Source organism: Thermosynechococcus sp. FA-CM-4201, from assembly GCF_054689355.1.
This window is the reverse complement of record NZ_CP079920.1, coordinates 2,753,515-2,801,605: the sequence shown is the minus strand read 5'-3', so window position 1 is coordinate 2,801,605 and position 48,091 is coordinate 2,753,515. Positions and strand designations below refer to the sequence as shown.

The 48,091-nt window shown below is 53.2% G+C and carries 42 protein-coding genes and 2 pseudogenes (1 of these 44 cut by a window edge); 28 read left to right on the top strand and 16 right to left on the bottom strand.

Features of this window, described 5'->3' with window-relative positions; all coding sequences use genetic code 11:
• Positions 1–179 precede the first annotated feature (179 nt).
• The 5 genes and pseudogenes from rpmH to KV190_RS13745 all read left to right on the top strand — a co-directional run bounded on the left by rpmH (position 180) and on the right by KV190_RS13745 (position 2,852).
• On the top strand, positions 180–317 hold the full coding sequence (gene rpmH / locus KV190_RS13765) for a 50S ribosomal protein L34 (protein ID WP_011056450.1): 138 nt from the start codon (positions 180–182) through the stop codon (positions 315–317).
• Positions 317–586, top strand: a pseudogene (rnpA, locus tag KV190_RS13760) (ribonuclease P protein component); the annotation flags it as partial. The gene rpmH and the pseudogene rnpA, both read left to right, overlap by 1 nt.
• A 72-nt stretch (positions 587–658) precedes the next feature.
• Complete coding sequence (locus tag KV190_RS13755; protein WP_225901724.1) at positions 659–1,054, top strand: PH domain-containing protein; 396 nt, start codon at positions 659–661, stop codon at positions 1,052–1,054.
• Between the two features lie 47 nt (positions 1,055–1,101).
• Positions 1,102–2,307 carry a membrane protein insertase YidC gene (gene yidC / locus KV190_RS13750; protein WP_460193978.1) on the top strand — a complete coding sequence of 402 codons (1,206 nt, stop codon included), beginning with the start codon at positions 1,102–1,104 and terminating at the stop codon, positions 2,305–2,307.
• 8 nt (positions 2,308–2,315) lie between these two features.
• On the top strand, positions 2,316–2,852 hold the full coding sequence (locus KV190_RS13745; RefSeq protein WP_460193977.1) for a Jag family protein: 537 nt from the start codon (positions 2,316–2,318) through the stop codon (positions 2,850–2,852).
• Here the strand turns inward: KV190_RS13745 and KV190_RS13740 are convergent.
• Both KV190_RS13740 and rne read right to left on the bottom strand, forming a co-directional pair.
• Positions 2,799–3,683 carry a glutaminase gene (locus KV190_RS13740; protein ID WP_460193976.1) on the bottom strand — a complete coding sequence of 295 codons (885 nt, stop codon included), beginning with the start codon at positions 3,681–3,683 and terminating at the stop codon, positions 2,799–2,801. The two genes, KV190_RS13745 and KV190_RS13740, sit on opposite strands and share 54 nt — an antisense overlap.
• 8 nt (positions 3,684–3,691) lie before the next feature.
• Positions 3,692–5,680 carry a ribonuclease E gene (gene rne / locus KV190_RS13735; RefSeq protein ID WP_460193975.1) on the bottom strand — a complete coding sequence of 663 codons (1,989 nt, stop codon included), beginning with the start codon at positions 5,678–5,680 and terminating at the stop codon, positions 3,692–3,694.
• 531 nt (positions 5,681–6,211) lie between these two features.
• On the opposite strand from rne, the gene hpnH reads away from it, so the two are divergent.
• Positions 6,212–7,222 carry an adenosyl-hopene transferase HpnH gene (hpnH, locus tag KV190_RS13730; protein WP_460193973.1) on the top strand — a complete coding sequence of 337 codons (1,011 nt, stop codon included), beginning with the start codon at positions 6,212–6,214 and terminating at the stop codon, positions 7,220–7,222.
• Here hpnH and KV190_RS13725 read toward each other — a convergent pair.
• The 4 genes from KV190_RS13725 to rph all read right to left on the bottom strand — a co-directional run bounded on the left by KV190_RS13725 (position 7,219) and on the right by rph (position 11,496).
• On the bottom strand, positions 7,219–8,508 hold the full coding sequence (locus tag KV190_RS13725) for an ABC transporter substrate-binding protein (RefSeq protein ID WP_460193971.1): 1,290 nt from the start codon (positions 8,506–8,508) through the stop codon (positions 7,219–7,221). The two genes, hpnH and KV190_RS13725, sit on opposite strands and share 4 nt — an antisense overlap.
• Positions 8,462–9,991, bottom strand: a complete 1,530-nt coding sequence (locus KV190_RS13720) for a YifB family Mg chelatase-like AAA ATPase (protein ID WP_460193970.1) — start codon at positions 9,989–9,991, stop codon at positions 8,462–8,464. The genes KV190_RS13725 and KV190_RS13720 overlap by 47 nt, the downstream gene beginning before the upstream one ends.
• Positions 9,992–10,163: 172 nt before the next feature.
• Positions 10,164–10,775, bottom strand: coding sequence for a hypothetical protein (locus tag KV190_RS13715; protein WP_460193968.1), 612 nt, complete (start codon positions 10,773–10,775; stop codon positions 10,164–10,166).
• Positions 10,768–11,496: a ribonuclease PH gene (gene rph / locus KV190_RS13710; RefSeq protein ID WP_460193967.1), complete on the bottom strand. Its 729-nt coding sequence runs from the start codon at positions 11,494–11,496 to the stop codon at positions 10,768–10,770. The genes KV190_RS13715 and rph overlap by 8 nt, the downstream gene beginning before the upstream one ends.
• A 177-nt stretch (positions 11,497–11,673) precedes the next feature.
• Here rph and KV190_RS13705 point away from each other — a divergent pair, with 177 nt between their 5' ends.
• The 3 genes from KV190_RS13705 to KV190_RS13695 are packed head-to-tail and all read left to right on the top strand — an operon-like array spanning position 11,674 to position 13,090.
• Entirely contained in the window at positions 11,674–12,012 is a 339-nt protein-coding gene (locus tag KV190_RS13705) for a P-II family nitrogen regulator (RefSeq protein ID WP_250682482.1), read from the top strand.
• A gap of 6 nt (positions 12,013–12,018) precedes the next feature.
• Positions 12,019–12,879: a shikimate dehydrogenase gene (locus tag KV190_RS13700; protein WP_460193965.1), complete on the top strand. Its 861-nt coding sequence runs from the start codon at positions 12,019–12,021 to the stop codon at positions 12,877–12,879.
• Position 12,880: 1 nt separating this feature from the next.
• Positions 12,881–13,090 (top strand): hypothetical protein, encoded by a 210-nt coding sequence (locus KV190_RS13695; RefSeq protein ID WP_460193963.1) that lies wholly within the window; start codon positions 12,881–12,883, stop codon positions 13,088–13,090.
• Here KV190_RS13695 and KV190_RS13690 read toward each other — a convergent pair.
• The 3 genes from KV190_RS13690 to queG are packed head-to-tail and all read right to left on the bottom strand — an operon-like array spanning position 13,056 to position 15,746.
• On the bottom strand, positions 13,056–13,826 hold the full coding sequence (locus tag KV190_RS13690; protein ID WP_460193962.1) for a winged helix-turn-helix domain-containing protein: 771 nt from the start codon (positions 13,824–13,826) through the stop codon (positions 13,056–13,058). The two genes, KV190_RS13695 and KV190_RS13690, sit on opposite strands and share 35 nt — an antisense overlap.
• A gap of 55 nt (positions 13,827–13,881) precedes the next feature.
• Complete coding sequence (locus KV190_RS13685; RefSeq protein WP_460193961.1) at positions 13,882–14,781, bottom strand: vitamin K epoxide reductase family protein; 900 nt, start codon at positions 14,779–14,781, stop codon at positions 13,882–13,884.
• Between the two features lie 26 nt (positions 14,782–14,807).
• Positions 14,808–15,746 (bottom strand): tRNA epoxyqueuosine(34) reductase QueG, encoded by a 939-nt coding sequence (gene queG, locus KV190_RS13680; protein WP_460193960.1) that lies wholly within the window; start codon positions 15,744–15,746, stop codon positions 14,808–14,810.
• Positions 15,747–15,824: 78 nt separating this feature from the next.
• Between queG and purE the strand changes: the two genes are divergently transcribed.
• The 8 genes and pseudogenes from purE (at position 15,825) to KV190_RS13640 (ending at position 25,548) form a co-directional block, all read left to right on the top strand.
• Positions 15,825–16,346 carry a 5-(carboxyamino)imidazole ribonucleotide mutase gene (gene purE / locus KV190_RS13675; protein ID WP_460193958.1) on the top strand — a complete coding sequence of 174 codons (522 nt, stop codon included), beginning with the start codon at positions 15,825–15,827 and terminating at the stop codon, positions 16,344–16,346.
• 77 nt (positions 16,347–16,423) lie between these two features.
• A complete protein-coding gene (locus KV190_RS13670) occupies positions 16,424–18,655 on the top strand; it encodes a RelA/SpoT family protein (protein WP_460193956.1) in 2,232 nt (743 codons plus the stop codon).
• Between the two features lie 51 nt (positions 18,656–18,706).
• Positions 18,707–20,746, top strand: coding sequence for a putative PEP-binding protein (locus KV190_RS13665; RefSeq protein WP_460193954.1), 2,040 nt, complete (start codon positions 18,707–18,709; stop codon positions 20,744–20,746).
• 110 nt (positions 20,747–20,856) lie between these two features.
• Entirely contained in the window at positions 20,857–21,873 is a 1,017-nt protein-coding gene (locus KV190_RS13660; RefSeq protein WP_460193953.1) for a pentapeptide repeat-containing protein, read from the top strand.
• Positions 21,870–22,598 carry a M15 family metallopeptidase gene (locus KV190_RS13655; protein ID WP_460193952.1) on the top strand — a complete coding sequence of 243 codons (729 nt, stop codon included), beginning with the start codon at positions 21,870–21,872 and terminating at the stop codon, positions 22,596–22,598. Before KV190_RS13660 ends, KV190_RS13655 begins: the two co-directional genes overlap by 4 nt.
• Positions 22,599–22,729: 131 nt before the next feature.
• Positions 22,730–22,816, top strand: a pseudogene (locus KV190_RS13650) (hypothetical protein); the annotation flags it as partial.
• Positions 22,817–22,843: 27 nt separating this feature from the next.
• Positions 22,844–24,559: a protein kinase domain-containing protein gene (locus KV190_RS13645; protein ID WP_460195303.1), complete on the top strand. Its 1,716-nt coding sequence runs from the start codon at positions 22,844–22,846 to the stop codon at positions 24,557–24,559.
• 227 nt (positions 24,560–24,786) lie between these two features.
• Complete coding sequence (locus KV190_RS13640; protein ID WP_460193951.1) at positions 24,787–25,548, top strand: polysaccharide deacetylase family protein; 762 nt, start codon at positions 24,787–24,789, stop codon at positions 25,546–25,548.
• Here KV190_RS13640 and KV190_RS13635 read toward each other — a convergent pair.
• Positions 25,545–27,695 (bottom strand): HAD-IIB family hydrolase, encoded by a 2,151-nt coding sequence (locus KV190_RS13635; RefSeq protein ID WP_460193950.1) that lies wholly within the window; start codon positions 27,693–27,695, stop codon positions 25,545–25,547. The two genes, KV190_RS13640 and KV190_RS13635, sit on opposite strands and share 4 nt — an antisense overlap.
• A 63-nt stretch (positions 27,696–27,758) precedes the next feature.
• On the opposite strand from KV190_RS13635, the gene KV190_RS13630 reads away from it, so the two are divergent.
• From KV190_RS13630 to glgB, 4 genes are all read left to right on the top strand, one after another.
• Positions 27,759–28,445, top strand: coding sequence for an energy-coupling factor ABC transporter ATP-binding protein (locus KV190_RS13630; RefSeq protein WP_460195301.1), 687 nt, complete (start codon positions 27,759–27,761; stop codon positions 28,443–28,445).
• Between the two features lie 131 nt (positions 28,446–28,576).
• Positions 28,577–29,119, top strand: coding sequence for a hypothetical protein (locus KV190_RS13625; protein WP_460193949.1), 543 nt, complete (start codon positions 28,577–28,579; stop codon positions 29,117–29,119).
• Between the two features lie 50 nt (positions 29,120–29,169).
• A complete protein-coding gene (locus tag KV190_RS13620; protein ID WP_460193946.1) occupies positions 29,170–30,267 on the top strand; it encodes a quinone-dependent dihydroorotate dehydrogenase in 1,098 nt (365 codons plus the stop codon).
• An 83-nt stretch (positions 30,268–30,350) separates the two neighbouring features.
• Positions 30,351–32,651, top strand: coding sequence for a 1,4-alpha-glucan branching enzyme (glgB, locus tag KV190_RS13615; protein WP_460193944.1), 2,301 nt, complete (start codon positions 30,351–30,353; stop codon positions 32,649–32,651).
• Here the strand turns inward: glgB and KV190_RS13610 are convergent.
• From KV190_RS13610 to KV190_RS13600, 3 genes are all read right to left on the bottom strand, one after another.
• Complete coding sequence (locus tag KV190_RS13610; protein ID WP_460193942.1) at positions 32,648–34,411, bottom strand: ABC transporter ATP-binding protein; 1,764 nt, start codon at positions 34,409–34,411, stop codon at positions 32,648–32,650. The genes glgB and KV190_RS13610 overlap by 4 nt on opposite strands.
• A 123-nt stretch (positions 34,412–34,534) precedes the next feature.
• Positions 34,535–35,977 carry an NADP-dependent phosphogluconate dehydrogenase gene (gene gndA / locus KV190_RS13605; protein WP_460193941.1) on the bottom strand — a complete coding sequence of 481 codons (1,443 nt, stop codon included), beginning with the start codon at positions 35,975–35,977 and terminating at the stop codon, positions 34,535–34,537.
• 79 nt (positions 35,978–36,056) lie between these two features.
• Positions 36,057–37,025 carry a protochlorophyllide reductase gene (locus tag KV190_RS13600; protein ID WP_460193940.1) on the bottom strand — a complete coding sequence of 323 codons (969 nt, stop codon included), beginning with the start codon at positions 37,023–37,025 and terminating at the stop codon, positions 36,057–36,059.
• 172 nt (positions 37,026–37,197) lie between these two features.
• Between KV190_RS13600 and lipA the strand changes: the two genes are divergently transcribed.
• Complete coding sequence (gene lipA, locus KV190_RS13595) at positions 37,198–38,085, top strand: lipoyl synthase (RefSeq protein WP_460193939.1); 888 nt, start codon at positions 37,198–37,200, stop codon at positions 38,083–38,085.
• A 12-nt stretch (positions 38,086–38,097) separates the two neighbouring features.
• Here the strand turns inward: lipA and KV190_RS13590 are convergent, their stop codons facing one another.
• A complete protein-coding gene (locus KV190_RS13590; RefSeq protein ID WP_460193938.1) occupies positions 38,098–38,781 on the bottom strand; it encodes a hypothetical protein in 684 nt (227 codons plus the stop codon).
• 312 nt (positions 38,782–39,093) lie between these two features.
• Here KV190_RS13590 and KV190_RS13585 point away from each other — a divergent pair, with 312 nt between their 5' ends.
• Entirely contained in the window at positions 39,094–40,914 is a 1,821-nt protein-coding gene (locus KV190_RS13585) for an iron uptake porin (protein WP_460193937.1), read from the top strand.
• Positions 40,915–40,968: 54 nt separating this feature from the next.
• Here the strand turns inward: KV190_RS13585 and KV190_RS13580 are convergent, their stop codons facing one another.
• Positions 40,969–41,091 carry a hypothetical protein gene (locus tag KV190_RS13580; protein ID WP_460193936.1) on the bottom strand — a complete coding sequence of 41 codons (123 nt, stop codon included), beginning with the start codon at positions 41,089–41,091 and terminating at the stop codon, positions 40,969–40,971.
• Positions 41,092–41,115: 24 nt separating this feature from the next.
• On the bottom strand, positions 41,116–41,379 hold the full coding sequence (locus tag KV190_RS13575; protein ID WP_460193933.1) for a hypothetical protein: 264 nt from the start codon (positions 41,377–41,379) through the stop codon (positions 41,116–41,118).
• A gap of 346 nt (positions 41,380–41,725) precedes the next feature.
• Here KV190_RS13575 and KV190_RS13570 point away from each other — a divergent pair, with 346 nt between their 5' ends.
• The 5 genes from KV190_RS13570 to KV190_RS13550 all read left to right on the top strand — a co-directional run.
• Positions 41,726–42,961: a response regulator gene (locus tag KV190_RS13570; protein ID WP_460193931.1), complete on the top strand. Its 1,236-nt coding sequence runs from the start codon at positions 41,726–41,728 to the stop codon at positions 42,959–42,961.
• Positions 42,962–43,027: 66 nt separating this feature from the next.
• Positions 43,028–43,390 (top strand): response regulator, encoded by a 363-nt coding sequence (locus KV190_RS13565; RefSeq protein WP_149821479.1) that lies wholly within the window; start codon positions 43,028–43,030, stop codon positions 43,388–43,390.
• A gap of 2 nt (positions 43,391–43,392) precedes the next feature.
• Positions 43,393–43,935, top strand: a complete 543-nt coding sequence (locus tag KV190_RS13560) for a chemotaxis protein CheW (protein ID WP_460193929.1) — start codon at positions 43,393–43,395, stop codon at positions 43,933–43,935.
• Between the two features lie 33 nt (positions 43,936–43,968).
• Complete coding sequence (locus tag KV190_RS13555) at positions 43,969–46,782, top strand: methyl-accepting chemotaxis protein (RefSeq protein ID WP_460193927.1); 2,814 nt, start codon at positions 43,969–43,971, stop codon at positions 46,780–46,782.
• 2 nt (positions 46,783–46,784) lie between these two features.
• Positions 46,785–48,091 carry the beginning of a hybrid sensor histidine kinase/response regulator gene (locus KV190_RS13550; protein WP_460193926.1) on the top strand. It continues 1,483 nt past the right edge of the window, so only the first 1,307 of its 2,790 coding nucleotides appear in the window; the start codon lies at positions 46,785–46,787; its stop codon lies off the right edge, out of view.

Genomic DNA, 48,091 nt, shown 5'->3' with positions numbered 1-48,091 from the left:
GCAAACCTCGTCCGTAGGATGTGAGCAATGATAGGCAACACGACCAAGACGGCAATAGCCTTGCAGGGCTACCGCTGCCTCACGGGAAGTGATACGATTGTAGATCGCTCTAACGACTGACTAGGGCGTGCCCCTTGGGGCAGTGTTTTTTCTGATCAACCATCATAACTGCAACAGCCATGACGCAACGTACACTGGGCGGCACTGTCCGCAAACGTAAACGCACCTCTGGGTTCCGCGCGCGCATGCGTACCAAATCCGGTCAGAACGTGATTAAGGCACGGCGGCGTAAAGGACGGGCACGGCTAACCGTCTAGTGTTGCCTCGTCAACATCGCCTGCGCGATCGCCATGATTTTGACCGCGTCTATCAACACAAAACCGCCCACCATGGCAAACTGGCTGTTCTTTGGCTGGCGCCCCAAGCCGTCAAGGCAGCACCACGGCTGGGCATTGTGGTTAGTAAGAAGGTCAGTAAGCGAGCCGTCGATCGCAACCGTTTGAAGCGGCAATGGCGACGGGTGATCCGCCCACTCTTACCGCAGATAGCCGCAGGGTGGGATATGATTGTGGTAGTGCGTCAGGCGGCACTGCAAGTGAGTGACGAGGACTGTCGCGCTGAATTGACGCAGTTAATGGCCAAAGCAGGGGTACTGACGATGCCGGGAATTTCCGAAGACGTTTTCTACGAAGGCGGTCCCCATTGGGGTGACTTGGTGATCAACTTGCTGTTGGGGCTAACGGTGATTTGTCTGCCCCTTACGGTCGGTGCCATTGTCCGTGCCCTCTGGCTGCGCTACCGCATTACAAATCGGCGAATTACGGTGATAGGCGGCTGGATGGGGCGCGATCGCTCCGATGTCATTTATAGCGAAATTACCAAAGTCGTCACCGTTCCTCGCGGTTGGGGCGCCTACGGCGATATGGTCGTCACCCTCAAAGATGGTAGCCGCTTAGAAATGCGCGCTGTCCCCCGCTTCCGTGAAATTTACGACTACATTTCTGCCAAATTGAGTCCCGCTGCCAAAAGTGTCAGTGGCGCGATTGGTTCTTAAGACCTAAGATAGTTCTGTTAACTGTTCACCCCTAATTGCAGGATTCCATGGATTTTGGTATCGGTTTCCTCTCCAACAATGTCATGCTGCCAATCCTTGACTTTTTCTATGGGATTGTGCCCAGCTATGGCCTTGCGATCGTGGCGCTGACACTGGTGGTGCGCTTTGCCGTCTATCCCCTCAGTGCGGGATCCATTCGCAATATGCGGCGCATGAAAGTTGTGCAGCCGATCATGCAAAAACGGATGCAGGAAATCCAACAGAAATACAAGGACAATCCTGCCGAACAGCAAAAGGCAATGGCAGAGGTGTATAAGGAGTTTGGCAATCCCTTGGCGGGGTGTTTCCCCCTGCTATTGCAGTTGCCGATTCTCTTTGCCCTCTTTGCCACGCTGCGCGGATCGCCCTTTGCTGATGTGAATTACCAGCTCAACCTGCAAATTGTCCCCCCCGATCAAACTGTCTTAGCCCAGCCCTTTGCCACTAAGCCACAAAATATCTACGTTGACGAGGGCATCCACTTCCCCATTCAGGCGGTGGTTCCCAGCGGTACCAAGATTCCCGTGGGTCAAACGGTGGATCTCCAGTTCCAAACCAAGGAGGGGAAACCCTTTAGTGAACTAGCCGCCGCCTATCCCAATAGTCACCTGCAACCCAAGTGGCAAATTATTCGCGGTCAAGAGCGCGCCACCATTGACAGTGAAGGGCATCTGCAAGCCCTACAACCCGGCGATGTCACCGTGCAGGGAACGATTCCGGGGATTGCGGCGGATAAAGGTTTTCTCTTTATTTCTGCCCTTGGCCATGTGGGTGTCATTGATCAAGGGGAACTGTTTATCACGCTGCCCGATGGTACCCGCCAGTTTAATTGGGGCGCGATCCACTGGGATATCTTGATCATGATCCTTGGCTTTGGCGTCAGTCTCTACGTCAACCAGTTGCTCTCTGGCCAAGGCAGCAGCAATAACCCGCAGCAGCAAACGGTGAATCAATTGACGCCGATTATCTTCTCTGGGATGTTCCTCTTTTTCCCACTGCCGGCAGGGGTGCTGCTCTATATGCTCATCGCCAACATCTTCCAGACGGTGCAGACCTTTATCCTGCAACAGGAGCCGCTGCCAGAGAACCTGCAAAAACTGGTGGAGGAGCAGGAACGGGCTGAAGCGATTAAAAATCGGGCGGCTCTTCCCTTTGAGGGCAAGGGGGCTAAAAGTGCCAAGGCTACTAAAGCCAAGCGTAATCCATCAAGTTGAGGGGAGGCATGACCGCTGATCCAATTGCTGCGGGGTGTGCGTGGCTGGAACAGGCGCTTGCTTTAGCAGGCTTTAAGACAACCGTTTCTCTGGTGGAGTCGCCGTTGGCCGGTGTGGTGCCGGGGCACTGGCTAGAAATTGATCGCCAGTCGCTGAGTGCTGCCCAAATTGAATCCCTGCTGGCCAACAATGCCCAAGCCCTAGATGCGCTGCAATATCTGCTCAATGCGACGTTGAATTTGGGGCGATCGCGGGAGGAGCAAACGGCTTTTACCTTGGAATTGGCGGGCTATCGCCGTGCCCGTTATCGCCAATTGCAGGAGATTGCCCATCAGGTGGCGACCCAAGTCCTCGACACCGGTAAACCCGTTGAAATTCGCTCCCTATCCGCAGCAGAGCGGCGTGTTGTTCACAGTCTCATCAAGGTAGAAAGCGATCGCCTTGAAACCTTTAGCCACGGCGAGGAACCCGATCGCCGCTTGGTGGTGCAGTTAGCCCAAGGGACTGAGGCCGAGGTGGCGGCTGATGCGCTGGAGCAGGTATAGACCTAAAATCGAGTTGCCACTGCGATCGAGGGGTGGACTATAGCAGGCGATCGCCCCCTGTCGCGGCACAATGGCCAAAATCACACCACTCACACCCGATTTCACGGGCAAGCCAATCTCTAGGGCATAGCGGGGCGAGTCTTCGTAGAGGCCACAGGTGAGCATGAGCACATTCACCTGCTGACGATGGCGATCGCTGACTTTGGCATGGGGCAGAGCCAAGAGGAGACCCAAGCGCGCCACTTCCTCAATCGTTCCTTGGAAACAGCACACCTGATTGTAGATCTCAAGGGCAACCCCGGCATCGGCAATGCGTCCAGACTCGACTAAAAAGTGGGCAAGGGTGCGATTTTGCCAGTTGGGATGGCGATAGACGGCTGCTAACACCTCTTGATCCACCCGCAACTGCGTACCTGCACATTCATTGAGCCAAGTTTGAAAGACTGCAACACCGCCAACATGAGCCAACTGGCTCGCAAGGGCGATCGCCCCACTATTAATCATGGGATTGCGCGGCCACCCCTGATCGAGGGTTAACTGCAAGACAGAGTTATAGGGGTAATCTGAGGGTCGCTGTCCCACCCACGTCCACACCTGCTCCTGCCACAGCGTCAAGGCATAGAGCAGTAAGAAGGGCTTAATCGCACTCATCAAGGGAAAGCGCAAACTGGAACGCCCAAGGGTAAACTGTTGCGCCGGTGTGACCACTGCAAAGGCAAAGGCCTCAGACCCTACCCTCGGTAGCCGCTGAAGCGATTCCCCCTTGGAAATTTCTGTTGCCGCCGCCTCAAGCCACTCTTGGATGAGGGCAGGGTGAAGTTGCCCCAACATGCCTGCGCCTAGGCGTTGGCATCAAGGGAGAGTTGCTCGCTACTAGTCACCCGTCGCCGTCGCCGCCGACCTGCGGGCACAGAGGCCTCTGGGGTGGATGCTTCCCCGCTGGATTCCGTCTCAGTCGTGACTTCTGGCTCACTGCTATTGAGCAGCGCAGTGGCAGGAATCGGCTCGACATTAATCGTGTTGACCACAGGGGAGGGCGGCTCATCAGCAGTCTCTGGGACATCCTCAGGCAATCCCTCACTGACGGGTCGTGCAGTTTTCTGGGGCAGGGGTAGGGGGTCTTGGCCGGGGCGTGCCACCATCACAATGGTTCCGCGAGGATTCTTCACCTCCTCAGAGTGCAGCACAAGGGGTGAAATTCCCATTTCCGCATAGACCGCCTGCTCTTGATCCGTCATTGTTACGGTAATCACTTCCGCTGGTTCAGAGCGGCTAGGACGGGCAGGGCGGGGCGGACGGCTCTCCACTTTAACCACTGGCGGCGGCGCCGTTTCTGTAGGCGTGGTAATCACCTTGCGACCATTGCCATTTTCAGGGGCACGGCGAGGACTGCGCGGGGTTGGTGGATGACTACTGCGGGAAGCACGCGGACGAATACCCCCCACTGCTTGATAGTCAGGGTGGTTAATGAGTTGGGTCTCTAGGCTGCTACTGGCAAAGCCATTGGGTTCAGTGCGGGATTCTAAACTGCGGCGTGGCTCCGCTGGACGCGGCATGGGCGATCGCTCGACAATTTCGCCGGGGCTATCCTCTGGTTCACCGGGTAAATGCACCAAGTGACCCAAGCCACCACAGGCACTACAGGGACGACCAAAGAGTTCGTAAATATTTTGCCCTTGGCGTTTGCGGGTCAGTTCCACCAGCCCCAGTTCTGAGAGTTGCGCAATTTGGGGACGGGCTTTGTCAGCACGCAGGGCTTTACTAAAGTGCTCCAGCAGTTGCAACTGGTCGCGGCGGGAATCCATGTCAATAAAATCCACAATGATCACGCCAGCGATATTGCGCAGTCGCAGTTGGCGAGCAATCTCCGTAGCCGCTTCGCAGTTTGTCCACAGCACTGTTTCCCGGGAAGTGGCTGAACTAGTGAATGAACCGGAGTTCACATCAATGACCGTCAGTGCCTCTGTGGGTTGAATGATGATATAGCCACCGGAGGGCAAATCCACACGGGGTTTCAGGGCTTCACGGATGGCGGCATTCACCCGAAAGTAATCCAAAATGGGAATGGGTTCTTGGTGATAGTCAATGAGAACCCCCACTGGCTTATTGACATTCCAGTTTTTCAGGTGCTGTTTGACCCGTTTCACCCCATCGGGAGTATCCACCACAATGCGGTTGACATCACTGCTATAGACATCCCGCAACACTTTTTGGATAAAGTCATCATCGCGCCCCAGAAGCTGGGGAGGACGGCTGGAGGCCGCTTGCTGTTGGATCGTTTCCCACTGCCGTTGCAGGAGTTCTAGATCCTCAAGAATCGCCTCTTCGGAGACACCCTCGGCCTCTGTGCGCACCAGTAGCCCCATGCCAGCGGGTTTGACCAAAATGCCCAAGGCACGTAGCCGATGCCGTTCCGCTTCATTGGTAATCCGTCGCGATAGATTCACTCCCCGACCATAGGGCATCAGTACGAGATAGCGTCCGGGCAATGAAATATTGCCGGTCAGCCGTGGCCCCTTGGTGCCCGTGGGTTCCTTCATCACTTGAACCAGCACTTTTTGCTGCGGTGCGAGCAATTCCGTGATTGCCCCAGCCGTTCGCTTCAGGCGCAATGGGCCAAGGTCAGTGACATGGATAAAGCCATTACGGGAGGCATCCCCCAAGTTGACAAAGGCAGCATCAATGCCCGGCAGGACATTTTCAACCACACCAAGGTAGATGTCCCCCACCTGATGGGTTCCCGTGGCCACAATCAATTCTTGAATTTGATCTTCGGCAAAGACCGCCGCTAGCCGATGTTCCTCGGCAATAATAATTTGCTTAGGCATTCATTATCCTTAAATTTCTTAACAAAATAAACGTCAGCATGAATGGGCTAAAGGCATCTAGCACAGTGTTTAGCCACTCTTGCCCCTGTAAGGGACGTGTGCAAGTTTGGCTTTAAGATGGTTGGGAAAAGGGTTCCTGTAGAGGTGGGTTGGCATTGGAACGCGGAACGCAACTGTGGTGATACCTAAAAAGCTCTGCACGACTTGCAGAAGGAAAAGATGTCACCCCATGCCAGCCTTGATGAAAGTCTATGCTTAACCTTTGGTCTCTTAGGCTATCGAGGTTAAGCAAAAGGGATTTTTCTACAGTACCTCTAATGGTCTCTGATTATAGGTATCTCTGTCAAGATTGGCTAGGGGATTTTGCAAAAATTTTCACTGTCGCTGCCGCTAGCCTCTTGAGCACGAGCATAGTGTGCCACTTTGCAAACCTGATAGGACACTTTGGCGATCGCCCACAAAGCTGCTACAACTATAAGCATTGATTAAGCGTCTTGGCTAGAAAATTAGCCACATTGAGGAGAATTGCCCATGGGAGTCCACATCAAGCAGGCAGTGGAAGTTGCAACCTATATCATCTCACAACGCCTACAGGGCAAAAAGCGCTTTCCCCTCACCTTGATGCTTGAGCCTCTCTTTCGCTGTAATCTAGCCTGTTCGGGCTGCGGTAAAATTCAGCATCCCCTTGAAGTCTTGCGCAAGTATCTCACCCCAGAGGAGTGCTTCCGCGCCGTTGAGGAATGTGGTGCGCCGATTGTCGCTATTCCCGGTGGCGAACCCCTGCTGCACCCGCAAATTGATGAAATTGTCAGCGGCTTGGTGGCACGGCGGAAGTTTGTTTATCTGTGCACCAACGGAATTCTTCTAGAGGAAAACCTCCACAAGTTCAAGCCCTCCCCCTACTTTAGCTTCAGCGTTCACCTCGATGGTTTGCGGGAGTGGCACGACAAATGTGTGGATCGTAAAGGGGTCTTTGACACGGCTGTAAAAGCCATTAAAGCCGCCAAAGCCAAGGGCTTCCGTGTCACCACCAATACGACGATTTTTGAAGGGGTGGATCCCAAGGAAATGCAGGAATTCTTTGATTTTGTGAGTTCCCTAGGGGTGGATGGCATGATGATCTCGCCGGGCTACGCCTATGAGTGGGCACCGGATCAGGAGCACTTCCTCAAGCGGGAGCAAACCCGTGCCCTCTTCCGTGAAATCCTCGCCCCCTACCGTGCGGGTCAGAAGAAGTGGAACTTTAACCACAATCCCCTGTTCCTTGATTTCCTTGTGGGTGAAAAGGACTATGAGTGTACCCCTTGGGGCATGCCCAGCTATAGTGTCTTGGGTTGGCAAAAACCCTGCTATCTCCTCAATGAGGGGCATTACAAGACTTGGAAGGAACTGATTGAAAATACCGATTGGGAGAAGTATGGCCACAAAAGTGGCAATCCCAAGTGCCGTGACTGCATGGTGCACTGTGGTTATGAGGCCACCGCTGCCATGGATGCCTTTAATCCAGCCAATATGGTCAAGGCGGCGGGCAGTCTCTTCTAACGGGGGCGCATGAGTTGCCAACGTTGCTCTGCGGTTTCTGCTGCGGCTTGCGGGGTTGATTTGCCAAGGAGAACGCTTTCGATCGCTCGCCCAAGGGTTTGGGAAAAGCGGGCATAACCACGGAAGTTGGGACGCGCCTGAGCAGCGGCCATCTGATCGAGAAAAACACGAAGCGCGGGTTGCTGTGCCACAAAGGCTTGATAGCGATCGTTGGTACGCACCCGTTCATTCACGGGCAAATACCCTGTGCCCAAAGCCCACTCCGTCTGAAATTCTTCACTGAGAACGTAGTCCAAAAAGACTAGAGCGGCCTCTTCCCGTTGCGGCGTTGAGCGAAAGACAAAGAGATTTTCGCCCCCTAGGGCAGTTGCGGCGGTCTTGAGGGCGGGCATGGGTAGGACGCCAAAATCCACCCCTGACTGTTGGAGTTGCGCCAATGTCCAAGGCCCTGTTATCTGCATCGCCACTTCACCACGGATAAATTGATCCAGTTCATAGCCACGTTCCGGGGCAGAGAGTGTCGCTAAGCCCTCTTGTCGCAGGCGTTGCCAAAAGTCAAGGGCCGCGATCGCCGGCGGTGTGTCAATGTGGGCGGTTTCTGGTGTGTCTCCGAGACTGCCACCGGCACTCCAAAAGAAGGGCAACCATGTGAAAACAGCAAATTCCCCTTGACCAAGGGCAAGGAGCAGTGGGGTGATGCCCTGTGCCTTTAGGGTTTGGCTGACCTGCTCTAATTCCTGCCATGTGCTGGGCAGTGTTTTCACGCCAGCGGCAGCCAATAAACTAGGACGATAAAAAATTCCAAGGTTGTTGGTGGCAAAGGGAATTGACCAGTAATGGTCGCCGTAGCGCATTGTTGGTATCAGAGCAGGACTGACTTGGTCGCGGTAGGGGGACGCTTGCCACCAGTCATCGAGGGGACGCAGGGCACCCAGATCAACAAACTGCCCCGTGATCGTAGGGTTATACCAGAGCAGATCCGGTGCGGCATTGCCCACCACTGCGGCCAGAATTTTCGGCAATTGCTGGTCGGGTTGGCCAACGTAGAGGGCTTGGACGTGAATCTGGGGATGGCGGGCGTTGAAGCGATCCACAAGCCGCTGGAGTACCACACGGTTGGGGGGTGGGTTGACCCCATGCCAGAAAATCAGTTCAATGGGCTTCGCGGATTGGGTTGCCGTTGTACAGCCAATGAGCAGTAGGGCTAAGAAACCCAGCAGCAGCGCGAACCAGCCGCGTCTATTGCAGACGATCAATCGTGCGGTATTGAATGGCTTCGGCCACATGGGCAGCGGCAATCGTTTCACAGTCGGCCAGATCAGCAATGGTACGGGCTACTTTTAGGATACGGTCTGTGGCTCGCGCCGAGAGTCCCAGTTGGGCGATCGCCCTTTCGAGGAGATTAGTCGAAGCCTCATCCAAGCGACACCACTGGCGCAGATGGCGGCTTTGCATTTGGGCGTTACAGTGGAGAGTGGGTTCTTGGGCAAACCGCTGTTGCGATCGCGATCGCGCCGCCAAGACCCGCTGCCGTACCGTGGCTGAATCTTCCCCTAGGGTTTGGCGGGTCATTTCCTCGGGCTTGAGGCGGCTGACACTCACTTGCAAATCAATGCGATCCAGCAGGGGGCCAGAGAGCTTTGCCCAATACTGTTCTCGCTGGCGCGGCGAGCAGGTACAGGGTTGCACTGGATCGCCATAGTAGCCACAGGGGCAGGGATTGGTGCTGGCCACGAGGGTAAATTGCGCTGGGAAGACCACGGATTGGCGGGTGCGGGCAATGGTGACTTGGCCGTCCTCAAGGGGCTGCCGCAAAAACTCCAAGACATCCCGCTTGAATTCCGTCAATTCATCGAGAAAGAGCACCCCGCGATGGGCAAGGGAGATTTCCCCCGGACGCGGATAACTGCCGCCCCCCACAAGGGCAGGGCCAGAGGCAGAGTGGTGAGGACTCCGAAAGGGGGGTTCTTGGAGTAATTGACCGCGTTCTTTGAGCAAGCCGGCAACGGAGTGAATTTTGGTGACTTCAAGGGCTTCTTCAAAGGTCAAGGGCGGCAGGATTGTTGGTAACCGCCGCGCCAACATTGTTTTGCCACTGCCGGGTGGCCCGACAAAGATGAGATTGTGCCCGCCCGCTGCCGCAATTTCGAGGGCACGCCGCGCTTGATACTGCCCCTTAACGTCCTTGAGGTCGAGGCTAAAGTGGGGAGAGGGTGGAGCAGGGCAACTCAGGGAATTGGCTGCGGGCGATCGCGAGCTGGGGTCATTCAAAAAGGCCGCGACTTCAGCAAGGGTGTGACAACCATAGACCTTTAGCCCCCGCACAACCGCTGCTTCCGTGACATTGGCCATGGGCACCACGAGGCCGGTCATTCCTTGGGCTTGCGCCGCAACGGCGATCGCCAGTACCCCTGCCACCGGTTGCAAGGTGCCATCGAGGGACACTTCGCCGAGAAAAAGATGATCGCCGAGTAAATCCGTTGCAACCTGTCCTGAGGCGGCTAGGATGCCAATGCTAATGGGGAGATCAAAGCTAGGGCCTTCCTTACGCAAATCGGCGGGGGTGAGATTGACCACAATGCGCCGCATCGGGAAGCTAAAACCGGCATTGCGAATCGCCGCCTTAACGCGCTCCCGTGCCTCTTGCACACCCGCATCGGGCAGCCCCACCACGACAATCCCCGGTAAGCCGCCGGCAACATCCACTTCGACGCCGACGGGAATCGCGTCAATTCCTAAAACGGCAGCACTCCAAACCCGTGCCAGCATAGGCTCAAAATCAGAAAGAGCACCGACGACTGGCCGTGTTTCGTCTCGGTGCCCTTAACTGGTTCGCTCCTCACACACTTAATGACCTTAGCAGATGTATCGCTAATTTGTCACCATTGCATAGGATTTTTCATGAAGTTTGTTTGCAAAACTCCAATTTCTGTGTCCAGTCTTAGCGCAGACTCCCTAGGGTATGCCGCCAAGCCAACTCTTTGTTGATAATTTCGAGCGATCGCTGCTCGGTGCCACTGAAGAGGGGCGTAATGGTTTCGAGAATTTGCGCCAACAGCGGTGCTGCATAGTTCCCCGTTGAGCGTAACAAATGGGCATAGTAGCGAAACTGAGCTTGACCTTGGGCATTGCGATGAAAGGCCAACACCTCGGCGGTTGTCAACTGCCACACGGGTGTATTCACGGGCACCACAAGGGTGGGCATCCCCTGCTGACCATAGGTTCGATCTGCCGCAGTCACCAAATGACCAATCAGCGCAATCCACAGCAGTGTGCGGGTTTCACTGACTAAATCGGGACTGAGAAAGGTGTCGGCATTCGTGGTGAGGCGCGGGCTGATCTGATGGAACTGGGGATTCAACAGTTGAGAGTTGTAAATAACCCCGACCGCCCAGTGGCGCTGCTCATCTTCTAACTTGACAAAACGACCAAAGCCATAGTCTTCTGGGGCGGGTGGGTGGGGCACATCCAAGCGATCCACCAGTTGCGCCACATAATCGCAGTGGGAGTTGGACTTGACGATGTGTCCGAGGTAAATGGCCTGCTCACTCATGGCTTGCGGCTAAGACGTGCTGTTGAATCTCAATGAGTTCTTGAATGCCTTGGCTGGCGACATCGAGAAGGCGATCGAGGGTGGGCCGATCAAAGGAACCCATCTCTGCTGTGCCTTGAACTTCAATGAATTGACCATTGGCCGTCATCACGACATTGAAGTCCACACTGGCCACCACATCCTCAGCGTAGCTCAAATCCAAATAGGGTTCGCCATCAATCAGGCCCACGGAGACTGCTGCCACCTGATGACATAGGGGAGATTCGCTGAGTACCCCTTGCTGAAGTAAAGCACTAAGGGCATCGACAAGGGCAATGTAGCCCCCTGTAATCGCTAGCGATCGCGTGCCGGCATCGGCCTGGAGCACATCGGCATCCACAATCAGCGTGCGCTCCCCCAGTAGAGACAAATCTAAGGCAGAGCGTAAGCTGCGACCAATCAGGCGTTGGATTTCTTGGGTGCGTCCAGAGAGTTTGAGAAATTCTCGCTCTTGCCGTGGCCGCGTTGCACTGGGCAGCATGCGGTACTCTGCTGTCAGCCAGCCTTGGCCTGTGCCTTCTAAAAACTTGGGTACGCCGTCCTTGAGACTAACGGTGCACAGCACTTGGGTTTGTCCCGCTTGGGCAAGCACTGATCCTAAGGCAAATTGGGTGAAATGCCGCTGAAACTGGTGCGATCGCAATTCCTGTGGTTGACGGCCATCGGGTCGCTGCCACCCCATGCTTGATCCCCTCTCAATTACCTTCCCTATTAGAGCTTATTTTCTGGAGCCAGCGCGAGACCTTGCCATTGGGCGATCGCCCGAGGATTGGACATAATGTAGTTATTGCTACACGCTATACTCTTTTGCCAATGCTAAATAAAGATTAGCCCGTTGCCATAAAGAAGGAGTTTGACATTGAAAAAGGTAGAAGCCATTATTCGTCCCTTCAAGCTGGATGAAGTCAAGATCGCCCTTGTCAATGCGGGTATTGTCGGCATGACCGTCTCCGAAGTACGCGGCTTTGGGCGGCAAAAGGGGCAAACGGAACGGTACCGTGGTTCAGAATACACGGTGGAATTTTTACAAAAGTTAAAAGTTGAGATTGTGGTCGAAGACGATCAAGTGGACATGGTCGTGGCGAAAATTATTGAAGCTGCCCGCACCGGCGAAATTGGCGACGGTAAGATCTTCGTCACCCCTGTAGAGCAGGTCATTCGCATTCGCACCAGCGAAAAAGATCACGAGGCTGTCTAGGGGCGGATGCCGAAGATCTCTGGCCACACCCAGCTTCTGGGGGTGATTGGCGACCCGATTGCCCACACCCTCTCACCGGCAATGCACAATGCCGCGCTGGAGCATTTGGGGTTGAACTATGTCTATGTGCCCTTTGGGGTGAAGCCGCAGCAGTTGGGGGTGGCGATCGCGGGCCTCGAGGCCCTAAACGTCGTTGGCTTTAATGTCACCATTCCCCACAAAGAAACCATCCTTCCCTATTTGGCGGATGTCAGCGACCTCGCGCAGCAGGTGGGGGCAGTCAACACCGTCTATCGCAGTGAAAAGGGATGGGTGGGTACCAATACTGATGTGCATGGCTTCTTGGCACCACTGCGGCAACAATCCTACCTGTGGTCGGAGATTGCTGTTTTAGTCTTGGGCTATGGGGGTGCCGCGCGAGCCGTGGTCACTGCCTGTTATGACTTGGGCTGTCGGCAGATCTATATCAGTGGTCGCCAAGGGGAACGGCTAGAGGCCTTTGTTGCCAGTTGGCCCCAGATCACGCTCCATCCCCTCCCATGGTCAGAGCGGGCCACTTGTTTGGAGAACGTTAGCCTTGTCGTCAATACCACCCCCATTGGCATGAGTCCCCATACTGGCGCCACCCCCCTCACAGCCGAGGATTTGGCAAAATTGCCCACCACCGCCATTGTCTATGACCTCATCTACAAACCTCGCCCCACCCTTCTTTTGCAATTAGCGATGGCACGGGGACTGCAAACCTTCGACGGCCTTGCGATGCTTCTCCATCAGGGAGCCGCAGCCTTGGAATTTTGGATTGGCCAACCCGCCCCCACGGCCATCATGGCCACTGCCCTTGAAGCTGCCCTAGGGATGGAGAAATAACATGGCACCTTGGCTGTCAGAACTGACGTGGTTATCGGTGGTTGTGCTGGTGTCGCTGCTCATTTCCCTAGGGATTAAATTTGCGGCGCCCCTCTATCCCTTGCCGCCAACTTTCGGCGTCATTGCTTTACTGCTCCTTTTACCAGCAGCCTTGATGGCGATTGTTTTACTGACCCTCAACCAAAGCGATAGCCAAAACCCCGCACCGTAAGAATGTACTGGGGATGGCTAGGGTCGGTTTCAATTTTCTCCCGCAGCCAGCGGATGTGGACATCAACAGTTTTGCTATCGCCAATAAAGTCATGCCCCCACACCTGATCCAGTAACTGCTCCCGTGGCCAAACGCGGCGGGGGTGGCGCATAAATAGCTCAAGCAGTTTGTATTCTTTGGGGGAGAGATTGATTTCCTCGCCCCGCAGGGTTACGCGGCATTCTTGGGGATAGAGGCAGAGATCGCGAAAGCGCAGAACCGTTGGTACCGTGGCCTGTTGAATTTGCGTCCGCCGCAATAGGGCACGACAGCGCGCCAGCATCTCCCGCATGCCAAAGGGCTTAGCCAAGTAGTCATCGGCACCAATTTCAAGGCCAACCACGCGATCAATTTCACTACCTTTGGCACTGATCATGAGAATCGGAACCGTGCAGCCTTCACGGCGAATTAAGCGGCATAGGTCTAAGCCATTGATGCCCGGGAGCATGACATCTAGGATGATCAAATGCACCTCTGCATTTTCAGGATTAGGATCCATCAAGAGATAGGTATTAATGAGATTGAGGGCCTCATAGCCATCGCTGGCCACAAGGGTATGGTAGCCTTCCTCCTGTAAAGCAAGGACAAGGGTTTCCCGAATCAGGTCTTCATCTTCAACCACTAAGATGTTGGCAAGGGCAGGTGGTGTGGCAAAAGGAGCCTTTGCGGGTTCGGCAACGGTATCAATAGAAAGCATAAAAAACCTGCGTAGTGCCCTGTTGGCTTAATTCTATCACTGCCGTTCCTTGCCCCTATTGGTTCTTGAAGTTCATCGGGCCTGTGTATTGGCTGAGTTGACTGAGTTCGCTTAGCGATCGCGTGCCGGAGTAAAGCTGATCGTTAATTTCCCATGTCGGATAGCCCTGAATTCCCTTGGCACGGCAGCGTTCCACTTGAGGATTGGCACCATTGGGGTCACATTCAACATAGTTGAGTTCCCGTACTGCCTGCTTACCAAAGAGTTCCTTTTGATCGTGGCAGTGGCTACACCAATAGGCACCATACATGACTGCTCCCACTTGGGTGAGATGGCGAGCGAGGGCAATTTCCGCCGGACCTGAGGTATTGACGATGGGGATGCCGGGGCCATCAGGGTTGGCCATGCGGGTGTTGTAGATGCCAAATACCCCCACCAGCGTAATCACAGCAACAATGACACCATTAAAAAAGAGTTGGCCGCGATCGCTCCATTCACGACCCATAATCGTCAAGATCAAAAATGTAAAGCTAAAGACGGCTGAGGCAATGCAATAGGGACACGTGGCCTTAATCTCTGTTACCAAGATATACATGAGATAACTGCTGAAGCTGGCCATGGCCGTTGCGCCCAGAAAGAGCAAGAGCCAAGTGGTGTTTTCAGCATTGCGGCGGAGTTCTTTTTGCTGCGGCTGGTTCAACAATAGGGGCAGAGCCGCCAACGACAGCATCCCCGTGTAGGCGACAAACCCAATGAGGGAGAGGGGAATGCCAAACACGGTTGCCCAAGGACTATTGAGGACAATGTCACAGCCATCGGTGGGACAAGTAACCTCTTGGTTGGTCAGCTTGGCGATCGTCAGGTAGGCGGTCACCACCATGCCAGCGAGGGCAACCCCGCCAATCAACCACCGTGACCAACGATGAATCCAAGGGGTGGAGCGTCGTCGAACCATAGGTGAGCCTCCGCATTGAATCATTTTCAATCATACCCATTGCCAGACAGCACCGCTTGGGCATTGCGGCGCCATTGGGCGGGTTTAATTCGCCGTAGGGCAGAACCACGGGTGAGTTCATCCCATGCTTCATCGCTGAGGGTGGCCAATTCCTCTGGGGAAGTATTCAAGAGGGGCGATCGCGGGGCAAAGTCGGCCACATCCGTGGGTTGAGCAAAGCGTTGATTCCACGGGCACACCTCTTGGCAAATGTCACAGCCGGCAACCCAACCTTCTAAGTGAGCAGCAATGGCGGGGGGAATTTCCGGGGCACGGCTTTCGATTGTGTGGTAGGCAATGCAGCGGTTGGCATCCACCACATAGGGTTCAACAATGGCGCCGGTGGGACAGGCGGCCAAGCAACGGGTACAGGTGCCGCAGTGATTGGTGTGGGGGCGATCGCCCGTCAACTCCAAGGTGGTGATTAACTCTCCCAAAAGGATCCACGAGCCATACTGCCGCGAAATCACATTACTGTGCTTGCCAATCCAGCCAATTCCCGCTTGCTCGGCCCACATTTTGTCCTGCACCGGGCCTGTATCCACATACCAACGGTAGTCCATCTCAGGTACTTGAGCCTGAAGCCATTGCCCTAGGGCTTGCAGACGTTTTCCCAAAACTCGATGGTAATCCCGCCCCCAGGCATAGCGGGCAATTTTCACTTTGGGGGGTGGCTCTAGATCGGGCTGATAGTAATTGAGGGCAACGGAAATCACCGATCGCGCTGCCGGCAGGACGGCTTGAATCTCCTGTCGCCGAGGGTTGGCCATCCACGCCATCTCCCCTTGGAAGCCTTGGGCTAACCAGCGTTGTAGGGCAGCCACGCCAGAAGGATGATCATCATTATAGGTGCGCAAATCCACAATCCCCACCCGATGGAACCCCAACTGATGGGCAAAGGCCTTAATTGCAGCAGCAGTAAGCATAGAGAAATAATATCTCGCTCCTGTGAAAAGGGCTGTAGGATGAGGTTGCACCGTTTGCTGAGGGAGTAAGAAAGAGGGATGTCAGAGATGCCGCTGGTTGCCATTGTCATGGGCAGTGATTCCGATTTGCCAACTATGCAGGGGGCGATCGCCATCTGTGAACGCTTTGGCATTCCCCATGAAGTGGCTATCCTCTCAGCTCACCGCACTCCCCTTGCCATGGTGGAGTTTGCCCAAAATGCCCATCAGCGGGGTCTGAAAGTCATTATTGCGGGTGCCGGCGGCGCTGCTCACTTGCCCGGCATGATTGCTTCCTTAACCCCCCTACCCGTGATTGGCGTACCCGTACCGAGCCGACACTTACAGGGGCTGGACTCCCTTTACTCCATTGTGCAGATGCCGGCTGGGATTCCCGTGGCGACGGTTGCCATTGGCAATGCCCAAAATGCAGGTCTATTGGCCGTCCAACTGTTGGCCAGTCATGATCCAAAGCTGCTGGAGCAAGTGATTGCCTATCGTCAAGAGTTGGCCGCGACGGTGACCGCCAAGAATGAAAAACTGCAAACGCTGGGGGCTAGCGCTTATCTGCAACAGCAGTGATTCCTCACTGAAGGTCTTATTGAATTAGAATAGACGTACTCGAATCCACTGTGCTGCTCTCGCGATCGCCTGCTGCCATGAACGCTTTTGCACCTAGCTTGCCGACTGATATTGAATTACCCGATTGGTTAGCGACGTGCCTGCGAAATCCAGATCCTGAGAATGGGGATGATTTGGTCTGTCGAGCGTTTCAATTTGCCTACGACCTACACCAAGGACAGCGGCGCGCGTCTGGGGAACCCTACATTGCCCATCCTGTGGCCGTGGCGAGCATTCTGCGGGATTTAGGCGGTGGGCCTGCTCTTTTGGCGGCGGGATTTCTCCACGATGTTATTGAGGATACCGCTGTTACAGCAGAGGAGCTAGAAGCCAATTTTGGTGCTGAGGTGCGGCGACTGGTGGAGGGGGTCACCAAGCTCTCGAAGTTTAACTTCTCCAGTAAGACGGAGCGGCAAGCGGAAAGTTTCCGGCGGATGTTTTTGGCGATGGCGCAGGATATTCGGGTCATCGTTGTCAAGCTGGCCGATCGCCTGCACAATATGCGCACCCTTGAGTATCTGCCGGAAGATCGCCGCCGGGCCATTGCTCAAGAAACCCGTGATGTCTTTGCCCCCTTGGCCAACCGCTTAGGGATTTGGCGGATCAAGTGGGAGCTGGAGGATTTGGCCTTTAAGTATTTAGAGCCAGAGGCCTACCGTCGCATTCAGGAACTCGTGGCCGAAAAACGCGCCAATCGCGAGGCACAACTCCAGCAGGCAATTCAAATTCTTCAGGAGCGGTTATCGGGAATGGGCTTTGGCTACTTGGAAATTAGTGGCCGTCCCAAGCACCTCTACAGCATCTACCAAAAAATGATGCGGCAGCAAAAAGAATTCCATGAAATCTATGATGTGGCGGGCATTCGCATTCTGGTGGCCACAAAGGATGAATGCTATCGTGCCCTTGCCGTCGTCCATGACTGTTTTCTTTCGGTGCCGGGGCGGTTCAAGGACTATATTAGCCTGCCCAAACCCAACCAGTATCAATCGCTGCACACGGTCGTCATTGGTCTTGGGGGGCGCCCCTTGGAGGTGCAAATTCGCACATTGGCCATGCACCATGTCTCTGAGTATGGGATTGCCGCCCACTGGAAGTACAAAGAAACCGGTCATTCCTTGCCACAACAGTGGAGTGCCCGCGATCAAAAATTCACTTGGCTACGGCAACTGCTGGATTGGCAAAATGACCTCAAGGATGCCCAAGAGTATCTCGACAGCATTCGCGATGATCTCTTTGATAAGGAGGTCTATGTCTTTACGCCCCAAGGGGATGTCCTTGCCCTGCAACAGGGGGCGACGCCCCTCGACTTTGCCTACCATATTCACACCGATGTCGGGAATCACTGTGCCGGGGCACGGGTGAATGGGCGGATGGTACCCTTGGATACGCCACTGCGCAATGGTGACATTGTTGAGATTATTACCCAAAAAACCGCCCACCCCAGTTTGGACTGGTTGAACTTTGTTAAAACCACAACGGCACGCAACCGCATTCGGCAGTGGTACAAGCGATCGCGCCGCGATGAAAACCTGCAACGGGGACGGGAATTACTGGAGAAAGAACTGGGCAAAGCCGGTTTGGAAACGCTTCTTAAGTCACCACAAATGCAGCAGGTGGCCGAGCGCAGCAACTACCAGAGTGTCGATGATCTCGTCGCCGCCTTGGGCTATGGCGAAATTACGTTGAATCTCGTGGTGAATCGGCTGCGGGCAATTACCCTAGCGCGTCCCGAGACAACCACACCGGAATTGCCGTCGGAATCTGCCCCTGTCAACCGTGTACCCGCCACCACCAAACCCAGTGATTCTCCAATTCTGGGGGTGGAGGGCTTGGTTTATCACATTGCTGGCTGCTGTTGTCCTGTGCCCGATGAACCGATTATTGGTGTGGTGACGCTGGGGAGTCGGGGTATTTCCATTCATCGTCAGGGCTGTAGCAACCTAGAGTCGGTGTCGAGCGATCGCCTGATTCCCGTGAGTTGGAATACGAAGGTCAATCAACGCCGTCCCCAAACCTACCCGGTGGATGTGCAAATTGAGGTGATTGATCGCGTCGGTATTCTTAAGGATATTTTGACCCGTTTAACCGATAATCAAATTAATGTGCGGCGAGCCAATGTCCACACGGATCCGGGACGCACGGCGATTATTGATTTGTGTATTGATATTGTGAATGCAAAGCAGTTGGATCATATCTTAGCGCAAATTAGAAAAATTACCGATGTTCTCAACATTCGTCGCCGTCAGCAAACGGAAGTGAGTTCTCCCTAGGTCGGATCGTCCGCTCCCAGACTCCCAAGGACGATTTAAGGAAACGCATTTGTGACATCACTCCTTCTGGAACCCCTACAACAGTACCCAGCGGAAGCCCTTCCCCCGACATTGGTTGCCCTGCAAGAGACACAAAAAGTCTTGCCGCCGCCTCATCCTGTGTGGTTGATTTCCACCAGTGTCTGGCAACAGTTGCGCTCTGGTGTCATTCCACTGTGGCAAGCAGCCTGCGATCGCTGGCAGGAGGTGCCCCCCAATGCGGCGGATTTCAAGGCACTGGCGCTGGAGATGACCCATGAATTGCCCCCTTTGGATGTGGGGGAGTTAGAGACAATTTTTGCTGCTTGCCATCATTTTTGGCAACAACAGGGGAGAGAGAGTCATCTTGTTCTCACCACCTATCTTTGGCAAGAAGCGGTGGACTTACCTTGGGGGCTGGGTCGTGGAACCGTGTTACATCATCCCAGTTTACCCCTGTGTCATCAGGGGATCGAAGCTGCCTTTACGGCGCTTGTCCAAGCCAAGAATCTCTATACCTATTGGCAGCAGGGATGGGATTTTTGTCAGCTCAAAGCGGTGATTTTACTCTACCCCCTCAGTACCATTGTTGCGTCAGGCTGGTGGACAGGCAGTGATCCAACGTTGCAGGCGATCGCCAGCGGTGTGACGCTTCCCCATCACGGTATTCCTTTGCCCCCAAGGGGAATTGAGCTGACGCCCGCTGAGGAACAATACTTGCAGCAAGCCTGTCGCGGGGCGGCGTCCCATCTCTGGGTTTGGCATCGCAGTCAGACACAAATTTGGTGGGGACAGTGTTTAGCAGAACCTCTGCCGGTCGTTCCTGCACCGCAGCCGCTAGAGCGCACATTACTGGCTGAAGGGTTACCCGCTGCTCCTGGGCAGGCGATCGCCCCCGCCATTGTTGTAACCGACCCCTGTGCTCCCGCTGCTGTGGCCGGGCGGATTTTAGTCAGCAAAAGCATTCCCCCCCATTGGTTACCGCTTGTGAATGCTGCCGTTGGCGTGATTTGTGAGCAGGGGGGGCTAACCAGTCATGGGGCGATTCTAGCGCGGGAATTGGGACGGCCTGCCATTGTCGGTGTGGCGAATGCGACTCAGCAGATTAGTTCGGGAATGACGCTGTTTCTAGATGGTCATCGGGGGTCTATCTATCAACTGCCCCCAGAGCCATTGCCAGTGGTGGCGACCCCCTCTCCGCAAACGCCCGCACCCTCGGTGGTCAAGCGGTTGCCCTTGCAGGTCATGGTCAATGTCAGTCAAGTCAGTGCCCTGCGGTTATTGCGATCGCTCCCCTGTGATGGCATTGGCCTGTTGCGCTCAGAGTTGATGTTGTTGGCCTTTTTGGATCATCGCCATCCCTGTCATTGGTTGGAGCAGGGGGACGCTGAGCAGTTGCGCGATCGCTGGGTACAGCACCTGTGTGAATTTATGCGGGCGATCGCCCCCCGTCCCCTCTTTTATCGCACGTTGGATTTGCGGCCAGCGGATTATCGGCAACTTTTGGGGGGATCTCGCTTTGAACCGGCAACGGATTGGGGGCTGCGGGGTGTGAGTCGCTATCCCCAGTGTCCAGAACTATTTCACTTGGAACTGTCGGCGCTGGCGATCGCCCACCGTTTAGAAACCTGCCCCCTACGAATTGTTCTGCCCTTTGTGCGCAGTGTCAGTGAAGTGGCCTACTGTCAAAAAGCACTTGCCGAGCACGGCCTCACACCAAATGCGGGCGTAGAACTGTGGGTCATGGCGGAGGTGCCGGCCATTTTATTTTTACTGTCTGATCTAGCCAATCTTGGCATTGCTGGCATTACGATTGGCACCAATGATCTGACGCAACTGCTTTTGGGCATTGATCGTGAAACGGCTCTACCAGAGTTAAATGAAGATCATCCTGCCGTTAGGGGGGCGATCGCTCAACTGATTCAAGAAGCCAAAGCTCACCATTTAGGTTGTAGTCTTTGTGGCGAAGCCGCTACCCGCTATCCCCATTGGTTACCGTGGTTAATTGACTTGGGTCTTGACAGTATCTCCGTTAGCCCCGAAGTTGTCGCTCAGGTGTTCGATCAGCTTTAATTGTTAAGTTATTTTTCTAAAATATGGGGTATGTCAAGGTAATGTAATCCTTTCCTACAGTAACTTTGACTATTTTGAGCATATTCAATTCTTATAAAAAGGTCTATAGAATGAGTATAACTATTGAAGAACTGATCAAAGAGTACGAAGCAGGCACTAGAGACTTTAGTGGTCAGCAAGTTTTTTCCTCTAGTACGGTCTATAACGTTGATCTTTCTGGCATCAACCTACAAGGAGCGCAACTAACTGAAGTACGCTTTACCAATGTCAAGCTTGATCGCTCTAACTTACAGGGAGCCATTCTTTCTAAAGCGGAATTACAGAGTGTGTCTCTACGAGAAGCGGATTTGCGAGGAGCTAATTTTCTTGGGGCTAACCTACAGGATGTGAACTTCGCTGAAGCAGTGTACAATCACAAAACTCAATTTCCCTCTGGCTTTGATATCAGCTCTCAAGGCTTAGTGAATGATGATGCACTACCCACTGTCTTAGAGTTTGTGGAGAAGCTACCTGAATCTAGTCAGCCTCAAACTTTTGTTACTCAAAAAGTACAAAAAGATTCTAGGTCTCTTTTGATAATTTTTCTAGTGAGATTTTCCAAAGTTCTAATGGCAGTAATTCTCTCAATTTCAGTTAGTCACTGTGTTATTGTTATTCCACCGCCACCACCTTCTCCACCACCAACTTCTCCGCCGCCGCCCCCCGCACCACCGCTGCCACCACCTTCTCCACCACCACTGCCTATGCTCACCAAGGGAGAAGCAATGGTACTACTCAATCGCTATTTTCAAGCAAAACCGCAAATCTTTGGGCCAGACTATAACCTAAAACCTGCCTATGAACTGCTTACTGGGTCTTTGTTAAAGGATGTCGTATCAAACTCTGTTCCTTGGTTAAGGAATAATGATGCTTACTATACCTACCAAGACTATGACATTGAAGCTTTACAATTTTCTGCTGGAAATGGTGTTGCCACTTTGACTGTGAGAGTTTATGAAGTTTTAACGTTTCATTGGGCAGGGCGATCGCCAAAACGTGATTTGGTCAATGATCCATATATCTATACAATTATCTATGATGAAAATAGTCAATCTTGGAAAATTGCTGATGTGAGAAAAAATAGATGAAAAAGACAAACCAGCTGCTACTGACTCGAATCTTTAGCCTCATCCTGCTTCTTATTTTGTCGATCCTCTTGTTTGGCTGCATGGATAACCTCTTGAAGGAATTTGGATTGAACTCTTGGGTTAATTCAAGTTCGCAGGAAATCAGTTCACCTGCCCCTACCTCTTCGGCTATTGAGCCAAGTCAAAAGTACGGTCACTTAGCCTATGCAGAAGCACTACCCGCAGACTTAATCAAAATAGGCAGCTATGGACAGGGGGAGTATCAACGTTTTGAGTACCTGCACAAAGACGCAGCCGCCGCCTTGATGAAAATGATTAGTACAGCGCGGGATGAAGCGGGCATCTGGCTTGTACCTGTTTCAGGGTTTCGGGATCGCCAGAGGCAAACTTCACTTTGGCAAGAGCAAGTTGCACGCCAAGGATCTGAGGAATTGGCTGCTCGCTCCAGTGCTCCCCCCGGATATAGCGAACACCACACGGGCTATGCGATTGATTTGACCGATGGTGCAATGCACCCAGATAACGACATTAGCTCCGCATTTGCAAACTCCAAAGCCTATGCGTGGTTAAAAGACAATGCAAAACGTTTTGACTTTGAGTTGTCATTTCCTGAAAACAATACTCAAGGTGTGAAATATGAACCGTGGCACTGGAGATATGTGGGGACACCCGCTGCCCAACAGGTGTTTGCCCTAGCTCGCAAACGATCAGTTTCTGCCCAATAATTGAGAGTTGCCTTCATAGAAAAAAATTAGATATTTCCGTTTAAGGCTTATTTGTTCTCTGTCCGTGATGCAAAATGGGTAGACTAGGTACAGCCCTTTTTACAACGATGCCCCCTTCAAAACTGTGAAGAATGCTTATTTACTGCACCCGCCCCCAGTGTTCCCGCCCCTACAATGACCTGCCTGAACTAGATGGGGATGTCTCTGCTGGCAGCATCGGCCAAAAGTACTGTCCTAACTGCGGCATGCCCTTAATGTTGCGGGGGCGCTATGTTGCTCAACAAATCTTAGGGCAGGGGGGGTTTGGCATTACCTACCTCGCACGGGATTTAGATACCCCTGCCAAACGCCAGTGTGTGATCAAGCAACTGCAAGTAGAAACCTCTAACCCGGCTCTCTTGCAAAAAGCAGAAGATTTATTCAAGCGAGAAGCACGACTCCTAGAAAAACTAGGGGAGCATCCCCAAATTCCTACCTTATTTGCCTTTTTTCAAGAGCGGGTGAGCAGCACCACAGGAGAAGCCGAGCAAAACTATTTTTATCTAGTTCAGGAATTTATTGATGGCGATACGCTTGAGTCTGAACTAGCACAGCAAGGATACTTCAGTGAGGAAGAAGTTCGAATCATCTTGAAAGACCTCCTACCAGTTTTACAGTACATCCACGATCAAGGGGTCATTCATCGAGACATTAAGCCAGCAAACATCATTCGCCAGTCGGCCAAAAACAGTAGATTTCCAGGGCAGCGTCGCCTTTACCTGATTGATTTTGGTGCAGTCAAAGATGTTTCCCGGGTGACTGAAGTTGTAAAAGGGCATACAAGAATCTATACCGAGGATTATGCGGCACCAGAGCAACAAAGCGGCGAGCAGGTTTTTCCCAGTTCTGATTTGTATGCCCTAGCCGTGACCTGTGTTGTCTTGCTCACTGGCAAAGATCCTAGGGAACTATTTGATAACTATCATCACGCTTGGAACTGGCAAAAGCAGGTTCAAATTACACCAATTTTTCAGGATATTTTAGCAAAAATGTTGGCTCTTGACCCCAGAGATCGCTATCAATCTGCCAAGGAAGTCGAAGTCGCCCTAGCTGATCTACGAGTTGATGAACCGCCACCTCCACCATTAATTCCGTCAGTCAATTGGTTACTTGAGAAGTACAACAGTGGTTCATATACAGATTGGAGAGAACTACAGACCTATGTAACACCTGTTGGTTTAAGTCCCCACACCTATGAAGCAATTTTTATCGAGAATCGTTCTAATCCCAGTTATTGGGTGATCACAGATGTCAATCAGCAGTCTTGGCTAGTTCCCTCCCAAAAGGGAGAACTCAATTCTTACCTATTTCGGCAAACCTTACCCCAAAATCCTAGTGAAAAGTCAGGGCAACTTCTGAAACCCGCACGGGTTGAACGGCAAGATCAATACTGGAAGATGATTGAGGCAGGAAATGTTATCTATCAACCTCCGCCACGACCACCTAGACCTGATCCTCTTCAATTAGTTGTTATAGCATTTCTTTTTATAACATCTATAAGTATGTTTACAGCGATCGCTGTGATGTTACTTTCAAAAGGTTCCGGTTCTTCCAATCCACCACCGCCGCCACCTACTCCAGAACCGATCACCTCACCAACAAGTACACCAACGCTGACATCAACTGAAACGCCTACACTAGAGCCTTCGCCAACCAACGAAACAGACTCACCCACAAAACTATCGTGGAAACCTGCTTGTGGTTCTAGCCGCGTCCCTAAAGCCCGTTGGTGGCCAGTTCGAGGGCCAAGTGTTGCACTAAGTACTGTCAAACAGCGTTATTGTGGTGATGCCATTATTGTGGGTGGTCAAACCCAAGCCGCAAGTTTTCGCTCCAAGGAGGAAGCTGAAATTTTTGCAGACTTACTAAGTCGTGAGAGTGGGTATTCCTTCTACGTTGGTGAACCAAAATGGATAGATTAAGTAATAGAAGAAGCGAATCTAAACCTATATTGCAAAATGCTGGAAACTATCCTTTCCAAATGATTGTTCAACTTGTTTCTTTTGCAGGAGCAGCTTTAGTAATACTCATTTTATTAATCTTCATCAGCACTCTACTGGTTCAGTTGGATCGGTCTCAGTCTGCAAACCAACCAGCCGCACGACCGAGTTCAAGCACGATAACGAGTCAGACCAGTCAGACAAAGGCAGTGCAAAAGCAAACGCCGCTGACGCCTCAACCTTCTCCCGTCGTACCGCCATCAGGAACCCATCAACCGCTGCCGACGCCAAATGAATTTATCAACATTAACTACGACAATGCTGAAATCTATGCAGCCAAAATTCCTGCTAACTATGTAGCACTCACCTTTGATGATGGCCCGACACCGGAATACACGCTGCCCATCCTTGCGAAGTTACGCCAGTACGGTATGAAGGCAACCTTTTTTGTGATTGGCGGGCGTGTGGCTCAGCATTGTGAGATTTTGCAGCAGATCTATCGGGAAGGGCATGAAATTGGCAATCACACCTACGATCATCTGCTCTTGACCCAAGAATCCTCAGAGGCGCAGTGGGCACAGTTGGCGAAGAATCAGCAGCAAATCCATCAATGCTTGCAACAAATTGGTGTCAATTATTACCCGCGTTGGTTTCGTGCCCCCTATGGTGATCAAAATGCTCAGGTCTTAGCCCAGGTCAAGGCCTTGGAGATGAATTCTGCCCTTTGGTCATTGGATACCCACGATTGGCATATTGAGACGACGGCAACGATGATTGCCAACAGTGTGATTCAGGGGGGCGATCGCCAACTGGTGCTGATGCACGATGGCACTGAATTCAACCCAGCCATGCAGCAAAATCCCCAACTCAATCCCAGTCGGCAACGAACCGTAGAGGCACTGGAGCAGATTCTTGCCGATTACCGCGCCAAGGGCATTTCGAGTTTGACCCTGTCACAGGCTTTTCGTTAGAAGCCATAGTGTTCAATCGCTTCAAGAATCCCTTGGGCATAGTGACCTTGGGCAAAGTAAATATGGGGGCGATCGCGCAACTTTTCCAATTCAGGACTATGATTACCCACAACAACGGCAAGGGTATTCCCCGTCAGCATTTGCTCGTCATTACCAGAATCGCCAGCCACTAACAGTTTTTGCAGCGGATAGCCCCACTTGAGGGCAAGATAGCGCAGGGCATCGCCTTTTGAGGCACGGAGGGGCAAAATATCCAAGAATTGATTGTGGGAGAAAATTGGCCGACAATGGAGTTTCTGCTGCCGTAGCAGACGCAACACCGGTGTAATACTGGGGAGAACAGTGGTATCCACGTTGTAGCTAATTTTGTGGGAGCGTTGATTTTCTGGGGGTTGCAGTGTCAGGCCTGCCACATCGGCGAGGGTGTCTCTGACCCGTTGGGGTTCCCAGCGATAGCTAATGTGCTGCTGCCAACTGGTGTCGGGAACCAAGTGAGGGCCATAGTGAATTTCACTGCCCACGGACGTAATTAACACATCGGGAATCGGCACGCCCCATTCATGGAGAACCTCTAGGGTAATTTCGAGGTGACGCCCCGTTGCCACCCCAAAGCCTATTTCAGGACGGCGTTGCAGAAGGGCCAAGAGTCGCTCAAGGGCAGGGCGATCGCCAATCAAGGTATTGTCAATATCACTAATCAACAGGCGTTCGAGGGTGAGCAGGCGGTTCCGTGTCAGGGTCGTTGGCAGTTTATTACTCTGGTACTGGGCGGGTTGGCGTTGCACACTCAACACGGGCAAGACTGATTTTTCCGCGAGTTGATCAAGGGCATGCAGATACATCTCCACATGACTGCGCCAAGAGTAGTGGGCTTGTACCCCCTTAAGGCCATTGTCTGCCCAAGTCTGCCACTGGCTATCACTTTGAAAGGCTTGATGCAGGGCGCTGCGAATGGCTTCTAGATCAAGGGCATCAAAGAGCAACCCATTGCGACAGTGGCGGATAATCTCTTGGGGGCCGCCATCCGCCGTGGCCAAAATCGGTAATCCACAGGCAGCCGCTTCAATGAGCGTCAGGCCAAAGGGTTCAGTGAGGGCAGGATTGATAAAGACCCCCCGTTGCTGCGCCGCTAAACGGTAAAGATCGGGGACTTCATCGCTTGTGTGGGTTTTCGGATAGGCGACTTTGCCATAGAGGTCATAGCGATCGACCAGTAAAAAGAGTTCCGTCAATACTTGGCGAGGGCTGGCCTCCATCTTGCTAATATCGGTGCGATTGCCAAGCACTAAGACGAGATTCGCTCGCTCCTGCAAAAAGGGATCGGTGCCATAGACATTGAGCAACGCAGCCACATTCTTGCGCGGTACTGGTCGGGAGAGGCAAAAGATGAAGGGCTTTTCCGGTTCCACCAAAAAGCGACGCAATTCCTTGCGAAAAGGCAAATCCGCTGGCACAGGGGCTGGATAGAAACGGCTGGTATCTACCCCCGGTGGAATCACCGCCATCCGCGCCGGGTCGTATTGATCGTAGAGGCGATACTGCTCTTCGACCTCCTGATGAGTACTGGCAATAATCAGTGCCGCACTGGCAAGGGTTTGCTCCTCGGCTTCAATGCGAGTCGTAAAGTGAAACTGCTCCTCAATGGCATCGGGCTTACTGCCCTGGGCAAGGAGTCGCTGTCGCTTGACCCGGCCGAGGGAATGCCCAGTGTGAACAAGGGGAACCCCCAACCAACCGGCAACACGGCAGCCCACATAACCGGCATCGGCATAGTGACTGTGGATCACATCGGGCATGCGGCCACTTTGGCGGAGATGGCGCAACAGTTCATCGGCAAATACGTCTAAATAGGGCCAAAGCACTTCCTTGCGCAAATAGCGGCGAGGGCCACAGGCCAGACGGACAATGCGGGCGCGATCGCCAATTCGCTCAATGGGCTGGGCATAGTCAGGACTGACCTTGGCATCGGGAATCAGACGAGTGACCAAATCCACCTGCGCCACGCGGGGATGCGCTGCAAGGGTTTTTGCCAGTTCGACCACATAGCGCGTTTGTCCTCCCGTATCAGCATCGCGTCCCAGTTCAAGGCGATCGCCCCGAATCAAACCATGAATACTAATGAGGACAATGTATAATCCCTCTTGCATAGCCGCTCCCTTACTTGGTGCACTACAACCCAATTGGGGGTTATCCTCACCCTACTGAAAAACATGAGCATTGTCCAAAAACCCATGGCGGCAATCCCCCCAGCAATTCATCTCAGAGAGGTCTGCTTTGGCTGGTCTCCAGAGGTTTTAGTGCTGGATCGGGTGTCCCTAGAAATCCCGCGGGGGCAACTGTGGATGCTCCTCGGTCGCAATGGCAGTGGTAAGTCAACGCTGGTGCGTATTTTGGGGGGTCTCTTGCAGCCCCAAAGCGGTGAAGTCTATGTGGAGCAGCCCCTTGGCTTTGTCTTCCAGAACCCCGATCACCAACTGGTGATGCCCAGTGTCGGTGCGGATATTGCCTTTAGTCTCAATGGCGAGGCTCTCAACTATTGGCAGGTACGCGAGCGCGTCAGTGCTGCTCTGCAAGCAGTCAATTTACAGGGGCTAGAACGTCGTCCCATCTATGCCCTCAGTGGCGGCCAGAAACAGCGGGTGGCCATTGCCGGGGCGATCGCTCGCCATTGTCGGGTGCTGTTGCTCGATGAACCCACGGCACTCCTTGACCCCGATAGCCAGCGGGAACTCTTGGGCTACGTACGCCAACTGGTCAACAGCCAAGGGATCACCGCGCTGTGGGTCACCCATCGTCTCGATGAACTGGCGCAAGCAGATGGTGCCATTGTTCTGGATCGTGGCAAAGTGATTGGCCAAGGGGCACCCAGTGACATGATGCCTCTGCTGCACGCTTGAAAAGCCAACCGTTGGGATCTCTCAAACCGCTGGCAGTCCTCTTGGGCTGCTATGATCAAGGACTAGAGATATAGAATGCTTGCATACGAATTCACCTGTAGGATTGAATTATTGCATTAGGAGCGATCGCCATGACTGAAACGCCTCAAACCCCACCCCCCGAAGAACCCACAGCCAAAGCTGCCCGTCCCGCCCGTCGCAGCAATCCGCCCGGCAAAGAAAATAGCGGTCAAATGGTCTCCCTTGCCGAAAAAACCGCTCTTGCCCCCGCAGGCACAACCACAGCCAGTGATATTGTGGTGTGGCAAACCTTTAATAGTGCCGGCTTACGTCCCATTGAAGCCAGTCCCGTGCAAGTGGTGCACATGATCAAAGATGCCGGCGAGCGTCCTGTGCTCAGCAGTGGCCTGCAAATCTATGACAGCATTAACTCCGCCGGTATTCGCCCCATCGTAGCCACCAATTTCCGCGTGGTGGAAACCCTGAACATCATGGGGGTGCGCCCCGTGGCGGCGGATGACTTTGAAATTGTCGAAACAGTGAATTGGATGGGCATTCGTCCGATTACCACCAGTGGCCTGCACATTGCTGAAACCTATTATTCTGCTGGGGAACGCCCTGTGGCTTCCAATATTATTGATGATTCACCCGTCCTCATGGGCTATCTGGACTAGGGTCACAGTGTTGACCATTCAACCCTTTAGGTGGGGGAATGGCAGTCTGAATGGCCATTGATCCCTATCGGCACCTGCTGCGGCCACTTCTTTTTTCTGGGATGCAGGCGGATCCAGAATTTCTGCACCAGCAGTTTATCTCCCTCTGTGGGTGGCTCAATCAGGACCGTGCCCTGAGCACTTGGCTGCGACAGCAACTTCAGCAACGCTATGCCCTTTCAGATCCCCGTTTAGAACGGCAGGTGTGGGGACTGCGCTTTCCCAATCCCATTGGTTTGGCGGCAGGGTTTGATAAGAATGGCGTCGCCCGCAGTGTCTGGTCGGCCTTTGGCTTTGGCTTTGCGGAGTTGGGCACCGTCACTTGGCAGCCACAAGCGGGAAATCCGCGTCCGCGCCTCTTTCGCTTAACGGCCGATCGCGCAGCGATTAATCGCATGGGGTTTAATAATGCTGGCGCAGAGGCCATGGCCGCCCTTTTGGAGCGATCGCCCGCACCGACGATTCCCATCGGCATTAATCTGGGCAAGTCAAAAATCACCCCTTTGGAAGCTGCAAAAGAGGATTACTTAGCCAGTTTTCGCCGCCTGTATCCCTTTGGCGATTATTTCGTGATTAATGTGAGTTCGCCCAACACACCGGGGTTACGGGATCTGCAAGCCAAGGAACAGCTGGAACCCATTGTGGAGACGCTACAAACCGCCAATCACCCCCGCAAGCCCCTGCTCCTGAAAATTGCCCCCGATTTGAGTTGGGAGCAGATTGCCGCAATTCTTGATCTGATTCAAACCTATGAACTCGCCGGCATTGTGGCCACCAATACCACCGTGGCGCGGGAAGGGCTGAAAACCCAGATAATTCCTCAGACGGGGCGATCGCCGGCGGACGAGGCGGGAGGTCTCAGTGGTGCCCCTTTGCGCGATCGCGCCACTGCTGTGATTCGCTTTATCCACAACGAGACCCAAGGCACTTTGCCGATTATTGGGGTGGGGGGGATTTTCACGCCAGAGGATGTGATCGAAAAACTAGCGGCCGGTGCGACACTGGTGCAACTCTACACCGGTTGGATTTACCAAGGACCGAGCCTATTGCGGGAGTTGCTCCAAGGCCTCTTAGCCCACGCCGCCGATCCAGAGAAACCAGAGAAATAGCCTCTATGCCCTTGTCAAGGGGAGCATTCTGATTGTTAACTTTTCTATAGTATTGTCCCTATATTTTACGAAAGTATAAAAATATGACCGTTTCGCCCGAACAGATTGACCGCATTGTTTCCAACCAGCACCATGACCCCTTTGAAATTTTGGGCTGTCACCAGATCAGTGAGAATGGCCAATCCGTGTGGGCGGTACGCGCCTATTTACCCAATGCCGAACGGGTGAGTGTTCTCTGTCCAGAGCAGCGGCAAGAATATCCGATGACGCCGGTTCACCACCCGCACTTTTTCGAGTGCCACATTCCCGTGGCCGAACTCAATAACTACCAACTGAAAATCTACGAAAATGGCCACGAGCGCGTCATCTATGACCCCTACGCCTTCCGCTCCTCAAAGCTGACGGATTTTGATATTCATCTCTTTGCCGAGGGCAATCACCACCGCATCTATGAAAAACTCGGGGCACATCTGCTCACAGTCGATGGCGTTGCAGGGGTGTATTTTGCCGTCTGGGCACCCAATGCCCGCAATGTCTCTGTCATTGGCAACTTTAACCACTGGGATGGCCGCAAACACCAAATGGCACGACGCGGCAATGGCATCTGGGAACTCTTTATCCCCGGCTTGGGTGTGGGCGAGCACTATAAGTACGAAATTAAGAACCAAGACGGCCACATCTACGAAAAATCAGATCCCTACGGCTTCTACCAAGAACCGCGTCCCAAGACTGCTTCCATTGTCACCGACCTCAATAGCTACGAATGGGGCGATAACGACTGGCTGGAAAAACGGCGCCACACCGACCCCCTCACCCAACCGATTTCCGTCTTTGAGGTGCATTTAGGATCGTGGCTCCATGCCTCAATGGAAGACCCCCCCATTGGTGCTGATGGCCAACCCCAAGAACCCGTACAGGTGGCAGAACTCAAGCCCTGGGCACGCTTTCTCACCTATCGCGAATTGGCGGCCAAACTCATTCCCTACGTCAAGGAATTGGGCTACACCCACATTGAACTCTTGCCCGTTGCTGAGCATCCCTTCGATGGCTCTTGGGGCTATCAAGTCACTGGCTACTACGCCCCCACCTCTCGCTATGGCAGTCCCCAAGACTTTATGTATTTCGTGGATCAGTGCCACCAAAACGGTATTGGTGTGATTGTGGATTGGGTACCGGGGCACTTTCCGAAGGATGGCCACGGCCTCGCCTTCTTTGATGGCACCCACCTCTACGAACACGCGGATCCCCGCAAGGGCGAACACAAGGAATGGGGAACCCTTGTCTTTAACTATGGTCGCCACGAGGTGCGCAATTTTCTGGTGGCCAATGCCCTCTTTTGGTTTGACAAGTACCACATTGACGGTATTCGCGTGGATGCCGTGGCCTCGATGCTCTATCTAGACTATGCCCGCAAGGAGGGTGAGTGGGTACCCAATGAATACGGCGGACGGGAAAATTTAGAGGCGGCTAATTTTCTGCGCCAAGTCAACCACGTGATCTTTAGCTACTTTCCGGGAATTCTGTCGATCGCTGAGGAGTCAACGGCCTGGCCGATGGTCTCTTGGCCAACCTACATGGGGGGACTGGGCTTCAACCTGAAGTGGAATATGGGTTGGATGCACGATATTCTGGACTACTTCAGCATGGATCCGTGGTTCCGCCAGTTCCACCAAAACAATGTCACCTTTAGTATGTGGTATCACCACAGCGAGAACTTTATGCTGGCACTCTCCCACGATGAGGTGGTGCACGGCAAGAGTAACATCATTGGCAAAATGCCGGGCGATCGCTGGCAGAAATTTGCGAATCTGCGCTGTTTATTTGCCTACATGTTCACCCACCCCGGCAAGAAAACAATGTTCATGGGGATGGAGTTTGCCCAATGGAGCGAGTGGAATGTCTGGAGCGATTTAGAGTGGCACCTGCTGCAATACGAACCCCACCAGCAAACCAAACGCTTCTTTGAGGATCTCAATCGCCTCTACCGTTCCCAACCTGCCCTCTATACTCAAGATTTCAAACAGGAGGGCTTTGAGTGGATTGACTGTAGCGATAACCGCCATAGCGTTGTTTCCTTTATCCGCTGGGATAAGGACTACCAAGATTTTGTGGTTGTCGTCTGTAACTTTACACCGCAGCCCCATAGTCACTACCGCATTGGTGTCCCAGAGCATGGCTTTTATAGTGAACTGTTTAACAGTGATGCCCGCGAGTATGGCGGCAGCAATATGGGCAATTTGGGCGGTAAATGGGCGGATGAATGGCCTTACCACCACCGTCGCTATTCCCTTGATCTGTGCTTGCCCCCATTAGCTGTGCTGATCCTGAAACTGGATCGCGAGAAGACAGCGGCGGAGCGGGCACGCTATAACCTCAAGTCCTAAGTCTCGAGAATTCCCGCTTGGACTTGCCAAAGGCTGTAATAAACTCCCTGCTGAGCAAGGAGTGCTTCGTGGGTTCCCTGTTCGACAATTTCACCGCGCTCAAGGACATAGATGCAGTCGGCATGGCGAATGGTGGAGAGGCGGTGGGCAATGGCAATCGTCGTGCGATGTGCCGTAATGTGGGCTAGCGATCGCTGGATGGCGGCTTCCGTTTCGTTATCCACTGCTGAGGTGGCTTCATCGAGAACCAGAATCGGTGGGTCTTTAAGAATCGCGCGGGCGATCGCCAGCCGTTGCCGCTGACCGCCAGAGAGTTTTTGCCCCCGTTCCCCCACCACCGTGTCGTACCCTTGGGGCAGTTGCTCGATAAATTCATGGGCTTCGGCCAGTTTTGCCGCGTGGATGACGTCGGAAAGGGTTGCCCCCGGACTGCCATAGGCAATGTTTTCAAAGACAGTGCCGTGGAAGAGAAAGACATCTTGACTCACCCAACCAATGGCGCCGCGCAAATCCCGCAGCCGATACTCGCGAATATCCACACCATCAATGAGGATGCGCCCTTCTTGCGCCTCATAGAACCGCAGTAACAATTTCACAAGGGTACTTTTGCCGGATCCCGTGGAGCCGACAATGGCGATCGTCTGACCCGCAGGGACGTGTAAACTCACATTTTTCAGGACAGGAGCACGCCCAGCATAGGCAAAGCTGACGGATTCAAAGCGCACCTCCCCTTTGACATGGCGCGGATCAAGGGGGCGATCGCCCGTACAAATGGCGATCGGCGTTTCCAGCAAATTCAGCACCCGCTGCGTTGAGGCCATGGCTCGCTGATACTGATCCAGTGTTTCCCCCAAACGAGTCAAGGGCCAGAGCAAGCGTTGAATCAGATAAACCATCGTGCTGTAGGCGCCCACATCCAAGCGCCCCTGAAAAGCCGCAAAGCCCCCCAGCACCAACGTTCCCGTAAAGCCAAATAGGATCACAAAGCGAATCAGGGGAATATAGGCAGCACTCAGGCGAATGGCGCGGCGATTACTCTGTTGGTATGCTTCACTATCCCAGCGCAGGCGCTCCAATTCGTAGGCTTCGGCAGTAAAGCTCTTAATCGTTTGAATGCCCGTGATATTGTTGGCCAAGCGTTCATTGAGGAGTCCCGCCTTTTCCCGCACATCGGCATAACGAGGGGCGAGTCGCCGCTGAAAGATGACGGATCCCCAGAGAATAAAGGGCATCGGCAGCATTCCCCAGATCGCCACATTGGGCGCCAAATAAAAGAAAACCCCACCAATCACTAGGACGGTGGTTGTGACTTGCAACACCTCATTGGCACCGCCATCCAAAAAGCGCTCGAGTTGGTTAATGTCATCGTTGAGAATCGAGAGCAACACCCCACTGCTGCGCTCTTCAAAAAAGGCCAAATCCATCTCTTGGACATGGGCATAGGTCTCAAGGCGCAGGTCGTGTTGAATCTGCTGGGCTAAGTTCCGCCAACTGCGGGCATAGGCATACTCAAACAGCGACTCCAAGCTCCAGATCACAAACGATAGGCCGGCCAAGGCCAACAGTTGCTGCTCAAAGGTCACTAGACCCCAGCGGGCGAAGAGGGAATCCTGCCGCTTCACCACCAGATCCACCGCAATCCCAATCAGAACCGGGGGAGCGAGGTCAAAAATTTTATTGAGGACAGAGTAGAGGGAGGCAAACCCCACTTGGCGTTGGTAGCGTTGGCTGTGGTGCAGGAGTCGTAAAAACGGATGCAAGGCTTCTTGGCCTCCCCAAAGTGCAAGATGATCGCGGGCAAGCAAATCACTCGCCTAATTCTTAAGATAGGCTAAAGAATTGCCCACTTGGGGAACAACGCCTCCAACTCTACTGCCGGCCTCTTAAACTGAGGCTTTTCCTGCCTCCTGAATCGGTACCCACTCCGTATGGAAGGTTCCTGGTTTATCGATTCGCTCGTAGGTATGGGCACCAAAGAAGTCCCGCTGGGCTTGGGTGAGATTTTGCGGCAGGCGATCGCGCCGATAGCTGTCGAAGTACTCTAGGGACGCACCAAAGGCAGGCACGGCAATCCCAGCCCGAGTCGCCTCCACCAAGACCTCCCGCCACGCCGCCTGTTTATCGAGGATGGTTTGCCGAAACTCGGGCGCCAGCAGCAGATTGGCCAGTTGGGGATTTTCGCTGTAGGCCTGCTTAATCTTATTCAGGAAGCCAGCCCGAATAATGCAGCCCCCTTTCCAGATGCGGGCAATCTCGCCAAGGTTCAGTTGATTATCAAAGAGTTCTTGGGAGCCTTTGGCAATCAGAGCCATCCCTTGGGCATAGGAGCAGATTTTTGAGCAGTAGAGGGCATCACGAATTTTGCCAATGAATTCCTCAGTATTGCCGCTAAAGTGAGCCGCAGGACCGGGGAGGACTTGGGCAGCCGCCATCCGTTCGGCTTTGATCGAGGACATGATGCGGGCATTCACGGCAGCGGTAATCGTTGGAATCGCCACCCCCATTTCAAGGGCACTTTCCACCGTCCAGCGACCGGTTCCCTTTTGACCTGCCGCATCCACAATCACATCCACAAGGGGGAGATGGGTTTCTGGGTCAATATAGGTGAAAATCTGGCTAGTAATTTCAATCAAAAATGAGTTGAGTTCGGGGGTCTCATTCCAGCTTTTGAAAACCTCATGGAGTTGCTGGTGATTGAGACCAAGGAGGTTTTTCAGTAGGTCATAGGCCTCGGCAATGAGTTGCATATCGCCATACTCAATACCGTTGTGCACCATCTTGACAAAGTGCCCCGACCCCCCCGGTCCAATGTAGGTGACACAGGGGCCATCATCCACTTGCGCTGCAATTTTGGTGAGAATGGGTTCGAGGGCTTGATAGGCCTCACGACTACCGCCGGGCATGAGACTGGGGCCATTGAGGGCACCTTCTTCACCACCGCTGACCCCCATACCAAAGAAGCACAGTCCTGCCGCCTCCATTTCAGCAACGCGGCGTTCGGTATCCGTGTAGAGGGAGTTGCCCCCATCAATGAGGATGTCGCCGGGTTCAAGGAGTGGCTTGAGTTGCTGGATCAGGTCATCCACGGGTTTGCCGGCTTTAACCATCGCCAAAATGCGGCGGGGACGCGACAGGGAAGCAACAAATTCCTCAAGACTATAGGTGGCCTTGAAGCGGCGGCCGGCAGCTCGTTCGGCCATGAACGCTTCGGTGCGGGCGGGGGTGCGATTATAAACCGCCACGGAGAATCCATTTCGCTCCACATTGAGGGCAAGGTTTTCCCCCATGACAGCGAGGCCAATGACGCCAAAATCTTGCTGTGACATACATCCGTCCTGCAATGGCAAGGATCACTTCCACCATAGCGGCAAGCTCAGCAAGAGGAATGGAAGAAGGTATTAACTTTTAAGCCAACCCCACCAGTTTTTCACTCAACTCCCAAAGGCGGCGGGCTTTTTGCTCATCACTCCCCTCTGCCGAGAGTTCTTGGACAAAGGCCTTGCGACCCTCTTTTTGGCGGTTACCCCAGCTCCAGTGCACCCCCGACTGGCGAAATTCTGGATCTGCCACCACCATGGCGACGCGCTCACCCGCTAGTTCTTGGGTGACATAGCCGCCGGTAATGTTTTTCTGGAAGAGGGGGAAGAGCTTCTGAAAGAGGGGAAAGTGGTTGCGAAATAGAGGGGTGTCCGCCACACAGCCCGGATACAAGGAGCTAAAGACAATCCCCGTCGAATCATGGAAGCGGCGATGCAGTTCCCGCGCCGTCAGCATATTGCAGAGTTTGCTGTCTTTGTAGGCCTTGCCCGACTTGAAGGGCTTGCCGTTAATCATGGCAATGGGTTTCTTGAAGCCCTTTTCAAAGCCTTCGAGGTTGCCCAAATCGGGGGGAGCAGGAACGGGAATTTTACCGCCGAGTTCTTTGCGGTTGGCCGTCACCGTACCGAGAATCACCAAGCGTTTATCGCTTTCGGGAGACTTCTTCAAATCATCGAGGAGGAGGTTGGCCAAAAGAAAGTGCCCCAAATGGTTGGTGGCCACACTGATTTCATAGCCATCCACACTGTAGATCGGTTCCTTGAGCAGGGGATAATAGACAGCGGCATTGCAGACAAGGGCACGCAAGGGGCGATTCAATGCCCGAAATGACTCCACAAAGCCGCGCACGCTGGCCAACGAGGACAAGTCCAAGTGCAAAATCGTGTAGGCCTCGGGCGGAATCTGCAAGTCTTGGGCGGCTTGCTCTGCTTTTTCAAGATTGCGGCAAGCCATAACAACGTGCCAGCCCCGATTGGCTAAGGCTTTGGTGGCATACAATCCGACTCCAGAGGATGCACCCGTAATAATGACCGTTGGGCGTGACTGATCACTCATAGGTTCTGTGGCATACCTGCGGTAACGTCGCTATTGATCCTGCCATAGAAGCGATCGTCCCCTAGGAGCATCCCCAGCGATCATTTACAGTTACTTAATAAATAGACTCGATAGTTAATCAAGTTTTGTATCTAGCTTGCCTCTCACCTATTTTCAGGATTAACCCCACTCTATGACCATCTCCCAAACCCTGCCGCCGTGGCTGCGCAAACCCCTTGGCAAAGCCAGTGAACTCTCCACCGTTCAACGCCTCGTGCGCCACTATGGCATCCACACCATCTGTGAAGAGGGACGCTGTCCCAATCGCGGTGAATGCTATGCCCAAAAAACCGCCACCTTTTTACTCTTGGGTGCCACTTGTACTCGTGCCTGCGCCTTTTGCCAAGTGGAGAAAGGCCACGCTCCTGCTGCGGTTGATCCAGAGGAACCGGCGAAAATTGCGGCTGCTGTGGCTACCTTGGGATTGCGCTACGTGGTTTTAACCTCTGTGGCTCGCGATGACTTACCCGATCAAGGGGCGGGTCAATTTGTGGCCACCATGCAGGCGATTCGCCAACGTTGCCCCGGCACTGAAATTGAAGTCCTCACCCCCGACTTTCGCATGGATCGGGGTCGGGTGTCCCAACGGGACTGCATTGCCCAAATTGTGGCGGCACAGCCTGCCTGCTACAACCATAACCTTGAAACTGTGCGCCGCCTACAAAGCCCTGTGCGACGGGGTGCCACCTATGAGAGTTCACTACGGGTCTTAGCAACGGTCAAAGAGCTGAATCCCGACATTCCCACAAAATCAGGACTGATGTTGGGCTTGGGAGAAACCGAGGCAGAGGTGATTCAAACTCTAAAAGATTTGCGAGCCGTGGGGTGCGATCGCCTGACCTTGGGACAATATTTAGCCCCCTCGTTGAATCACTTACCTGTGGTCAAGTATTGGACACCTGAAGAATTTAACACCTTGGGCAATATTGCACAGGAACTGGGCTTTTCCCACGTGCGATCGGGGCCTCTTGTACGTAGCTCCTACCATGCAGCAGATGCCGCACCAACCCCAGAAGCGTGATAGGTACCCTATTCACTCAGGGAAGTACTTACCCCTTGTGGTCACCATCACGGCTCCCCGCTCCCGAATCAACGCCTTGGCTGCCCGCTCAACGCGATAGCCAAAAAACAGGGGACGAATTTCCTCAGTCGCTTCCACTTGAGCCACCAGATTCAAAAACCGCTCCACCTCAGATTCGGTGATATTGCTTTTGACTTCCCCCAGCACCAGAATCGGTTCTCCATGGACTTGACCACGGATGACCAAGTCAAACTCATAACTGCCGTTGCGTAGGGGTAGGGTATCCCGCTCACAAAATTCGATTTCCATGCCCCAGCGATATTCGAGAATCTCTGGCACCACTTCTAGAGCAAGGTCTTCCAGCGACCCACCCAAGGCTTCACTGAGTCCGCCCACTTGGCGTGCAAGTTGTTTGACAGCTCGTTCGGTGCGCTTTTGCGCTTCAGCCAGTTCTGCAACAGCAACAGCTAGCTGATCCACTCGTTCTTCAGTGCGTTTTTGGGCTTGAGCTAGTTCCTCGACTCGCTCCTCAGTGCGTTTTTGGGCTTGAGCCAATTCGCCTACGATAGACTTCAGCTCATTGAAGTCTCTTGCTCTCACCAAATCGTTGTAGGCTTCATTGATCACTTCTGCAAGCAGATGCGCCTGTTCGGGAGGAAACGCCGTCCGCAGCTTTTCTTCAAGGGCAGAGGTCATTGCATCTATGAAATCTTGGCTGTACTTTATATTCTATCGACCGGACAGGGCTTCTCTGGTTTCCATGCTCTGTATCAAGAAAACTGCTTGTGCGCACTCCTACCACGCCAGCGAGACGGATGAAATTTCAGTGTCAACAAATCAAAACAAAGTATTTGACAAATCAAAGGGGAAGCACTTAAAATTTATCAGAACTTGCATAATCGGCTTGCAACACATTTAGGCCATATTGTGTAAGCTAAGTACTAGGGGACAGCAGAATGAGTTGATCGCTCTGCCGAACCCAGACGCTCGTGAGTGAGGAGTAACATCGTGAAAAAGACTTACCTGTTAGCAGGTAGCTTGAGCCTACTGGGTGTGGTCGCAGGGGCTAACATTGCTACCGCAAATGAACCCACCAACTTTGAAAACCTGATTGCTGCTGAACCACAAAATCTCCAAGTTTCTGAAGCACTGCCTGCTCCCAACACCATTGCAGACGCTTCTAATACCATTACCTCTGTTAATCAGCTTCTCGCCAACGAAGAATCGATGGGGCAGGTGACCTCTGTCTCCCAGCTCTCTGATGTCCGCCCCACCGACTGGGCTTACCAAGCACTGGCTTCTCTCGTTGAGAAATACGGCTGTATCGCGGGTTATCCCGATGGTACCTTCCGTGGCAACCGTGCCGCCACCCGTTATGAAATGGCAGCCGCTTTGAACGCCTGCCTCGATGTGATTAGCGATCGCTTTGCCACCAAAGAAGACCTTGCCACATTACAACGACTGATGGATGAGTTCGCTGCCGAACTCGCCACCCTGCGCGGTCGCGTGGACAACCTCGAAGCCCGCACTGCCGCTCTCGAAGCTACCCAATTCTCGACTACTACTAAATTGACGGGTACGGCTGTAATGTCCGTTCAAGCAGGTGGACGCCCTAGCAGCAATTCCCTTCGTCGTTCAGTTAATCCCGTTGGCATACCAGGTGATCCTAACAATGTCAACTTGGGTGGTGGCTACAACGTTTTACTGGCCTCTGGGCGCCCGAACCCCACAGTTATCGCTGGTGTGATCCTCAACCTCAACACTAGCTTTACAGGTACAGACCTCCTACAAACAAGTTTGTCCACTGGAAACGGTGGCTTTGATGCCATTAGTACCTATGGAATTGGTCTGAACCAGAATTTGAATGATACTTTTGCTGGTTTGCCCTTCTTTAACCCTAGCCAGTACTACTGGTCTGGCTTTGGTCCCAATGTTAGTCTGTATCGATTGGCCTATAGCTTTAAGCCGACCCAAGACATCACAATTACCGCAGGGCCTCAGTTCTACCCCAGTGACATTATTGACACAAATAGCTGGGCGAACTCTCCTGCCAGCGACTTTGGCACCTACTTTTTCATTAATAACCCCTTCATTGTTCCCTATGCAATGAATTTTCTCGGTGGCGCAGGTGCTGCCATCCAGTGGAATCCTAATGAAGGACCTTTCACAGTCCGTGCATTGTATGTCGCGGCGGATGCAGGCAATGCAATTCGTAATGGTAACGTATTTGGTGCAAATGATGTTGCCCTGAGTTCAGGTTTTGCAGGTGATCCCTACCAAGCCTCTCTTGAGCTAGAGTATGCCAACACGTTTGGTGGTGGTCGCAACAGTTACTCTGTGAAGCTTCAAGGCACCTATGCCAAAGTCTTTGGTGTTGAAAGCCAAGCGGGCGGGATCAACTTTGAAGTGAATCTTGGCCGTCTAGGTATCTTTGGCCGTGCTGGTGTTGCTGGCATTCCGAATGGTTATGTTCCCATAGTTTCTCCACTACCTTTTGCTCAAGGCTTTCCACCTGATCCTGCTGGCATGATGGCCTATAGCTTTATGGCAGGTATTGGCTACAAAGATTTGCTGGTACCTGGCTCTGTCTTAGCTGCTGCTGCGGGTGCTCCATTCATCAACAGTGCTCCTCGCTTTGGTCCAAACGGCATTTTCAATAATGCCAACCAAGTTAATGTTGAGGCCTTCTACAAATTCCCCATCAGCGACAACATCAGCATCACACCTATCTTTACGGCGATCATCAATCCCAACAATACCAACGGTGGTGGGATTATCTCTGGTCAGCCAATTCTCCAAGGTGTGATTCGGACTACGTTCACGTTCTAGAGCGGGTGAATTTGCCCTCACCTTGGATCCCTCTCCCCTGTGGAGGGGGATTTTTTATGGGAAGTATTTACCGCGTGTGGTGACCATCACCGCGTCGCGATCGCGAATCAACTCTTTAGCTGCCCGTTCTAGGCAATAGCCAAAAAAGAGGGGGCGAATCTCCTCGGGCGCTTCCACCTGAGCGACAAGATTCAAAAATCGCTATTCCAGAATCTCTGGCACCACCTCAAGGGCAAGGTCTTCGAGCGACCCACCCAAGGCTTCACTGAGGCCGCTTACTTGGCGTGCGAGTTGTTTGACTGCTCGTTCAGTGCGCTCCTGCGCCGCCGCCAGTTGATCCACTCGTTCCTCTGTTCGTTTCTGAGCTGCCGCCAGTTCTTCGAGCCGTTCTTCCGTGCGCTTCTGGGCTTGAGCCAGATCCGTGACAATTGACTTCAGTTCGTTGAAGTCTTTCGCTTTAACCAAGTCGTTATAGGCCTCACGAATCACTTCCGCCAGTAGGTGCGCTTGTTCTGGCGAGAATACCGTAATACCGTCCGTGGCTTTTCTTCAAGAACTGAGGTCATTGGTAATCATAGCAAGAGAATAAAGGAGGTGCAGTTTACTATCCTTTGTGAAGGTCATTAACTTTTCTGAAGTTTTCTTTCATCTTTTCGCCAGTACTGCTTAATATAATCAACACATCGGTATTCTTAAGCACAACTCTTACTTAAGGATAGCTCCATATCTCAATTAGTTTTATTGTCAAATATCGCTGGTTGCTGCCGAAGTGGTACGAGGCTTCGGTGGGGGTAGCAGCTCGGAGGTTAATATGATGACATCAGATCGCGGTTTTAGTGGCGGGGGAACACCACAGTTTACAGAAACACTTCAGCCGGAACGATTACTCCAGCAACTCAGCACTTCAGGAGGCACAGGTTGCTTCAGGGTGACTGTGAAGGAGCAGCAGTGGTTTCTTTACTTTGATCAGGGAAGTATTGTCTATGCTACCCATACGATTGAACCGGGCGATCGCTTTGAACGACATCTACGACAACTCAGCCAAATCGTTCCTGCCCTTGATCGCGAGTTACGTGCCCAAGTCCGACAGCAGTGGGAGCAGGCCAATACCCCAACCCCGATCTATGAGTATGAGAGTCTGCGCTGGTTGCTCACTCAAGAAATTATTACCCTAGAACATTTTAGCCGTCTAGTAGAGGGGCTGATCGTTGAAGTCCTAGAGTCGTTTTTATACCTCAAGAGCGGTCACCATCAACTCGTGCCCTATGTCGAAGTGCCGATTGTCAGCCGCTTTGACCCCACCCGACTGATTCAGCAGTGCAAATCCCAAATTCAGCAGTGGCTGAGCCTTGGCCACAAAATTGTCTCGCCTTTTCAGCGACCCTACTTCTTTAGTGGTGCCCAAGTCAATTTAACCCCAGAGCAGCAGCAACGCTTGGGGTCTATGTTGCGGGGGTTTAGCTTTCGCCACTTGGCAGTGCTCATGAACCAAAATGAAATTGCCTTGGTGCGTAGCCTCTTACCATTGATTGATAAAGGAGCCGTAGTCGTTCGTGAGCCGCAACATCCCTTTGATTTGCTGCCCAGTTTTGATACCAGTTTGTGGCAGGAAACCACGCCCACAGTGGCAGAGGAAAGTGGTGATCTCAGCAGTGGCTTTTTTACGTCCCAAGTGCAAAACCGTACCTATCGGATCATCTGCATCGACGATAGTCCGACAATGCTCAATGAAATTAAGCGTTTTTTGGCGGATGATGCCTTTGAAGTCATTGCCCTCAATGATTCTGTCAAAGCCCTGATGGAGGTGATGCGCCTCAATCCAGATCTGATCCTGCTGGACGTGGGGATGCCTAACATTGACGGTTATAAGTTTTGTAAAGTCATTCGCAACCATGAACGCTTTAAGTCAGTGCCAATCATTATGGTGACGGGTAACACAGGCCTCATTGACCGCGCCAAAGCCCGCCTCGTGGGAGCGACGGACTATATGACCAAGCCCTTTACTCAGGCGGAACTCTTAAAAATGGTGTTTCAGTACTTGACGTAGTACAGGCAACCTGTGGGCAGTATATTGACAGTAATCGATTATTTGAATTGACATTTGGGAGATGACATGACGACGGTCTTAGTGGTGGAAGATACCCCCTCGGAAATGGCACTGATTACCTCGTTTCTTAAGGACTCTGGCTATACCGTCATTGCGGCCACCGATGCCAAGGAGGCTCTAGAAAAAGTCACGCAGTACAAGCCCGATGTAGTGGTGACAGATGTGGTGATGCCGGGGATGAGCGGCTTTGAACTCTGCCGCAGTCTCAAGAAAAATCCGGAAACAGAAAAGCTCCCCATTGTTGTCTGCACGTCGAAAAACCAAGAGCTAGACCGCCTTTGGGCAATGAAGCAGGGGGCAGATGCCTATGTCACGAAACCGTTCAGCCGTGAGGATCTACTGCGGGCACTGAAGTCGGTGGTGGTGTAGCGATGATTGGGGCAGCACCTTGGTTGAATCATGGTGAAGGGTGGGGCGATTACCCAAAGGGTACGCTACGCGATCGCCCCCAAGGGGCGCCCTATTTGCGTTTGGTTGTCCACGACCAACTAACGGCATTGCTGCCGATGACTGAGATTCAGCAGGTGTTGGTGATCCCGCCGCAACAGCTCACGGTGATTCCCAATATGGCCGCAGTGGTGATGGGACTGCTGAACTTTCGTAACCGCATTGTTTGGGTGCTGGATCTAGCCCACTTGCTCAATTTGGAGCCACTGGATGCGGATATTTCGGTGTTGACGATCGCGTTACTGCACAGCCCCAAGGGATACCTAGGATTGGCGCTAAAGGAGGTACGGGGGATCGTCCGTCTTCCAGAGGGAGCCATTCAATCGCCTGTGGGTACAGTGAGTGCGGCGCTGGTTCCCTACCTCAAGGGCTGTTGTCGCCTAGGGGAGCAGCTGTTTTTTATCCTCGATACGGCAGCGATTGCCGAAAGGTCTTGCTCAAGTGTTCTTGCTGTTGATGTCGGATAGCACTGCTGTTAATGCTGTTAGGATGTGCCAACAATGACCACTGCCAAACCCTCCCTTGATATTCCCCCTTTACCACCGTCGGTATTGAACTACCAACTCCCTCCCCTAGAGGAGAAAAAAGCCACAACCAACGGCAAATCCCCTGAGCAACCTGCATCCCCACCCCCCCCACCCCGCAAATTTTGGGGCCTACGTCCGAAACTGATTACCAGTGCCGTTGCCCTTGCAACACTGCCGATGATTGGCGTGGGCTTGGCGGCGAATGAAGTGGCGCGTCAACAATTGATGGAGCAGGTCTTGCAACTCCAGCAGCAGGAAGCCAGTAGTGCAGCGCTTCAATTTGATAACTATCTGCGCGATCGCCGAGGGGATGCGCGAGTCTTGGCTTCGGTTTTGAATAATCGTTATAGCAGTGAAATTCAGCAGCGCGATCGCGCCCAACTGCAAGCCGTTCTCGATCAGTTCCTTGATGCTTATGTGGCCTACGACAGTGCAGCGATCATTGCCAACAATGGCCAAGGAACCGTCATTGCTCAATCCTCAGCGGGAAATCGTCTTGCAAACAATATTCTCCAAAATCAAGAGTACTTTAAGCTCGCGATCCAAACTCGCGGTGCGGTTTTAACCGTTGAGCCAACGCTCTCACTGCCGGAGCGTCCCCTCGGGATGTTTTTAGCGGTACCGCTGATTAATCCCCAAAACCAGCAAATTATAGCAGTGCTGCGGTTGCGGGTACCCAAAAGCAGTATTCAGCAATTTCTGAAAACCTATGATCGGGATCAGCAGCAGAGTTTTTACCTCGTAGAGCCGGGGGGAACGATCTTTGCGGCTTCCATTCCAGCATTGCAGGGTAAACCCCTAGAGGAAGTCTTTCCCAAACTGGCTCAGTCTAGGGACAATACCCCAGCAAGTACGCTGACAGAACGGCGCCGCTCGGATGGTGAGTCCCAAATTCTCAGCTACACCACTGTTTCCCAACCCTTTGCCTCCATTGTTCTCGGCACCGACCAAGACTATGCCCTTAAACCCCTACGAAACCTGACATGGACACTCCTTTCGGGGGTAGTCGTGACGGCAATTGTGGCGGGGGCGATCGCCATCTACCTCAGCGATCGCGGAATTCAACCCCTGCTGCGAGCCACCAAGGCGGTGACGAAAATTGGTGAAGGGGATCTCCAGACCCGTCTGCCGGTAGATGGGGATGATGAACTGGCAACCCTCAGCCGCACCATTAACCAGATGGCAGAACAGTTGGAACAATCCCTGACAGAAGCTCGCCTTTCTGCCCAACGTGCCCAACAGTTGCGCGATAGTGTCTTTCATTTGACTCAGCAGAGCGATCGCCAGCAGATTCTCGATAATCTCGTCAACGAGGGGCGCCATCTTTTGGGGTGCGATCGCGTGATCTTCTATGAATTTGACGAGAACTATGTCGGCAAAGTCGTTGCTGAGTCTGTGGCCGTCGGCTGGCCCCAAGCCCTCGAACAGGTGATTGACGATCCCTGCTTCCGTGAAAATTGGGTTGATGCCTACACGAAAGGGCGCGTGCAAGCCACAGCAGACATTCTCAATGCTGGTCTGACGGAGTGCCACCTCAAACAACTCGCTCCCCTGAAAGTACGAGCCAACCTAGTCGTTCCCGTGTTGGTGGAGAAAAAACTGGTCGCGCTTTTAATTGCCCACCAGTGCAGTGAGCCACGTCAGTGGCAACAGCCCGAAATTGATGCCTTCCTCCAGTTAGCTAACCAAGCCGGACTAGTGCTTGAGCGTAGCAAATTCCTTGAGCAGACCACCGCCGCTCAAAAAGAAGCAGAACGCTTGGCCCAGGAGCAACAGCAGCGTACGGAACGCATCCAAATGCAGTTGATTAACCTGCTCACCGAAGTGGAGGCGGCCTCCCAAGGGGATCTGACGGTACGGGCCGACATCACCGCCGATGAAATTGGTACCGTTGCCGACATCTTCAACTCCCTCATTGAGAGTCTGCGGGATGTGGTGGTGCAAGTGAAAGCGACCACAGAAAAAGTGAACACGGCCCTCTTGGCGGATGAGCACGCCATGACTGAGCTGGCGGAAGAATCGCTGCGGCAAGCCAAGAAAGTGAAGCGGATGCTGGATGCTGTTGAAGCCATGTCCAGCTCGATTGAATCCGTGGCCAATAGTGCCAACGAGGCGGCAGAAGTGGCACGCAAAGCTTCAGAGCGAGCGGTCACCAGTGGTGAAACAATGGATGCCACCGTTGATAGCATTCTCCACCTGCGGGAAACCGTGGCCGAAACCGCTAAAAAGGTGAAACGCTTGGGCGAATCCTCGCAACAGATTTCCAAGGTCATTTCGCTGATTAACCAGATTGCCCTACAAACCAACCTCTTGGCCATCAATGCCAGTATTGAGGCTGCCCGTGCCGGTGAAGAAGGCCGAGGCTTTGCCGTGGTTGCCGAAGAGGTGGGTGAACTAGCGGCGCGATCGGCAGCGGCCACCCGCGAAATTGAGCAAATTGTGGAAACGATTCAGCAGGAGACCCACGAGGTCGTGAGTGCTATGGAAACAGGTACGGCTCAGGTGGTTGAAGGCACCCGCCTTGTGGAGGTAACCAAGCAGAATCTCGAAGAAATTGTGCAGGTGTCACAGCACATTGACGAGTTGGTGCAGTCGATTTCCCAAGCCACCGTCTCCCAAGCCCGCACCTCCAACACCGTCAATACGCTCATGAAAGACTTTGCCAAGGTCTCCGAGGGGATGTCTGCTACGTCCAAACAGATTTCTGAGTCTCTGCAAGCCACAGTGGACATAGCTCAGGAACTACAAAACTCCGTCAACATCTTTAAGGTGACTGCTGAGGGATAACCATGCCCGAACCCGGTGTTGAGGAAACGATTCGTCTCCAGTTCCTTGAAGAGGCTCAGGACTACCTGCAGACAATTGAAGCAGGAATACTGAAACTCTCCCACCAGCCGGGGGTGGTTGATGCCGTACTGCGGGCGGCTCACTCCATTAAAGGGGGGGCAGCGATGATGGGCTTTATGTCCCTCAGTGAACTGGCTCATCGCCTTGAGGATTTCTTCAAGGTCTTGAAATCGCGCCCCTGCGAAGATCTAGAAGTGCAACACCTCCTGCTCAAAGCCGTGGATCAACTGCAAGCAGTCATTACCCTCTATCGCCAAGGGGTTGAACCCAATGAGGGCTGGTGGCGCACCCAAGTCGAGCCAATTTTGGATGAGCTACAGGGACGGTTGGGAGACCCCACGGCAGAAGATGATTTGGCGCTCCTCAGTGGTGATGATGGCCAGCAGATGCGGGTGGTTCTCTTTGAAACCGAGGTGGAAGCCTGCCTACAACGCTTGGAAACCGTTCTGGAAACCCCCGGCCAACCCTGCCTTAAGGAGGAGCTGGCGATCGCCGCCCAAGAACTGGAAGGCCTCGGACAAATGCTCGAACTGCCTCAGTTTGCTGAATTTTGCGCCTCCGTCAGTGCCTATCTGGAGCAACCCAACTGTGATGTCAGCGAAGCGGGTGCCCACATTGTGCAGCAATGGCGACGCTGCCAAGCCCTCGTGATTACTGGTCAACTGGAGGCTCTGCCCACGCGCTTGGAAACTCCGGAAACCGATGACGAAGTGGAGGACGACGATCAGACCATTATTGATTTACCGCTGGCCAACCTCAATCAAGAATTAGGGGTCGAGGACTTTGCCAGTGCTGAAGTGGAGACCTTCTCTTTAGGAGATTTATTGTCCCCCCCACCCACCTCTAGAGAGGCACCTTCCCCTACTCCAGAGGCTGAGACCACCCCAGTGACTCCCCAGCCCCAAGAACCCAAGGAAATGACCGTGCGGGTGCCGGGGCAGCAGTTGGATCAACTGAGTGATCTGATGGGGGAATTGCTCATTGAGTGTAATGGTCTGGATTTGCAACGGGAACGCCTCCATGATCTGCTAGCGGGTCTCAAGCAAAAAGTGCGTGCCCTTGAGCGAGCCAACTTTCGTCTGCGCACAGAGTATGACCGTGTCAGTGCCCCTCATCACTTTAATCCCCAAAATCAGCATGGCTTCGATGTTCTCGAGTTCGATCGCTATACCGATGTGCATCTGCTCTCCCAAGAGGTGATGGAAACCATTGTCCAAGTGCAGGAAATCACGAGCGATTTGGAATTGAG

Excerpts from the sequence above, each read along its gene's own strand:
- rpmH (WP_011056450.1), top strand. The coding sequence starts at position 180 with ATGACGCAACGTACACTGGGCGGCACTGTCCGCAAACGTAAACGCACC.
- KV190_RS13755 (WP_225901724.1), top strand. The coding sequence starts at position 659 with ATGCCGGGAATTTCCGAAGACGTTTTCTACGAAGGCGGTCCCCATTGG.
- yidC (WP_460193978.1), top strand. The coding sequence starts at position 1,102 with ATGGATTTTGGTATCGGTTTCCTCTCCAACAATGTCATGCTGCCAATC.
- KV190_RS13745 (WP_460193977.1), top strand. The coding sequence starts at position 2,316 with ATGACCGCTGATCCAATTGCTGCGGGGTGTGCGTGGCTGGAACAGGCG.
- KV190_RS13740 (WP_460193976.1), bottom strand. The coding sequence starts at position 3,683 with ATGTTGGGGCAACTTCACCCTGCCCTCATCCAAGAGTGGCTTGAGGCG.
- rne (WP_460193975.1), bottom strand. The coding sequence starts at position 5,680 with ATGCCTAAGCAAATTATTATTGCCGAGGAACATCGGCTAGCGGCGGTC.
- hpnH (WP_460193973.1), top strand. The coding sequence starts at position 6,212 with ATGGGAGTCCACATCAAGCAGGCAGTGGAAGTTGCAACCTATATCATC.
- KV190_RS13725 (WP_460193971.1), bottom strand. The coding sequence starts at position 8,508 with ATGTGGCCGAAGCCATTCAATACCGCACGATTGATCGTCTGCAATAGA.
- KV190_RS13720 (WP_460193970.1), bottom strand. The coding sequence starts at position 9,991 with ATGCTGGCACGGGTTTGGAGTGCTGCCGTTTTAGGAATTGACGCGATT.
- KV190_RS13715 (WP_460193968.1), bottom strand. The coding sequence starts at position 10,775 with ATGAGTGAGCAGGCCATTTACCTCGGACACATCGTCAAGTCCAACTCC.
- rph (WP_460193967.1), bottom strand. The coding sequence starts at position 11,496 with ATGGGGTGGCAGCGACCCGATGGCCGTCAACCACAGGAATTGCGATCG.
- KV190_RS13700 (WP_460193965.1), top strand. The coding sequence starts at position 12,019 with ATGCCGAAGATCTCTGGCCACACCCAGCTTCTGGGGGTGATTGGCGAC.
- KV190_RS13695 (WP_460193963.1), top strand. The coding sequence starts at position 12,881 with ATGGCACCTTGGCTGTCAGAACTGACGTGGTTATCGGTGGTTGTGCTG.
- KV190_RS13690 (WP_460193962.1), bottom strand. The coding sequence starts at position 13,826 with ATGCTTTCTATTGATACCGTTGCCGAACCCGCAAAGGCTCCTTTTGCC.
- KV190_RS13685 (WP_460193961.1), bottom strand. The coding sequence starts at position 14,781 with ATGGTTCGACGACGCTCCACCCCTTGGATTCATCGTTGGTCACGGTGG.
- queG (WP_460193960.1), bottom strand. The coding sequence starts at position 15,746 with ATGCTTACTGCTGCTGCAATTAAGGCCTTTGCCCATCAGTTGGGGTTC.
- purE (WP_460193958.1), top strand. The coding sequence starts at position 15,825 with ATGTCAGAGATGCCGCTGGTTGCCATTGTCATGGGCAGTGATTCCGAT.
- KV190_RS13670 (WP_460193956.1), top strand. The coding sequence starts at position 16,424 with ATGAACGCTTTTGCACCTAGCTTGCCGACTGATATTGAATTACCCGAT.
- KV190_RS13660 (WP_460193953.1), top strand. The coding sequence starts at position 20,857 with ATGAGTATAACTATTGAAGAACTGATCAAAGAGTACGAAGCAGGCACT.
- KV190_RS13655 (WP_460193952.1), top strand. The coding sequence starts at position 21,870 with ATGAAAAAGACAAACCAGCTGCTACTGACTCGAATCTTTAGCCTCATC.
- KV190_RS13645 (WP_460195303.1), top strand. The coding sequence starts at position 22,844 with ATGCCCTTAATGTTGCGGGGGCGCTATGTTGCTCAACAAATCTTAGGG.
- KV190_RS13635 (WP_460193950.1), bottom strand. The coding sequence starts at position 27,695 with ATGCAAGAGGGATTATACATTGTCCTCATTAGTATTCATGGTTTGATT.
- KV190_RS13630 (WP_460195301.1), top strand. The coding sequence starts at position 27,759 with ATGAGCATTGTCCAAAAACCCATGGCGGCAATCCCCCCAGCAATTCAT.
- KV190_RS13625 (WP_460193949.1), top strand. The coding sequence starts at position 28,577 with ATGACTGAAACGCCTCAAACCCCACCCCCCGAAGAACCCACAGCCAAA.
- KV190_RS13620 (WP_460193946.1), top strand. The coding sequence starts at position 29,170 with ATGGCCATTGATCCCTATCGGCACCTGCTGCGGCCACTTCTTTTTTCT.
- glgB (WP_460193944.1), top strand. The coding sequence starts at position 30,351 with ATGACCGTTTCGCCCGAACAGATTGACCGCATTGTTTCCAACCAGCAC.
- gndA (WP_460193941.1), bottom strand. The coding sequence starts at position 35,977 with ATGTCACAGCAAGATTTTGGCGTCATTGGCCTCGCTGTCATGGGGGAA.
- KV190_RS13600 (WP_460193940.1), bottom strand. The coding sequence starts at position 37,025 with ATGAGTGATCAGTCACGCCCAACGGTCATTATTACGGGTGCATCCTCT.
- lipA (WP_460193939.1), top strand. The coding sequence starts at position 37,198 with ATGACCATCTCCCAAACCCTGCCGCCGTGGCTGCGCAAACCCCTTGGC.
- KV190_RS13590 (WP_460193938.1), bottom strand. The coding sequence starts at position 38,781 with ATGACCTCTGCCCTTGAAGAAAAGCTGCGGACGGCGTTTCCTCCCGAA.
- KV190_RS13570 (WP_460193931.1), top strand. The coding sequence starts at position 41,726 with ATGATGACATCAGATCGCGGTTTTAGTGGCGGGGGAACACCACAGTTT.
- KV190_RS13565 (WP_149821479.1), top strand. The coding sequence starts at position 43,028 with ATGACGACGGTCTTAGTGGTGGAAGATACCCCCTCGGAAATGGCACTG.
- KV190_RS13560 (WP_460193929.1), top strand. The coding sequence starts at position 43,393 with ATGATTGGGGCAGCACCTTGGTTGAATCATGGTGAAGGGTGGGGCGAT.
- KV190_RS13555 (WP_460193927.1), top strand. The coding sequence starts at position 43,969 with ATGACCACTGCCAAACCCTCCCTTGATATTCCCCCTTTACCACCGTCG.